The following is a 57671-nucleotide window of genomic DNA, read 5'->3' on the forward strand; positions in this document are numbered from 1 at the left end:
CCACTGTGGCACTTTCGATGCCGTTTAGGGTGGGGGCGTCCATCCCATTGGTTCAAAGGCCCCGCGCGGGGCTGCGCGAACGCCACCTCAACCCTCAGGTTACGCACATTCAGCAAGGGGGATGCTCCGCTCCTGAAAAAGTGGTGGCGCGGGCCTGCACATTTCACAAAAACTCTGTAAGTCATTGATTTAATTACGATGTTTGGAAATGCTTTTTTGCTAGGCAAACCAATGAAAGCGCGTATCCACGCGGGTTTGGAGCGTACGCAGGGGTGATATCAACAAAGTTATCCACAGAAATTCTGAACTTCCCCCAAAACCTCTGATGAATCAACCACTTGCGTCGCTTTGTGCATATTTTTTTGAAAAAGACGGCGCAAATCCAGCACCCCCTCCGTCGCTCGACCCTTGACTTATGCACACATTTTTGTATGCAGAGTGTCAGACAAATAGCGTCACTGGCTAGCACATAAAAAGCACCATTTCCGCCTCAGATGATTGATTCATAACGTTTTTTTGATTTGCTGAATTGGTGGGCAATGTGTGCAAAGCCTTGTGGCATGCGGGTTTGGCGGGGGTACCGACAGGCTTTCAACAAAGTTATCCACAGAAACTCTGAATCGCTTTTTCCACTGCAGGGGGTGAAGCCTTGTGCCGTCACGCTAAGCACGCAGGGTTCGTGCAAGCTTGGTCGCACGGCGATATGCTGTCACGCTCGGTGGGCACGCCCTTCACCGTACTATCTGCCGCCGCCGCTGCCCCAGCGGTTTCCTGCCCCACTTTGCTGCCATGTCTTCTCCTACCTCCTTGTGGAGCCCCCTGCGCCAACCTGCCTTCCGGGGGCTTTGGCTGTGCGGGGGGGTGTTCTTTGTGGGCAATGGCATGCAGGCCATGGCAGCGGCCTGGCTGATGGTGGAGCTGACCGGTTCTTCATTCCTGGCAGCGCTGGTGCAGACGGCCGTTTTTCTTCCCATGTTTTTGCTGGCCCTGCCCGCCGGCGTGTTGGCCGACACCAATGACCGCCGACGCCTCATCTCCGGGGCGCTGATCGCCCAAACCGCCGCTTTTGCCCTGCTGACGCTGCTGGTGCTGCTGGGCTGGGGTGGCCCCGCCACGGTGCTGCTGCTGGTGTTTGTGGGCGGATGCTGCACGGCCATGCTGACGCCCGCGTGGAATTCCTCGGTGATCGACCCGGTGCCCCGCGATGAGTGGCCGCAGGCCATCACGGCCGTGAGCATTGCCTACAACGCGGCCCGCGCCGTGGGGCCCACGCTGGCCGGGCTGGTGTTTGCGCATTGGGGGGCGGGGTGGGTGTTTGCCATCTCGGTCTTGTCCACCCTGGTGATGTGGGAGTCCATTCGCCGCTGGCCCCCCAAGGCCCATCCACCGTCCCGCCTGCCGGCCGAGCGCTTGTGGGGCGGCATGCTCAGCGGCTTGCGGTTTGCCTGGCATTCCGACCTGATCCTGGCGCAACTGGTGCGGGTGATGGCCTTTGGCGCTGCGGGCTCGGCCCTGTGGGCGCTGCTGCCAGTGATTGCCCAGCGCCAGCTGGGCACGGGCGCACAGGGGTTCGGTCTGCTCATGGGCTGCCTGGGCACCGGGGCTGTGACTGCCGGGCTGGTGCTGGGCAAGGTGCGGGCCCGCTTCAGCCTGGACACCATCGTGCTGGTCAGCGGCCTCGTCTTTGCGGGGGCCATGGTGGTGGCGGCACTGACCAAAATCGCTCCCCTGGTGTACCTGGCCATGCTGCTGGGCGGCGCGGCGTGGATGTCTGCGATGTCCACCTTCAATACCGCCACACAAGCCAGCGCCCCGCCCTGGGTGCGTTCGCGTGCGGTGGCGCTGCACATGGTGGCAGCCCTGGGGGCTTTTGCGCTGGGCTCGGCCTTCTGGGGCGCGGTGTCTGACGTGGCCGGGCTGGCGCCCACCCTGTGCGCTGCCGCCGTCGCCATGGGCGTGGGCCTGCTGCTGGCACGCCCCATGCCGCTGCGCATGGGTGCGCTGCACGAAGTGACCCCCGCCACTCCCTGGGACGAGCTGTTCATTGAAGCCGAGCCCTTGCCCGAGGCGGGCCCGGTGGCAGTGGAAATTGGCTACCGCATCAAGCCCGGCACCGATGCCGCTTTTCTCGAATCCATCAGCCGCCTGAAGGCGCCGCGTCGGCGCGATGGCGCCACCTTCTGGCGGGTCTACAAAGATTTGGGGCAACCCTCGCGGTATGTTGAGCGCTTCATCGTCGAATCATGGGCCGACTACCTGCACCAGCGCGCCCGCGCCACGGTGGCCGACCAGACGCTGGAGACCGAGGTACGCGCCTTCCTGGGGCCGGGGCAGACCACAACCATGTCGCACTACATCGCTGAGCGGTAGGGCCAGGCCCCTCGGCATTTCCATTTTCTGCGCTGGCGCAAACGCGGCCATGCGGTGCCAGGCGCGCAGCCTGCGACAATCGGGGCCATGAGCTACGCCCCACTCACCAACGACACCTTCCTGCGCGCCTGCCGCCGCCAGTCCACCGACTACACCCCCCTGTGGCTCATGCGCCAAGCGGGCCGCTACCTGCCTGAATACAAGGCAACGCGCGCCCAGGCAGGCAGCTTCATGGGTTTGGCCACCAACGTGGATTACGCCACCGAGGTGACTTTGCAGCCCCTGGAGCGCTTCCCGCTCGACGCTGCCATCCTGTTCAGCGACATCCTCACCGTGCCCGACGCCATGGGCCTGGGCCTGTCGTTTGCCGAGGGCGAAGGCCCACGCTTTGCCAAGGTGGTGCGCGATGAAGCCGCCGTGGCCGAGCTGACCGTGCCCGACATGGACAAGCTGCGCTACGTGTTCGACGCCGTCACCAGCATCCGCAAGGCGCTCAACGGCCGCGTGCCGCTCATCGGCTTCTCGGGCAGCCCCTGGACGCTGGCCTGCTACATGGTCGAGGGCAAGGGCAGTGACGACTACCGCCTGGTCAAGAGCCTGATGTACTCCCGCCCCGACCTGATGCACCGCATCCTGGCCGTGAATGCCGACAGCGTGGCCGCGTACCTCAACGCGCAGATCGACGCGGGCGCGCAAGCCGTGATGATTTTCGACAGCTGGGGCGGCGTGCTGGCCGACGGCGCGTTCCAGGAATTCAGCCTGGCGTACACCAAGCGCGTGCTGGCCCAGCTCAAGCGCACGGGTGTGGACGGCACCGACGTGCCGCGCATCGTCTTCACCAAGGGCGGCGGCATCTGGCTCGACGACATGAAGGACATCGACTGCGAAGTGCTGGGCCTGGACTGGACGGCTAACCTGGGCAAGGCCCGCGCCATTGTGGGTGGCACGGCAGGTGGCCCCGGCAAAGCGCTGCAAGGCAACATCGACCCCAACGTGCTGTTCGCTCCGCCAGCGCAAATCGTGCAGCAGGTGCACAAGGTGCTGGATAGCTTTGGCAAGCCACACACCGACCGCACCACCACCGGCCCCACCCACATCTTCAACCTGGGCCACGGCATCAGCCAGTTCACCCCGCCAGAGCACGTTGCAGCCCTGGTGGAGGCGGTGCACAGCTACTCGCGTTCGCAGCGCCAGGCCGGCTGAACCACGCCGGTTGTGCACAGCGGCGGTGCAGGCATCAAAATTTCAAATCTGGCCCTCAGGCCGATTGAAATTCTTTTGCAGCGCCACCGCCGCTGCGCTAAGTGGTTGATTCATATAGCCACCTGCCCTGTGCCGATTTGGTGGGCAAAGTACTCCAGCCCAAGCATTTCAAGGGTTTGGAGCGGGTATACCGACGATATCAACAAAGTTATCCACAGATTTTCTGAATGACAGGCAAAGCATCAGAAAAATCAACAACTTAGCACCACATCTGCAACCAGTGGCGCAAGTTTTACCTTCGCAGCAAATCTGAAGGCCATCCACGCCGGGGGCTTGACGCCGCAGGCTGTTCCACTTATGCACAGTGCCGCAGCGGCACCGGCAACGCGGAGATGGCGTACGCCTACCACAGAAAAAATGCCAAAAATCGCTTCATCTGCTTGATTTAGAAGGATTTTTTTCCTCTGCCTATTTCCTGGGCAATCTGTTCAAAGCCAGCAGTGGCGCGGGTTTGGCGCGGGTCGCTACAGGCTTTCAACAAAGTTATCCACAGAATTTTGGGATTGCACCACGGCGGCGCGGCGACAATCACAGCCCCCGTTGCCTTTCACGCCAGAGCCTTGAGTGCTTCTTCCCCTTTCATCGCCCCGGTAGCCCTGCACACACCGTCGCACAGCGGCGTGGGTGATTTGCTGAGCTATGCCTGCGACCGGCCCCTGCCGCCCGGCACGCTGGTGCGCGTTCCCTTGGGAAACCGCGAGGTGCTGGGCGTGGTGTGGGACAGCGATGCCGCCACCGGCGAGCTGCCCGACGGCGCCACCCTGCGCGCCATCGGCGGCGTGCTGGAAGGCGTGGCGCCGCTGGATTTGCCCTGGCGCCGCCTGGTGGCCTTCACGGCGCGCTATTACCAGCGGGCCTTGGGCGAGGTGGCACTGGCCGCCTTGCCGCCCCAGCTGCGCGACCTGAAACCCGAGCAGCTCGCACGGCGCCTGCGCCGCCCTGCCCTGGCCGCAGATGATTCTGGCAACGCTATTGAAAACATAGCACTTACCGCTGAACAGGAAAGCGCCAGAGCCCAAATTGCCTCAAACCCAGGCCCCTTTCTGCTGTTTGGCAGCACCGGCAGCGGCAAAACCGAGGTGTACCTGCGCTGCGTGCAAGAGATGCTGGAAGCCGACCCCACCGCGCAAGCGCTGGTGATGGTGCCTGAAATCAACCTCACGCCCCAGTTGGAAGAGCGCTTCGTCAGCCGCTTTGCGCCGCGCTTTGGTGCAGGCGCGGTGGTGTCGCTGCACAGCGGCATGACCAACCCGCAGCGCCTCAAAAGCTGGCTGGCCGCGCACAGCGGCACCGCGCGCATCGTGCTGGGCACGCGCATGGCGGTGTTTGCCAGCCTGCCGGGCTTGAAGCTCATCGTGGTCGATGAAGAGCACGACCCCAGCTACAAGCAGCAGGAAGGCGCCCGCTACTCCGCCCGCGACCTGGCCATCTGGCGCGGGCGCGAGCAGGGTGCCAAGGTGCTGCTGGGCTCCGCCACGCCATCGCTGGAAAGCTGGCACGCCAGCCGCCCCCCCACACCCGAAGACCCCGAAGGCGGCCGCTACCTGCGGCTGCACATGCCCAGCCGCATTGGCGCGGGCGCCCTGGCCCGCGTGCGGCGCGTGGACATGAACCAGCAGCCCCGGCGCGCCGTGTTCAGCGCGCCGTTGCTGCAAGCCATCACCGAACGCGTGGCGCGGGGCGAGCAGAGCATGGTGCTGCTCAACCGCCGGGGCTACGCGCCCGTGCTGCATTGCGTGGACTGCGGCTGGAAAAGCGACTGCCCGCACTGCAGCGCGCACCAGGTCTTCCACAAGACGGACCGCACCCTGCGCTGCCACCACTGCGGCTTCACCGTGCGCGTGCCCCACCACTGCCCCACCTGCGGCAGCCCTGACATCCACGCCATGGGCCGGGGCACCGAGCAGCTCGAAGAACAACTGGCCGCCCTGCTGCGCAACGTGCAGCGCCCCGATGGCAATGCCGCCCGTGTGGCGCGCATTGACGCCGACACCACCAAGGCCAAAGGCGCGCTCGAAGCCCAACTGGCCCAGGTGCACGCGGGCGAGGTGGATGTGCTGGTGGGCACGCAAATGATTGCCAAGGGCCACGACTTCCGCCGCATCACCCTCGTGGCCGCGGTGCAGCCCGATGGGGCGCTGTTCAGCAGTGACTTCCGCGCGCCCGAGCGGCTATTCGCCCTGCTGATGCAGGCCGCAGGCCGCGCCGGGCGCGACGCCGCTTACATGGCGGCCCAAGGCACACCGTGCGAAATGTGGGTGCAAACCTTTCACCCCCAGCACGCGGTGTACGAAGCGCTGCGCAGGCACGACTACGAAGCCTTTGCCGCGCAGCAACTGAAAGAACGCGAAGAAGCAGCCATGCCCCCGTTTGCCTACCAGGCCTTGGTGCGCGCCGATGCCCGCACGCAGGAGGCCGCACAGGGCTTTTTGCAGGCTGCCACCGCCGCCGCCCACGCGGCTGCACTGCCGGGACTGGAGGCCGTGACGCTGTTCCCCCCCGTGCCGCTCACCATCCAGCGCGTGGCCAATGTGGAACGCGCCCAAATGCTCATGGAAAGCCCCAGCCGCGCGGCGCTGCAACGCTTTCTGGCCGCGTGGCAGCCCATCCTGCAAACCACCCGCCACAACCGCGAGCACAAGGGCTTGATACGCTGGCTGGTGGATGTGGACCCGCTGACGATTTGAGGGGCGATGCGGGTGCTTCTTGGCAAGGGCTGCCAGCCTTGCGCAAGACACCCTCAAAAAGCGCGCTTGCGCCCACCTAATAAGCGCAAGCAGCTATAAATTCAATAGCAAATGCAGCCAAAGCCGTATGCAAACCACACCGGCGCGCGCCGCACTGTGCCAGCAGCTGAGTGAGCACCACAAGCCTCCGGCGACAGCGCCACAACTGCGCAAGCGTTTGCCCGCGCCTGGCACGGCACATGCCAAAGGAAAACGGCGCACTGCTCGCACAGTGCGCCGTTTAGCACAAGGGCTGCCTTCAGTCAGCGCCAGTGCGCCAACGATGGCCCTGTGCTGCCATCAGAGGGCGCCATCGCCCAACACAATCCCCTCACGGCGAGGATCCACGCCGCCTTCCAGTTTGGTCTGGCCATTGCGGTTGACGCGCATGATGGTGGACACACCGCTGGACTGCGCGCCGTTGTTCACCGTGTGACCCTTGGCTTTGAGACCGTCGATCAGGCCAGTGAGGTCCAGAGAGGTGTTGGCACCGTCCACGTTGGTGGTGGGGCTGTTGGTGGCGCCGAAGTTCACCAGCGAGGTGGCCTGCTGTGCATCGAGCCCCCAGTCCAGCGCGCCCACCACAGTCTTGAGCACGTACTGGATGATGGTGCCGCCGCCGGGCGAGCCGGTGGCCATCACAAAGTCGCCAGGGCCGGTGCCCTTGAAGACCAGGGTCGGGGCCATGGTGCTGCGGGGGCGCTTGCCAGGGGCCACGCGGTTGGCCACGGGCACGCCAGCAGCGTCGGTGGGTTGCGCCGAGAAGTCGGTGAGCTGGTTGGTGAGCAGGAAGCCACCCACCATGTGGTACGAGCCCATGCTGGATTCGACGGTGGAGGTCATCGACACCACGTTGCCGTAGGCATCGACGATGGAGAAGTGGGTGGTGCCCTTCTCCACGGTCTTGTCCACGCCTAACGGCACGTTGCCCAAATTACCCGCAGTGGCCGTGCCCATGGAATTGCCATTGGGGTTGATGAGCGATGCGCGTTGCTTGAGGTAGGCCTTGTCGATCATCGACGACACGCCGTTGCCGGGCAGCGGGATGAAGTCGGTGTCGGCCACGTACTTGTCGCGGTCGGCATAGGCCAGACGCTGGGCTTCGGACACCAAATGCACGCCCATCACGCTGGGCACGCCGCCCTCGTTGCTGGGGTTGGTGGGGCCGTATTGGGAGAGGTCGAAGTTCTCCAGAATGCCCAGCGATTGCGCGATGGCGATGCCGCCCGAAGACGGTGGCGACATGGTGCAGATGTAGTAGCTGCTGCGGTAGGTGGTGCACACCGGCTCGCGCTTTTTGGCCTGGTAGTTCTTGAGGTCGGTCACCGTCATCAGGCTGGGGGTGATGGGCGTCTTGGCTGCATCGTCGCCCACCGATTGGGTGGCCTTGGCCACGATGGCTTCGGCCAGGGGGCCGGAGTACATGGCGTCGGCCCCGCCGGTGGCCAGGGTGCGCAGCGACTGGGCGTAAGGCAGGTTGGTGGTCACGGTGCCCGTGGTCTTGGGTGTGCCGTCGGCGTTGAAGTAGGCGGCCACAGCGTTGGCATCAAGCTGCAGGTTGGCGGCGTTGGTGCGGATGGCATCGCCCATGCGGCCGGGGATCTTGTAGCCCGATGACGCCAGGCGAATGCCTTCGTCAAACAATGGCGCCCAGGCCAGCTTGCCGTGTTCCTTGTGGGCCATGTCCAGCATGCGCATCACGCCCGGCACACCAATGGAGCGGCCGCTGCGCCGTGCGCTGGGCACGGGGGCGGGAGACGAGGCATTGCCTTGGTCCTGCCGCGCCAGGTAGTAGCCGGTGGCGGCGGCGGGTGCGGTTTCGCGGCCGTCATAGGCCACCACCTTCTTGTTGGCGGCGTCGTAATACATCATGAAGGCGCTGCCAGCGATGGTGCTGGACTGCGGCTCGACCAGGCCCAGCACGGCCTGCACGGCCACGGCAGCATCCACCGCCGTACCACCGGCCTTGAGCACATCGCACCCGGCCTTGGTGGCCAGCGGGGTGTTGGCCACCACCATGTAGTTGCTGGACTGCTTGGCCTTGTAGCCCAGGCGGTAGCCCGAAGCGGCTTCGGGCGCAGCAGGGTCGCCCGGCAGGCCGGAACCCACCACCACCGCAGAGCCGGAGCCCGAGACGACCGAACAGCTTTGCGCGTTGTTGTCCACCGCCAGATCGGAATCTGAGCCATTGCCGCAACCGTACAGCGACAAGGCCACGGCCACGGGCGGCCTGCACTGACGCAGCAAGTTGTGTGCCGCATCACCTCCCCCCATTGCCGCGCGGCTGGTAAAGCACACGGGCTGGCGGCGCGGCCATCATTGCACTGGCTTCACAACGTTGCCAGGCCGCTGGCGAATAACCCACGAATGGCGTCCAGCGCTCAGCGCTGCCAAAGCGCGAGCCAGCCTGTGCTGCACGGAGCCAACAACTCTTCTGCGCCCTGCGCATCCACCGTACGAACCCATCTGCCTGCAGGTTTCGCAGGGCAAGGCAACGCCGATAGACATGTTCCCCATACCGATATGAGAACAAAGTGTTGGACTGATTTTTTGCGCTACCTAGACTCCACCTTTCACCACCGGCGCCGGGGTGCACAAGGCATCCACGGTGGTGTTGAACCTTTGTTACTGCCCAAGAAAGTCATTCGTCATGTTGAAGAAAACAATCTCCGCGATTGCCCTGGCCACCCTGGCCCTGGGCGCACAGGCCGCTGATGTGGTGCTCAAAGTCGCAGCGTCTGCCGTGCCACACGCCGAGATCCTGAACTTTGTGAAACCCCAGCTCAAGGCGCAGGGCGTGGATTTGCAGGTGCGCGAATTCAGCGACTACATCCAGCCCAATGCCGCAGTGGAAGACAAGCAGCTGGATGCCAACTTCTTCCAGCACCAGCCCTACCTCGACAGCTACAACCGGGATCGCAAGAGCAGCATCGTGGGCGTTGCAGACGGCACGGTGCATGTGGAGCCCTTCGGCGCCTACTCGCGCAAGATCAAGGCAGCCAGCGAACTCAAAGACGGCGCCACCATCGCCATTCCCAACGACCCAGCCAACACTGGCCGTGCGCTGTTGCTGCTGCAAAAGCAGGGGCTGATCGAACTCAAAGACCCGAAGAACATCACGGCAACGCCGGTAGACATCGTGAAGAACCCCAAAAATCTCAAGTTCCGCGAACTGGAAGCCGCCTTGCTGCCGCGAGCGCTGGACGATGTGGACCTGGCCCTCATCAACACCAACTATGCGATCGAAGCCAAGCTCAACCCCACCAAAGACTCGCTGTTCCTGGAGTCCGGCAGCTCGCACTACGCCAACTTCATCGCAGCCCGCAAAGATCGCGCCAACGACCCCAGCATCCTGAGGCTGGTGAAAGCCTTGCGCACACCGGAAGTGAAGAAGTTCATTCAGGACAAGTACAAGGGCGCCATCATTCCGGCGTTCTGATGCCCCCAATGGCCTGCCGGAGCTTGCGCTGACGAAGAATGGCGCAAGCACTTTGCAGATGCGCACGCAGCACGTGCGGTGCGCTCTGCAGACCCACTGGATTTAGAAGAATTAAGACTCCACCGCTCATGGATAAAGCGCTGGCAGCTATCAAAAGTGAAGCACACAGCGCAACTACCGGTGCTTAAAAACACCCGGTTCGACTGCGCAGTGCCGGAGCTCAGGTCAGGAGTGCCACCGCAGCCGAGAAGCTCACAAACGCCAGGGCGGTGGACACCAAAATGATGCGGGCGATGCGCCCGTTGTGCGCGCCGAATTTTTCGGCCAGCAGCGACACATTGCTGGCACTGGGCAGCGCAGCCAGTAGCACCAGCACCGTGAGGGCAAACGGCGCCAGCGGCACGCCCAGGGCGATGGCGGCTGTGCCCACACACCACACCAGCAGCGGGTGCACCAACAGTTTGGCCAAGGCCACGGGCACGTAGTCGCGCGCAAGCACCTGTTCGTGCTGGTTCATCTGCGAGCGGGCCAGCACGGCGCCGATGGTGAACAGCGCCACGGGCGATGCGGCGTCGGCCAGCATGGCGATGGTCTTGTCCACCGGCCCCGGCAGCTGGAGCTGCAAAGCCGAGGCCACCGCGCCCAGCGCAATCGACCACGGCATGGGGTTGGTGGCAATGCCCTTGAGCGCGTTGCGCACGGCCGCGCCCGCGCCCTGCGCACCGGCACCATCGAGCCGCGACAGCGCAATGCACACCGAGCTGGTGAAGACCATATCGATCAGCACAATGAAGATGGCAGGCCCCGCGCTTTGCGCCCCCAACAAGGCCACCAGCAGCGGCACGCCCATGAAGCCGGTGTTGGGAAAAGCCGCGACCAGGGCGCCGAAGGCAGCGTCGTTCCAGCCGATGCGGGCATTGCGCGTGAGCGCTACCGTGCCCGCCACCATGACCAGGGCGCACAGCAGATAGACGCCCGCCACCGCCGGGTCCAGCAGCTTGCCGATGGGCGTGCTGGCGCCAAAGCGGTACAGCATGCAGGGCAGCGCAAAGTACAGCACGAAGGCATTGAGCCCCGGGATGGCCGGCTGGGGCAGCACGCCGCGCCGCGCGGCCAGGTAGCCGCACAGCACGAGCGCGAAGAACGGAAAAGTGATGGTGAGGACGGAAAGCACGGCGCTATTGTGGGTGCTGCGCCCCGCGGCCAGGCATAGCGCGCAGCGGGTTGGTCAGCGCAAAGTCAGGCGGCAGCCATCACCCGCCGAGAATGCGCGGAGCGGGCGGCAGTGGCTGGCCGTTTTTGGAGTCGCTCCTACTGCTTGCGCTGCACGATGAGGTTGCGCTTGGCATCCTCAGGGTAGGCGAAGGTGACGGCGCCGTTTTTCACCATGCCCACGATGAGCATGTTGCGGGTGATGGCGTCTTTGTCGGTGGCGCTGAAGGGGCGGTCGTAGGTGGTGACCACGCCGTAGTACGGCTTCATTTTGCCTTCCAGCGATTCCTTGATGGCCGGGCCTGTCAGGTTGCCGTCGCGGATGCCCAGAAAGGAATACATCAGCAGGTAGGTGGCGTCGTAGGCGTTGGCCGCCGCCATGGGCACGGCCGGCTTGCGCTGGTATTTGCGGGTGTAGCCCGACAGGAAGGACGCGCGGCGCTCGTTGCTGGGCTCGGCAATGAAGGTCTGCACGGTCAGCGCGCCCTCGGCGGCATCCTTGGCGCCTTCGAGGAAGAAGGGGAACGACAGCGTCCACGGGCCCACCTGCGTCACCTTCCAGCCCATGGCCTTCTTGCCGTTGGCGATGACGGCGTTCTCGGGGCCCACGGTGTAGCTGTAGATGACGTTGGCACCGGCATTGCGCGCGGCGGTGAGCTCGGCAGTCAGGTCTTTCACACCCAGCGGAAAGCGCGACACGTGCACCGGCTTGAGGTTCTTGGCCGCCAGGGCGTCCACCACGTCCTTGTAGCCGCCTTCGCCATAGCCGGTGGTGTCCGCAAAAATGGCCACCTTGTCCCAGCCGCGCTTGATGATTTCGTCCACCATCAGCGGTGCCTGCAGCGCATCGCGGCCCTGCACACGGAAGATGTAGCTTTCAGGCGCGGGGTAGGTGCTGGTCACGGCGGTGCCGGTGGAGCACGGCACGATCAGCGGCGTTTTGCTTTGCTGGAACAAGTCCAGCGCCTTCAAGGCCACGCCGGTGTTGCAAAAGCCCAGCACGGCGCTGACTTTTTCGGACAGCAGCTCCTGCGTCACCTGGCGCCCCCTGGCCGGGTCGGCCATATCGTCCTTCACCACCAGTTCCATGGGCCGACCCATGTAGCCGCCCACGGCGTTGATCTCGTCCACCGCCAGCTTAATGCCGTTGAGCATGGGAACGCCAAAGTCGGCCGAAGGGCCGGTGAATGGCCCGACCACACCCACGCGCACAGGCCCCTGGGTGCTCTGTGCCTGGGCCAGCCAGGGGGTGGCCAGCGCCACCACAGCCAGGGCCAACGCCGCGCGCCGCAAGCCGGGGCTGCGAGGGGAACCAGCCGAAGAAGCTGGGGAAGATGAAATCAGGGCAGGGAAGCGGGATGCGTGCAAGGTGTGGCTCTCTGTAGTCTTGGAATGCCGGGGGCAGGCAGGCAGTGTCTTGCGCCAACACCATAAACCCAAGAGGGATTTCCCGGAACATCTGGTGACAGTTGTTGACACGCCGCCACCAACCGCTGGGCCAGCCCGCCGCCCCCAGCCGGCGCTCGCCCCGGAAGGCACCGCAGGCGGGGCTTGTCACAGCCCGCGGGGTATCATTCGCGCCCCCTGCACGCTGCAGTGCCGCCCTCTCCCCCACGCCTTTTCTTCCGTCTATTCCCATGTCTGCCGGTCTCAATCTTGCCCAGCTTCAGGCTGTTCATTACACCGATGGCGCCTGCCTGGTGCTGGCCGGCGCGGGCTCGGGCAAGACGCGGGTAATCACGATGAAGATCGCCCACATGATCGAGAAGGGCATGGACCCCAAGCGCATTGCGGCCATCACCTTCACGAACAAGGCAGCGTCTGAAATGCGCGAGCGCGCCGGGCACCTGATTGGCAAGCGCGCCAAGGATGTGCTGATCTGCACCTTCCACGCCCTGGGCGTGCGCATGGTGCGCGAGGACGGCCATGTGCTGGGCCTCAAGCCCCAGTTCAGCATCCTCGACGCTGATGACGTGACGGGCATCCTGAAGGAAGCCTCGGGCGGCACCACCGACATGGCCACCGCACGCCAGTGGCAATGGGTGATCAGCAAGTGGAAGAACATGGGCCTGACCTCTGAGCAGGCGCTGGCCCAGGCGGCGGACGACAACGAGCGCATCATCGCCACGCTGATGGCCCGGTATGAAGAGCGCCTGGCGGCCTACCAGAGCGTGGATTTCGACGACCTGATCGGCATGCCGCTGCGCCTGCTGCGCGACTTCCCCGAAGTGCGCGCCAAATGGCAGGCTGCACTGGGCCATGTGCTGGTGGACGAATACCAGGACACCAACGCCACGCAGTACGAGCTACTCAAGCTGCTGGTGGGCGAAAAGGGGCACTTCACCGCCGTGGGCGACGATGACCAGTCCATCTACGGCTGGCGCGGTGCCACGCTGGACAACCTCAGGAAACTGCCGGTGGACTACCCCCACCTCAAGGTCATCAAGCTGGAGCAGAACTACCGCTCCACCAGCGCCATCCTGCGCGCGGCCAACAACGTGATCGGGCCCAACCCCAAGCTGTTCCCCAAAACCCTGTTCAGCGAACTGGGCGAAGGCGAACCCGTGCGCGTGGTCGATGCCGACAACGAAGAGCACGAGGCCGAGCGCGCCGTGGCCCGCATCCAGAGCCTGCGCGCGGCCAGCAACCCGCCGCCGGACTGGAAGAGCTTCGCCATCTTGTACCGCGCCAACCACCAGGCCAAGCCGTTTGAGAAGGCACTGCGCAAGGCCAACATTCCGTACAAGGTCTCAGGCGGCACCAGTTTTTTTGACCGCGCCGAAATCAAGGACCTGTGCGCCTGGTTTCGCCTGTGGATCAACAACGACGACGACCCGGCGTTTTTGCGCGCCATCACCACACCCAAGCGCGGCATCGGCCACACCACACTGGCAGCGCTGGGCGCGTTTGCCACGCAGCACAAGCAGAGCATGTTCGGTGCGCTGTTCAACGGCATGCTGCCCGCCGCCATTCCGAAACGCGCGATGGATGGTCTGCATGAGTTTGGCCGCTACATCAACTACCTGGAGTACAGCGCCCGCCGCGTGCACGGGGCAGAAGAAGCTCGCACCTTCCTGAACGAATGGCTCAAGGAAATCGGCTACGAACAACACCTGTACGACAACGAAGACAGCGAGAAGGTGGCCGCCGCCCGCTGGAGCAACGTGATGGAGTTCTGCGACTGGATGGCCCAGCGCGCGGGCGGGCAGATTGACGACACCGCAGGCGCCGTGGTGGCCAAGGAGACCAAGAGCCTGCTGGAGGTGTCGCAGACCATTGCGCTGCTCTCCACCATCAGCGAGCGCGAGCAGGAGCAGGACATGGTCGTGCTCTCGACCCTGCACGCCAGCAAGGGGCTGGAGTGGCCCCATGTGGTGCTGGTGGGCGTGACCGAGGGCATGCTGCCGTTCAAGCTCGACGACGACGAAGGCCGCCAGCAGAAGGTGACCGACGACGTGCTGCAGCGCCTACAGGAAGAGCGCCGCCTGATGTATGTGGGCATCACCCGCGCCCAGCGCACACTGGCCGTGAGCTGGACCAAGCGCCGCAAGAAGGGCCGCGAAATGGTGGCCGCGCAGCCCAGCCGCTTCATCGCCGAAATGGGCCTGGACAAGACCACCGCCCGCGAAGACCCGCGCGAAAAGCTCAAGGCCCTGCGCGCCGAATTTGCCGCCAAGAAAGCCTTGGCCGATAGCACCCCGCAGCGCTGAACGGCGCAGCCCACCACGGCACACACCCTTATGGCACGCTCGCACACCCATCTCCCCCGCCCTGCCGCAGCCCTGCTGCCCGCTTTGTTTTTGATAGCTATCAGCGCTTATCCTACAAGCGCCAGCAGCCAAAATGACCCAAAATCCAGCGCAGCCTGCCCTGCCGCAGTGGACATGAGCCACCTCCACCTGCAAGGGCACTGGCGCGCCGAGCTGCAAGCCACCGCCGCCACGCTGCAGCTGGGCCCCCACCCCGAGCTGGCCCACAGCGTGCGCGGCACCGTGCAGCGCGCTAGCACCACGGCACAGGTCAGCGGCGATGTGGATGACGGCGACCTGACTCTGGAAGAATCGATCAACGGCACCAACATCAGCGCCACCTGGACAGGCCGGGTGGTGGATGGCAGTTGCGGCAAGGAAATACGCGGATCATGGACTCAAAGCACCTCTCCCGACACACCCCAGCCCTTCGTCCTGCGCAAGCAGGCCAGCTGGCAATGAGCGCCGTCCGCCCCGCGCGGCCCCGGAGCATATGCTGGCCCGCTGCCCTGGCACTGCTGCTGGCCCCCGCAGCGGCCATGGCGCAAGCCGCGCCCGGCGGTGCAGCCACGTCCGCAACCGGCAACCAGGATGCAGCCTGGCGCCGTTGCGCCGCCTTGTCGGGCGACAACGCAGCCCGCCTGGCCTGCTTTGACGCCTGGGCCGGTCAGCAAGCCTGGCAAGCGCCCGCAGCTTCGGCCGTGGCAGGTGCAACGCCCGGCAGCGCCACCGAGCCAGCGGCAGATGCCAACACCCCCGCCAAGCCGGTAGACACCACACTGCCCGCCACCCGCATCATTGACGTGGCGCGCACCGAAGGTTGCCGCGACCCGCAGTACAGCGACCTCTCGCGCTTCTGGGAGCTGGAATCGGGCAGCGACTGCGGCACGTTCAGCTTCCGGGGCTACCGACCCATCACCGTGTCGGTGGTGGCGTCAGACTCGGTCAACCGCCAGCCCACGTCGCCCGCCGCTGGCCACTCGGCCACGGAAAGCACGCCCTACCGCACCACCGAAAACCGCATCCAGCTGTCGGTGCGCACCAAGCTGGCCCAGGGCCTGCTCACGCAGGGGCATCCCACGCTCAAGGATTCGGTGTGGTTTGGCTATTCGCAGCAGTCGTACTGGCAGCTGTTCACGCCCCAGATCTCGCGCCCCTTCCGGTCCACCGACCACGAGCCCGAAATCATGTACGTCTACCCCACCACCGCCCAGCTGCCCTTTGGCTGGCGCTGGCGCTACAGCGGCGTGGGCCTGGTGCACCAGTCCAACGGCCAGAGCAACCCGCTGTCGCGCAGCTGGAACCGGGTGTACCTGATGGCCGGCATGGAGCTGGACAACCGCTGGACCGTGACCGGCCGGCTGTGGAAGCGCCTGTCTGAAAGCACCGACAGCGACGACAACCCCGGCATCAGCGACTACGTGGGCCGGGGTGAACTTGCCGTGCGCTGGAACGTGAACAAGGACAACACCCTGGGCGCCACCTTCCGCAGCTCGCTGGCCAGCAGCGACCGCGGCTCTGTGCGGCTGGAATGGATGCAGGCGCTGGGCAGCGGCCTGTGGGGCGGCAAGAGCAACCTGCGCCTGCACACCGCGCTGTTCAGCGGCTACGGCGACAGCATGATCGACTACAACCGCAAGCGCACCGTGTTCAGCCTGGGCGTCAGCCTGGTGGACTTCTGAGCACCTGAACAGGTTTTCACGCCCGGGCCCGGTTCAGCGCAGGGATACCGGGCCCGCTGAAACTTGAGGCGCGTCAGAGGCCTCGCAAATTGTTACAACCTTACCCTCAAGTTTCACAAAATGCCGCCGGGGCGCCGCCACAATGGCGCGCGCACCCCAGCCGGCAAACCTGCGTGCCACGCGCCCGATAAGCGCGGCTTTTTGGCCGTTTTACCCCCGATTGCCTGGTGCACATGCCCTCGAAAATGCCGACAAAAGAGGAAACAGCCCATGGACATGCAATACCAACTCAAGGCAGGCAGCTACTACCTGTACGACATGCGTGAAGCGCCCAGCGCCGTCACGGGTGAGCGCAGGTTCAAGCTCAAAACCGACACCGTTGCGATTGCCTTTGATGTTCACACCGGCAAAGTGCACCAGCACGGCAGCCCCACCCGCATCCAGTCGTGGGCCAACAACACCCGCCGCCGCCTGCGCGCTGCGGGTGCCCAGCAGGAAGCCAATGACATCGTGGTGGTGTCCGGCCCGCTGCCCGTGGATGAACTCAACAAGTGCCTGTGGGTGAGCGGCTACGTGCGCCGCATGTTCTCGCGCCTGGCCACGCTGCCCCATGGCAAGCTGCAGCGGCCTGCAGAACCGTTTCGCAAGGCGGCCTGACTACGAGGCCACACTCACCATCAAGAACGGGAGCCAGACGGCTCCCTTTTTTGTGCCCGGTGCAGGCGTTCACAGCGCCAGCACCACCTTCTGCCCCGCCGCGCGCGAGCAGCAAGCCAGCAGACGGGTGTTGGCGGCGCGCTCGGCCTTGGTGAGCACCTTGTCGCGGTGGTCCACCTCGCCGGACACCACGGCCACCTCGCAGGTGCCGCACAGGCCTTCGCCGCAGTCGCAGGGCACATCCACCCCCGCAGCCTGCAGTGCCTGCAGCAACGTGCGATCGGGCGGCACCGTCACTTCCAGGCCAGAGTCTTTCAGCACGGCGACAAAAGCGTGCTCCTTGTCGGGCTGCAGGCCCGAGCCTTCGCCGCTGAAGTGCTCGTAGTGCAGCACCTGTTCGGGCCACTCGGCGCCCAGGGCTTCCAGCTCGTCGATCAAGCGGTTGGGGCCGCAGGCGTACACCCGGTGATTGGCCTGCACGCCCGCCACCACGGTAGGCAGGTGCATGCGCCCGCCCTCGTCCTTCAAATGCAGGATGAGGGCCGGGCCATGGTCCTGCAACGCGCGCGGCAGCAGGGCCATCTGGGCGCGGCTGCGGCCTGCGTAGTGCAGCACATACGGCTTGCCCAGGCGCTGCAGCCGGTCGGCCATGGCCAGCATGGGGGTGATGCCGATGCCTGCGGCAATCAGCACATAGTGGTCCGCCGTTTCATCCAGCCGGAACAGGTTCTTGGGGCCTGCCAGTTGCACGGTGTCGCCGGGCTGCAACTGGTCGCAGAAGTGGCGCGAGCCCCCACGCCCCTCGGCCTCGCGCTGGATGACGACCTGCAGGTGCTGGCGGTCATCCGCCTCGCCGCACAGCGAGTATTTGCGGCGAAAGCCCCCGGCCACCACATCCACATGCGCGCCGGCAGACCATGCGGGCAGCGCGGCACCCTGCGGGTCGGCAAACACCAGGCGGAAGGCGCTGTCGCCCTCGGGCTGCTTGTCTTTGAGCACTACGGTGCGGGTGATCGAATCCTTGGCGGGCGGGCCGATATAGAACGGCGCCTGCTCGGGCGCATGCTCAGGCGCGGAATAGGCTTGCAAACGCTCGGGGTTACGGGCCGGGTCCCACTCCACCCACAGTTGGGCCGGGCCGCGGAACGAGGTGTTGGAGAGGTATTCCAGCGGCTGCCCCTCCACCAGGCGCATGTGCGGCAGGCGGCGCACAAACTCCTCCAGAAACACGCGCATCTGCAACCGGCCAATGTTCTTGCCCATGCACTGGTGGGCGCCGTAGCCAAAGGTCAGGTGCTCCACCGCCGCTTCGCGGTACACATCGACCTCGTCGGGGTTTTCAAAATGGCGCGGGTCGAAGTTGGCCGAGGCCTGCACCAGCAGCAGCTTGCTGCCCTTGGGGATGGGCACGCCGCCCACCACGGCATCGGCCGTGGCCTGGCGCCTCCACGCGATGATGGAGCCAGCCACGCGCAAGCATTCTTCCACCGCGTTGGGAATGAGCGCCGGGTTGGCGCAGATGTCTTCCCACGCCTTGCGGTGCGACAGCAGCGTGAGGAACGCATTGGCCGTGGCGTTGGAGGTGGTTTCGTGCGCCGCCGCCAGGATGGCCATCATCATCGAGCGCAGGTACGACTCGGGCACCACGTCGGGGTGCAACAGGTGCTGGCGAATGGTTTCGTACATCCAGCCCTCGCCATCGGGCTGGGCGCGCATGGTGTCCAGAATCTGCTGCGCGGTCTGCCAGAAGCGCCCCACGTTCTCGGCAATCTCCAATTGCTCCTGCGGCGTGGGCCGGCCCCAGGTGTTGAGCGTGTGTGCCACGGCAAACTGCCGCAACTGCTCGGCCCCCTCGTCGGGCACACCCAAAAACTTCAGGGCGATGTTCAGCGGAATCTCGTAGAACATCTCCGCCACCAGGTCGGCACGGCCCTGGTTCACGAAGCGGTCCATGTACTGCCGCGCCAGGTTGCGCACCATGGGCTCCAGGGTGATGAGGCGCTCGGGCAGGAAGGCGTCCATCAGCAGGCGGCGGCGCTCCATGTGGTCAGGCTCGTCCTCGTTGACCATGGTGCGGTTCATCGCAAAGCCGTAGCGCTGCAGGATGGACATCACCTCTGGCGTGGCCGGGGTGATTTTTTCGAGCGCGATGGAGGGCGAGAACAGCAGGTTGTCGCGGAACACGGCCTTCACGTCTTCGTAGCGCGTGACCACCCAATAGCCCAGCTGCGGGCTGAAAAACACAGGCTCTTGCTCGCGCGCCCAGCGCAGGTACTCGGCAGGCGCCTGCATGTAGGCAGGCTCGAAGGGGTTGAACGCCGCCGCGTTGGCACTGACCGGGCAGCCCCCAGGCGTGGTGGCCTGGGCAAAACTGCGGTGGTCCACGGGGCAGCGCCCCATGGCGGGGGCAGAGGCGGTGACCGAAGGGGTGGCGTTGGTGGCTGTGTTCTGGGCAGTCATGGAGCGAATGGTATTAATCGAAATCAATTTACGCAATGCGTAATTTCCCTTCGATAACCACCCATCCAATCCACCAGCGCGGAGTTCAACCGCTCAGGCAGGCGGTGCGTACCCCATGGCGGCACTGATGGCGGCCGCTTCTTCCACCACCCGGGGGCAGATGCTTCCGCCAGGGCGGGCGTCAAAGCCGTTGCTGGCACCCAGCGCCGTGAGCACCGCGCTCACATGGCCCCGGGCATCGAACACCGGGGCCGCCACCGCGCTGATGCCTGCCAGCAGCGTGTCGCGCACGATGGCGCAGCCCTGGCCAAGCACCTGCTGGCGCAGCCCCTGCACCGGGTCGCTGCCGCCTACCAGTGAGCGTTGCTCGGGCGTGGCTGCCTCGTACTCGGCCCGGGCCGTGGCCTGCAAGGTTTCATCGTCTGAAAAGGCCAGGAACGCCTGCCCCGATGCAGACCACAGCAGGGGCAGCACCGAGCCGGGGCGGATGTTGACGGTGACCGGCAGCGAGGGCTCTTCCATGCGCATCACTGTGGGGCCCATGTTGCCCATGACAGCGATGAAACAGGTCACCCGCAGCGATTCCCGCAGGCGCAGCAAGGCGCTTTCGCCCATGCGCACCGGGTCGCACTGGCGCAGGGCTGCCAGGCCAATGCGCACCGCCTCAGGCCCCAGGTGGTAGTGCTGCGTGGCGGGGTGCTGCGCCACCAGCCCCTCGGATGTGAGGCTGGACAGGTAGCGGTGCACCTTGGCGGCGTTTTCGCCCGCTTCGGCCGCAATGGCGGTGAGGCTGGCCGCGCCCCCCAGCCGCGCCAGCGCTTTCAGGATGGTCATGCCGGTTTCGGCCGACTGCACGCGTTGGCGGCGCTTGCCGCCGTCTAACGGGAAGGGGGAGGAGTTTTCCATGATCCAGATCACAGGGTTATCACGACTGAATGATTACGCATTGCGTAATATCATTGCAAACAATAAATCAATTCAAGGAGCCAACATGCTGAACCGCCGCTGCGCCACCGGCCTGATCACTGCCATCGCCCTGCTGGGGGGAACCGTGGCCGCCCACGCCCAGAGCTACCCTGCCAAGCCCATCCGCTGGGTGGTGCCCTACCCTGCGGGCGGTGGCTCGGACTTTTTGGCGCGCACCATCGGCCAGCAACTGTCGCAGCAGATCAGCCAGCCCGTGACGGTGGACAACAAGCCCGGCGGCAACACCGCCATTGCGGCGTCAGAAGTGGCCCGCTCGGCGGCAGACGGCTACACGATCTTATCGGCCGACAACGGCACCATGGTGTTCAACACCGCGCTGTACTCCAAACTCACTTACAACCCCGAAAAAGACCTGACCCCCGTCACGCTGATGGGGCGCTTTCCCATGATCCTGGTGGTAGGCCCGAACTCGGATGTGAAGGACGCCAAGGACTTCGTGGCCAAGGCCAAGGCCGCCCCCGGCAAGATCAGCTACGGCTCGGCCGGTGCGGGCAGCCCGCACCACCTGGCCATGGAACTGCTCAAGGTGCAAGGCGGTCTGCACATGGTGCACATCCCCTACCGCGGCGCGGCCCCGGCACTCACCGACCTGGCCGGCGGGCAAGTAGCTGCCATGATGGTGGACCTGGCTGCGGGCGCGGGCTTCATCAAGGGCGGCAAGGTGCGCCCGCTCGCAGTGGCCAACCCCACCCGCCTGCCCCAGTTGCCTGACGTGCCCACGTTCGCTGAACTGGGCTTCAAGGGCGTGGAAGCCTCGGCCCAGGTGGGCATTGTTGCCCCTGCCAACACGCCAGCCGACACCGTGGCTGCCCTGCAAAAGCAGGTGGCCACGGCCATCCAGCAGCCCGCCATCCGCCAAAAGCTGATTGATTTTGGCATCGAGCCCGTGGGCAGCACGCCCCAGCAATATGCCGAGCTGATCCGCACCGAAGTGCAGCGCTGGCACCAACTGATTCGCGAGCAGAAGATATCGCTGGATTGAAAGGGGCAAACGCCCCCACCATGCAAAAAGGCCGCAACGCGGCCTTTTTTCTTTGGCAGTGCGCTGACTTGCAATCAGTCATCGCCCTCCACGTCACCGTCCACCAACGCATCCTGCAGATGCTTGACGATGGTGACCGGCACCGCACAGGCACGCGCCACCTCTTGCGACACCGAGCCCAGCAGCGCACTGCTGAGCGCCCCATGGCCCTTGGCGCCGATGACCACCATGTCTGCGCCATTGCGCTCGGCCATGTCCACCAGCGTGTGGGCGGGGTCGCCCAGGCCAATGTCGGTTTCATAGGCCACACCAGCCGCCTCCAGCAAGGCCCGGGCGGGCGCCAGCAGGTGTTCGCCAGCCTCCACGCTGGCTGCAGCGATCAGGTCGGGGTCCCGGCTGGTCACCAGCTCGTACAGCGACGCAGGCTCTTGCACATGGGCCAGCACCACCGTGGCCTGCAGCCCCTGCTGCAGCCATTGCAGCGTGTGCCGCACACCGTCGAGCGACAACTCCGAACCATCCACGGCCACCAGAATCTTGAGCATGTTGTTCTCCTTGCGGGTTACTGACCAGACCAGTGTAGTCACCCCTGCTGGCTGCACCTGCACCTTGCGCAAAGGTCCTCCAAAAAACAGGCCGGGGCGGTGTCTGGGACAATCCCGCCCATGCTTCAGTTCGACCTTCTCAAAACCGACCCCTCCAGCCACGCACGGCGCGGCAAGCTCACGCTCAACCACGGCGTGGTGCAGACCCCCATCTTCATGCCCGTGGGCACCTATGGCACCGTCAAGGGCGTCATGCCCCAAAGCCTGCACGACATGGGCGCGCAGATCATTTTGGGCAACACCTTCCACCTGTGGATGCGCCCCGGCCTGGACGTGATGCAGAGCTTTGGCGGGCTGCACGGCTTTGAGAAGTGGGACAAGCCCATCCTCACCGACTCGGGCGGCTTTCAGGTGTGGAGCCTGGGCGCCATGCGCAAGATCACCGAAGAAGGCGTGCACTTTGCCAGCCCGGTCAACGGCGACAAGCTCTTCATGTCGCCCGAGGTGAGCATGCAGATCCAGACCACGCTCAACTCCGACATCGTGATGCAGCTCGACGAGTGCACCCCGTACGAAACCAAGGGCCACCTCACCACCGAGGCCGAGGCGCGCAAGAGCATGGAGATGAGCCTGCGCTGGGCCAAGCGGTCCAAGGACGAATTTGAACGCCTGGGCAATCCCAATGCCCTCTTCGGCATCGTGCAAGGCGGCATGTACAAGAACCTGCGCCAGGAATCGCTCGAACGCCTGGTCGAGATGGACTTCCCCGGCTACGCCGTGGGCGGCGTGAGCGTGGGTGAGCCCAAGGACGAGATGCTGGACATCATGGCCCACACCCCCCACCGCCTGCCTGCCCACAAGCCGCGCTACCTGATGGGCGTGGGCACGCCCGAGGACCTGGTGCAGGGCGTGGCCGAAGGTGTGGACATGTTCGACTGCGTGATGCCCACCCGCAACGCACGCAACGGCACCATCTTCACCCGCTACGGCGACCTGAAGATCCGCAACGCCCGCCACAAGGCCGACCACCAGCCGCTCGATACCAGCTGCACCTGCCACGCCTGCGCGGGCAAGGACGGCGTGGCGTGGGACCAGGGCGGGCGCGGCGGTTTCTCGCGTGCCTACCTGCACCACCTGGACCGTTGCGGCGAAATGCTGGGCCCCATGCTCACCACCATCCACAACCTGCACTACTACCTGAACCTAATGCGCGAAGTGCGCGAGGCGCTGGACGCGGGCACCTTCAGCCAGTTCCGCGCACAGTTCAAGGCCGACCGGGCCCGGGGCGTGTAAGCCCGGCCCCGGAACACGGGGCCCCCAATCCCCCTGGGCAGCAATGCCCAGCCCCCGAAACCATAATGCGGCTGCTGGAGTTCACCCACTGGAGCACGCCGCTGTGACTGTTTCGCCTTCTCCCGTTTCGACCGTTCCTCCCGCCATGCATGTGCTGGTCACAGGCGGCACCGGCTTCATCGGCACGGCGCTGGTCCAGCAGCTGCTGGCAGCGGGCCACAGCGTCACGGTGCTCAGCCGCAAGCCCGCCAGCGCCCAGGCCTTGTTCCAAGGCCGCGTTCAGGCCGTGCGCAGTGCCAACGACCTGCCTTCCGACGCACACTTTGACGCCATCGTGAACCTGGCAGGCGCCCCCGTGGTGGGCCCGCCGTGGACGGCGGGGCGGCGGCAAGTGCTGCTGGACAGCCGTGTGGGCGTCACCGAATCCTTGCTGGCCTGGCTGCAACGCGCCACGCACCGCCCCGCGGTGTGGGTGCAGGCATCGGCCATCGGTTTTTATGGCGTGCGCCCCCCGCACGAAGTGCTGACCGAAACCAGTGCCGCAGGTGGCGGCTTCATGTCCGAACTCTGCGTGCGCTGGGAAGCGGCTGCAGCCAAGGCCCAGGCGCTGGGCGTGCGCCAGGTGGTTCTGCGCCTGGGCGTGGTGCTGGGCCCCGGCGGCGCACTGCCGCCCCTGCTGCTGCCAATTCGACTGGGCCTGGGCGGGCGCATGGGCAGCGGCCAGCAGGTGATGAGCTGGATCCACCGCGACGATGTGCTGGCGCTCATCCACGCAGCGCTGCGCGACCCGCAGATGCACGGCATCTACAACGCCACCGCCCCCGAGACCATTGCACAGGCCACCTTTGTGGCCACCGCTGGCAAGCTGCTGCACCGCCCCGTGTGGCTGCCGGTGCCCGCCACGCCGCTGCGCTGGGCCATGGGCGAAATGGCCCAGTTGTTTGTGGACGGGCAAAACGTGGTGCCTGCGCGGCTGCAGCAGCAGGGCTTTGCCTTCAAGTACCCCGCGCTGGAACAGGCGCTGCGCGATCTGGTGTAGCACATGGGCCCTGGCTTGCTACATTAAACATAGCTTCCGGCGCTTACCCTGCCTGCCCTAGAGGCCATTTTGATCCAAACAGCCCACGCTGGCTGCGCGCTGCGTTCATGCGGCCTTGCATTCAGCCAGATCACAGGGCGGGCAGCCGCAGACCAGGCGAACCGACGACGCAACACGGCTAAGAGCGGCTAACAAAACTCTTCTGGCGTCGTTGCCGCGTCTTGTCGTACTACGCGTACTGCCTGCGAAGCGGCGCCTAGCCAGAACCGCTTCGCTGAGTTTTGTTAGCCGCTCTAAAGGCACACCCGTATCAGAGGGCCCCGAGCACCTGGGCCTGCAGCACGCGGCACTGGCTCGCGGGCGCAGGCAGTTCGGCACTGCGGTGGCTGGCGCCATCGCGCAGCACCACGCGCAGATAGCAGGGCCGGCCGGGCTTGCCCCAGCCCACCAGCACGGTCTGCACCTGGTCTCGCGGCACGCGCACCGGCAGTTGCCACGAGCCAGCGTAGCGCAGCTCCAGCCCTGCCCCATTCACCTGCAATTGCACGAACCGGCCCCAGGTGCTGACATACACCGTGCCCACGGCCAGGCACAGGGCCAGCGCGTACCCCACAGCCACCCAGCGCAAGCGCAGCGGCGTGGCCAAATGGCGGCCCCCTGCGTAGGCTGCGATGGCCATGGCCGACACGGCGATCAGCATGGCGGTCAAGCCCGTGCCGAAGCCTTCCTGCACCTGCGCCGCCGTGGCAAATTCCATGTTCATGGCGAAGGCTCCCGCCGCACACCGCGCAAAGGATTCAACCCATCACTATATTTTTCATAGCTGGCAGCGCTTATCCCCCTTGGGCTTACAGCGCTTTTGACCCTCAAACCATCCGTGATTCGCACGGTGTACGCCGTCACCTCGTCAGGCCTCGCTGGCCAGGCGCAGCTTGGCGCTGGTGCCACAGGCGTGGCAAAAGTGGGCGAAGGCGCTCTTGCGGGTGGTGCACTGGCCGCACCGGTCAAACAGACCGATGCCGCAGTGGGGGCAGAAGTCGATGGTTTCGTTCTTCAAGTCCACCGGGCGTTCGCAGCCGGGGCACACGTTCTTGGCCAGGCGGGCCAGGGCCACGTCGTAGCTGAGTTCTTCGCGGCGCCGGGCGTCGGGCATGGCTTCGGCCAGTTTCTGGCGCTCCAGGTAGCGGTTGAGCGCCAGGATGGCATAGCGCCCCACCAGCACCGTGATGCCAATGCCCACCACATAGCGCACATAGCCGCCGTAGCTGGGCAGGTAGGGCACCAACTCCACGAAGAAGGCAAACAGCGCAAAGAAGATGAAGCCCCACACAAACGGCCAGTAGGTGCTTTGGCGCTTTTTGGCAAACAGCCAGCCTGCAGCCACCAGCAGTGGCAGGGTGAGCGCCAGGCGGTACAGGAACACGCGCAGCTCCAGCTTGCGGCGCTCTTGCTGCAGGCGCGTGTAGCCGTCGGCCTCCAAATCGCTCAGCTGCCTTTGAGTGGCAGCTGCCGTCTGGCGGGCGTCCAGCGCGGCCTGCTGCTGGGCCTCCACGGCGCGCAGGGCCTGGCGTTCGGCCTGTTTGAGCAGGTCGAGCTTGCGCGTGCGCTCCAGCACCTCGGGGTCGTGGTCGGCACGCTCGGTCACGCGGCGGGTGGCCAGCCAGTTGTTGAAGGTTTCGCGCTCGGCCTGGTTGTCGCTGATGGCCTTGCGGTGCTGCAGTTGTGCCTGCTCCAGCGCAGTCTGCGCGTCCTGCTCGGCGTCGCGCTGGGCTCGGATGGTGTCGCGCAGCGCGCGGGCCTGGGCCTTGTCCAGAAAATCATCGACCTGCAGCGGGCGTTCCACCTTGGGCAGATCGCCCACGATGGTGCCGCCCAGGCCAATCAAAAAGCTGGCGAACACCACCGCCACCAGCCACAGACCACGCCGAAACCACTTCTCTGACAAACGCAAGGCTTTGCTCATGGTTGCTTCTCCCGTTGATAGTTGCTATTTTTTTCATAGCTTATAGCGCTTGATGGATAAGCGCCAAAGCCCTTTTTCACTCAATTACTGTTTGAGCAGCACCGTGAAGGGGCCGCCGCCAGCTGGGTGCGCTGCATCCAGGCCAGCACCGAATCCACCGTCACGGTCTCGATGCGGTCCGAATAGCGCTTGTCGCTGGGGTGGTCGTCAAACGCGATGTTGGCAGATCCCACGCGCCCGCCTAGCCGGGTCAGCGGACCCAGCCGCAGGGTGGTGGGCTCATAGCCCTTGAACCGCAGCCAGGCCTGGGCCTGCTCGCGGGTGCGGATGGTGGCGGGCTCCATCGCCGCAGCCAGCGTCTCAATCGCCCACTGGTTGGACTGCTGGTACTTCTGCCCCCACACGTAGCTGACCATGCTGTAGTGCGGCGTGTGCAGCGCCTTGGCCCGCACGTTGTCTGCCAGCACGGGCCACAGCTGCGCCTGCACGGCGGCGCTGGGCACGGCCACCACGGCTTCAAAACGCCACAGGTCGTCCAGAAAAAACTCGCCCAGGCCCTGCCGGTACACATGGCCCAGGGCCGTGCCGCAGTCGTTGAGTTTGTGCGTCACGCGCCACGGGCCTTCGGGCGTTTTGTAAGCCCAGCCCAGGTGCGAATAGCGCAGGCCGTACTTGCCCAGGTCTTGCCCGGCACGGCCAAGCAGCACCACCTTGGCGCCGCTGCGCGCGTGCTCGGCGTCCAGCGCTTGCGAGGTCTGCGCCGCCAGCGCCATGCCGCGCTCCACCACCTGGGGCGTGGGCTTTTTCGCCTCGCACGATCGACCCGCGTGGGCGGGGGCCGATACCAACACTGCGGCGACCGCCAGCGTCGCAAACCCGCAGCACATCCAAGGTGCGCGAACCAAGCGAGGGATGCCAAGCAAGGGCCTAGGCCGGCCGCACCGCCCCGCAGCGAGGGCATCGTCACCCTTCCCGTAGCGCGCAGCGCGAAGAGAGAAGGGGGAAGCCGCAAAGCGGCTCAGGGGGTTGTACTTCATATTTACAGGCGTTCGTTGTGCAGCAAGGCACGACCCAGGGCATTGGGCACAAAGGCCAAGGCCTCGCCCGCTACCGACAGAATCACCCCGGTGCCGATGACACTGCAGGTCACCACCGTGCCCACGGCATGGACGGATGCGCCCACGCCGCGCCCGGCCACCTCCACACTCACCTGCGCGCCGTCTGACGCGCGCTCCAGCAAATAGACGGTGCCGATGGCCGAGCCTTCCACCGCTTTCACCGAAAGAACAGCACCCGTGGCCGACAACGCCACCGGCAGGGCCACGGCAGCACCGGCCACCGCCGAGCCTGCACCCGCCACGCCCACCACCGACGCCACTGGCAACAAAGACAGCGCGGCGGAGGCTTCGCTGTGCGCATGGGCTGGCGCTGCGGCCAGCGAACCCCACACACCGGCGGCCACACACAGGCCTGCTACGGCTTTTTTCAACAATGCAATACGCATGAATGACTCCTTAGCAATCAGAACAAAAAGGGGGGAAGCTGGGCTCAGGCGCTCAATCAGCGCTCTGGGCTGCGGCTTGGGCCGCTTCGCGCCGGCCCTGTAGGCGGGCTTCCATCAGGTCGGCCTCGTAGCGGTCGCGCAGCATCTTGGCCAGCGTGAAGGCCGAAGTGATGAGGTACAGCCAGCTCACACCCAAAAAGGCCTTGTAGGTGACGTTGATCTCCATGCCCACCAGGCCCCAGCCGGTGAGCCCCATGGCCACCGCAAAGCCGCCCCACACCACCAGCTTCCACAGCGGGGTGTCGCCCGCGCCACGCCGGGCGCTCTGGTTGTCACGCACAAACTTGGACAGCATGAACGTGGCCGAAAGGCAGAACACGTAGCCCATCACCATGAACACTTTTTCCAGGTCAGCGCCTGGCAGCCAGGCCAGCCCCACGGCGCACAGGAACACCGCGATGCCGAAGGAAATCCAGACCTGCATTTGCCATGCACGGGTGTCGCGAAGAACAACGATGGGAGAAGCAGACATTGCGTTGGTGCCCGCAGGGGGCCTTGGTTGAACACGGACTGCATCGTGCCGCCCGTGGCCCCACATCGCGCCCCCGGAACAGCACAGTTCTCACGCATCAGCCAAAAAGTACCGTTATTCGATACTTTTCAAGCGACAGCGCGGCAAAAACTGGCCTCCACCGCCCCGCACGTATGCGACAGACAACCGCCCTGCCCGCCCAGACAATGCGCCACCCGCCTGCCGGGCCCGCTGCCACCCCTGGCACAACACCGGCAGCCACTGCGCTTTTTGGAGTTTGAACCGCATGAACAAGCCTTTTGATCTGGTCGTCCACGGTGCCACCGGCTTTACCGGCCGCCTGGTCGTTGAATACCTGCTGCAACGCTACCCCGCAGGCAGCGGCCTGCGCTGGGCCATGGGCGGGCGCAATGCCGACAAGCTCGCCGCCGTGCGCGACGAGCTGGGCGCACCGGCCGACACCCCCCTGGTAGTGACCGACACCACCAACCCCGCCAGCCTGCAGGCACTGATGAACGCCACGCGCCTTGTGCTGACCACCGTGGGCCCGTACCAGCTGTATGGCAACGAACTGGTGGCCGCCTGCGCCGCCAGCGGTGTGGACTACGTGGACCTGTGCGGCGAGCCCGCCTGGATGCGCCAGATGATCGACGCGCACGAAGCCACCGCCAAAGCCAGCGGCGCGCGCATCGTGTTCTCGTGCGGGTTTGACTCCATCCCGTTCGACCTGGGCGTGTTCATGCTGCAAAAGGAATTTGCCCAGCGCTTTGGCCATGCTGCCCCCCGCGTGCGCGGCCGGGTGCGCAAGATGAAGGGCACCTTCTCAGGCGGCACTGCCGCCAGCCTCAAGGCCACCATGGCCGCGGCTGCCAGCCAGCCCGGCGTGCTCGATCTGCTGAAAAACCCCTTCTCGCTCACGCCCGGGTTTGAAGGCCCGCGCCAGCCCTCGGGCCACAAGCCCATGGTGGACGAAGCCCTTGGCGATGGGGTGTGGGTGGCACCGTTCGTGATGGCGGCCATCAACACGCGCAACGTGCACCGCTCCAACCTGCTGCTCAAGCATGCCTACGGCACCGACTTTGTGTACGACGAAATGCTGGTCACCGGCCCGGGCGAGAAGGGTGAAGCCATCGCCAACGCGGTGGCGGGCGACAAGTCGCTCGGCTCCGACCAAGGCCCCAAGCCCGGCGAAGGCCCCTCGCGTGAGGAGCGCGAGAACGGCTTCTACGACGTGCTGTTCCTCGGCACCGACACCGAAGGCCACAGCCTGCGCGTGGGCGTGAAGGGCGACCGCGACCCAGGCTACGGATCCACCTCCAAGATGATTGCCGAGGCGGCGGTGTGCCTGCTGCAAGACGCTGCCACCACCCCCGGCGGTATCTGGACCACGGCGCCTGCGCTGGGCGACAAGCTGATCGCACGGCTGCAGGCGAATGCGGGACTGACGTTCGCAGTCGAAGCCTGAGCGCAGGCCAAACGCGAGCCTTGTCGGTGCTTGCCTTCTGCGCGTGGGTACCGGATTGGCAACATGCCGTGCGGCAGCCCACAATGCAGGTCCACATCACCTGCTGCTCATGAACGCCCAACTCACCCCCCGCGATCTGTCCCTGGCCCTTCTGGTCATCCTGGTGTGGGGGCTGAACTTTGCGGTCATCAAGGTCGGGGTGGCCGATATGCCGCCCCTCCTGCTGGGCGCGCTGCGCTACCTCTTGGCGGCGTTTCCAGCGCTGCTGTTCGTCAAGCCGCCCAAGGTTCCCTTGCGCCTGTACCTGCTGTACGGCATGACGATGGCCGTGGCCCAGTTTGCGCTGCTGTTCACAGCCATCCACATCGGCATGCCTTCGGGCCTGGCATCGCTGGTGCTGCAATCGCAATCGTTCTTCACGCTGCTGCTGGCCGTGGTGCTGCTGCGCGAGCAGTGGCAAGGCAACCAAGTGGCCGGCTTGGCGCTGGCAGGGGTGGGGCTGGTGCTGATTGGCAGCGCGCATGGTGCCTCGATGCCACTGGCCGGCTTCGCGCTCACGGTAGCCGCTGCTGCGATGTGGGGCTGCGGCAACCTGGTGACCCGCGCAGTGGGACGGCATGGGCCCATGAACCAGTTTGCCTTCATCGTGTGGTCCAGTGTGGTGGCACCGCTGCCGTTCGTGGCGCTGTCGCTGCTGCTCGACGGCCCCGCTACGGTGTGGGCTGCGGTGCAGCACCTGTCGCTGAAATCCATGGCCGCCGTGGCCTACATTGCGTGGATTTCAACCCTGCTGGGTTTTGGGCTGTGGACGTACCTCATGTCGCGCTACCCCGTGAACCGCGTGGCACCCTTCACCCTGCTGGTGCCCGTGGTGGGTCTGACCACCGGCTGGGTGGCGTTCGGCGAGCAGTTGCTGCCCGTGCATTTTGCCGGCGCAGGGCTCTTGATGGCGGGGCTGGTGGTGAACGTGTTCGGCGGCCCGCTGTGGGCTGCCGTGATGGGCCGGCTGCGCGCAGCCCGGTAAGTCCGGCAGGCACTACAGCGCCAGCGGCAGCTCGGTGGTGGAGAGCACGTTGCGCAGCACCATGAACGAGCGCACCTGGCGCACGCCCGGCAGGTAGAGCAACTGCTCTGCGTGCAGGCGGTTGAAGCTCTCGCTGTCGCGGGTGCGGATGAGCATGAAGTAGTCGAACTCGCCCGTCACCACATGGCACTCCATGCAGCCGGAGACTTTGGCTGCGGCCTTCTCAAAGGCGGCGAACGATTCGGGCGTGGAACGGTCCAGCACCACGCCAATCATCACCAGCATGCCTGCCCCCACGGCCTGGGGGTTGAGCAGCGCTACCACTCCCTCAATCAGCCCCAGCCGCTTGAGCCGCTCCACGCGCCGCAGGCAGGCGGGCGGGCTCAAATGCACCTTCTCGGCCAGCGCGACGTTGGACAGAGAGGCATCGCGCTGCAACTGCCGCAGGATGGCTTTGTCGGTGCGGTCCAGCTCTGCCGACACATCGACAGGCTGTGTATTCTTGCTACAAACTTTTGTTGCACACATAGTTCATTTTTCAAACTTTTAGTGGACTATTTTGCATTTTCGGAAACTAAACATCCGAAATTGAATTGATTTTCACAACCATTTGGTTCCCGCATTTTCCTACGATGAAGGCACTGCAAGCGCGCTTGCATTCCCCCCTTCTTCCACCCGCCTTCACCGACTGGAAAACGCCATGAACCTGCAGAAATTTCCCCGCTACCCGCTGACCTTCGGCCCCTCGCCCATCACACCGCTACCGCGCCTGTCGGCCCACCTGGGCGGCAAGGTACACCTGTACGCCAAGCGCGAAGACTGCAACAGCGGCCTTGCATTCGGTGGCAACAAAACGCGCAAGATGGAGTACCTGATTCCCGAAGCCATCGCAGGCGGCTACGACACGCTGGTGTCCATCGGCGGCATCCAGTCCAACCAGACGCGCCAGGTGGCTGCCGTGGCGGCGCACCTGGGCATGAAGTGCGTGCTGGTGCAGGAGAACTGGGTGAACTATTCCGACGCGGTGTACGACCGCGTGGGCAACATCGAGATGAGCCGCATCATGGGCGCCGATGTGCGCCTGGATGCTGCGGGCTTTGACATTGGCATCCGCCCCAGCTGGGAGCAGGCCATGGACGATGTGAAGAAGGCGGGCGGCAAGCCCTTCCCGATTCCCGCAGGCTGTTCTGAGCACCCATACGGCGGTCTGGGCTTTGTGGGCTTTGCCGAGGAAGTGCGCCAGCAGGAAAAAGAGCTGGGCTTCCAGTTCGACTACATCGTCGTGTGCTCGGTCACGGGCAGCACGCAGGCGGGCATGGTGGTGGGCTTTGCAGCCGATGGTCGCGCGCGCAAGGTGATCGGCATTGACGCATCAGCCAAGCCCGAGAAAACCCATGCGCAGATTCTGCGCATTGCCCAGAACACCGCCAAGCTGGTGGAACTGGGACAGGAGATCACCGCCGAAGACGTGGTGCTGGACACGCGCTACGGCGGCCCCGAATACGGCCTGCCCAATGAAGGCACGCTCGAAGCCATTCGCCTGTGCGCACGGCAAGAGGGCATGCTCACCGACCCGGTGTACGAAGGCAAGTCCATGCACGGCATGATCGATAGAGTTCGCCGTGGCGAATTCCCCGAAGGCTCTCGCGTGCTGTATGCGCACCTGGGAGGGGTGCCGGCGCTCAACGCCTACAGCTTTCTTTTTCGCAACGGCTGATGACACCGCTGCGGCCGGTGATGCCATGGCGCGCATCACCGGGCTCTCACTGATTTAGCGCGACCTGATCAATGCCCTTGGCTTTGTTGGCCTGGGGCGGTCAGGCTTGCAGCAACTGCGCCACACGCCCGCGCAGCGGCTCGGGCTGCACCTCGCTCGCGGCCACGGGGGCGCCCACATTCAGGCCCACGCGGCTGAACATGCCCCGGCGGAAGGGGCGCACCATGGCCGTGCCGCGCTCGATGCGGCTGAAGTACGAGCCCCACAGGTTGGTCAGCGCCATCGGCACCACAGGCGCCTGAATGCCGTCGGCCTGGGCGCGCTCGATGATCTTCATGATGCCGCCCTTGAAGGGCTGCAGCTCACCATCATTGGTAATGCCGCCTTCGGGGAAGATGGCCAGCAGATCGCCCTCGCGCAGCACCTGGGCTGCGCGCTCGAACGCGGCTTCGTACGTGGCGGGGTCTTCCTTTTGCGGCGCGACCGGAATGGCCTTGGCCAGGCGGAACAGCCAGCCCAGCACCGGCACGCGGAAGATGCGGTGGTCCATCAGGAAGTAGATGGGCCGGGGGCTGGCGGCCATGAGCAGCACGGCATCGACAAAGCTCACATGGTTGCACGCCAGAATGGCCGCGCCGGTGGACGGAATGTGCTCGTCACCCCGCACCTTGAAGCGGTAGATGACGCGCGACATCACCCAGGCCACAAAGCGCAGCAGGTATTCAGGCACCAGCAGGAAGATGTAGGCCGCCACCACCGCGTTGGCAATGCCGGTGAACAGGAACACTTGCGGCACGGTGAAACCCGCACCCAGCAAGGCACCAGCGATGACGGAGCTGCCGATCATGAACAGCGCGTTCAGGATGTTGTTGGCCGCAATAATGCGGGCGCGGTGCGTGGGCTGGCTGCGCATCTGGATGAGTGCGTACATGGGCACGCTGTAGAGCCCGGCAAACAGGCTCAGCAGTGCCAGATCCAGCAGCACGCGCCAGTGGTGGGGCTGGGCGACGAAGGCGGCGGCGCCCATCATCTCGGCGGCGGGCAGGCTGCGGGTGGCGAAGTACAGGTCCACCGCAAACACGCTCATGCCGATGGCGCCCAGCGGCACGAGGCCGATCTCCACATGGCGGCGCGACAGCACCTCGCACAGCAGAGAACCCACGCCAATGCCCACCGAGAACACCACCAGCAGCAGCGAGGCCACTTGCTCGTTGCCGTGCAGCACCTCTTTGGCCAGGGCCGGAAACTGCGACAGGAACACGGCACCAAAGAACCACATCCAGCTGATGCCCAAGAGCGAGCGGAACACCACCACGTTGCCATGCGCCAGCTTGAGGTTGCGCCAGGTTTCGGTGAAGGGGTTCCAGTTGATGACGAGACCGGGGTCGGTGGCCGGGGCCGACGGAATGAACTGCGCCACCAGCCGCCCGGCCAGCGCCAGGGCGATGCAGCCCACGGCCACGGCGGTGTGGCCAATGCCGGGCAGGGCCACCAGCAGGCCGCCTGCCACCTGGCCGAGCAAGATGGCCACGAAGGTGCCCATCTCCACCATGCCGTTGCCGCCTGTCAGTTCGCGCTCGTTCAGCACCTGGGGCATGTAGGCAAACTTGACCGGACCAAACAGCGTGGAATGCAGCCCCATGAGGAAGGTGCACAGCAGCAGCATCGGCACATGGTTGGCCACAAAGCCCCAGGCCGCCAGCGCCATGATGGCGATCTCCAGGTTTTTCACGAAGCGGATCATCCGCGTCTTGTCGTACTTGTCGGCGAGCTGACCCGAGGTGGCCGAGAACAGCAAAAACGGCAGGATGAACAGCGCGCCAATCACCAGCCCCGCCATGGCGGGCAGCAGCCACGACACGCTGAGCTGGTAGGTCACCATCACGGTGAATGCGAACTTGAACAGGTTGTCGTTGGCGGCACCAGAGAACTGCGTCCAGAAAAACGGGGCAAAGCGGCGCTGGCGCAGCAGGGCAAACTGGTTGGGCTCTTCGTGGGCTGGGGGTGCCAGGGGCGCTGGCTGCGCGGCAGGCTGCCCGTGCTGGGGGGTCATGCGGTTCACTCCTCTTGGCTTTTTTGTGTGGTGGGTTGCTGCATCACGCCCCACGGTGCCCGCCATTCTGCATGGCGCGGCCCGGCACCGGCACGGCGATGTAACGACTGTGGTGCAGGCGCGCCATGGCAAACAGCACCGGCAGGGCAGCCCCGGCGGCCATCAGGTGCTTGAGTGTGTGGCCCGACACCCACTGGCCGGTGGCCTCGAACACTGCATGGTCGGCCAGCTCGAAAGCTTTGGCAACGGCATACCAGGCGATCACCGCACCCCACTGCACCACCAGCGCACCATGGCGGTGGGGCATGCATGCCAGGGCCAGCACCGCTAGCAGGCCGCCGAACTGCACCACCGCCCAGGGCAGCAGGTTGCCCGTGTGGGCCCATACCAGCACGGCAGCAGGCCCGGCCACCAGCAAGCCCAGCGCGGTGGCCACGCCCGCCCGGGGGCTGATGCGCCCCACCACCGCCAGGCCCAGCAAGCCGGCAAAGGCTGCGGCCATGCCCAGGCGGTCCCACAGCAGACCGGCGTCATCGGGCTGCCAGTGGTACCAGCCGGAGCCCACCGCCGTGAGCACCAGGCCGCCAAAGAACAGCGCCGCCGTGGCGCGGGTGGCCGGACACAGCCGCAACGCGCCCAGGCGGCGCAACCACACCAGCCCCCACGCCCCTGCCACGGCAAAGGGCAGGTTGCTCAGCACGTCCAGCGCGCAGGGCAGGCCATGCCAGCCGCGCTGGTCGGCAAAGTCGTGCTGGTGCGCGCTGGCGGGCAAAAATGGGCCCCACACGGCGAAGGCCAGCAACGCGGCCGCAGCTACCAGCAGGGCCCATTCGGCCGACTGCAGCGGCAGCCAGCGGCGGGAAGAAGTTTGCAAGGGGTGGACAGCGTTCATGGCGGGGAGCCCTACTGGGGCGGCAACACAAGATGGGGCGCAGTGTGCAAACGCCGGTGGCTTTTGCACCGAAAAAGTCGCATGCAGGGCTACCCAGGCCACTGCGGGTATCCATAATCGATACCAAGGAGCCCCCCATGAGCACAACTGCCGACCTGGTGATCGCCCTGAAAAAGGAACTGAAGAACGCGCAGATGACCTACGCCGACCTGGCGCAGGCGCTGGGCATGGCCGAGTCCAGCGTGAAGCGCATGTTGGCCAAGGGCGACATGCCGCTGTCGCGCATTGATGCCATCTGCCGCGCGCTGGCGCTGGACTTTGCCGACCTGGCCCGCCGCGTGGCCGACGAGCAGCCGCTGCTCAAGGAGCTGACGCAGGAGCAGGAAAAGGCCGTGGTGGCCGACAAGAAGCTGCTGCTGATGGCGATCTGTGTGCTGAGCCAGTGGACGCTGGAGCAGGTGGTGGCCACCTACCGGCTGACCGAGGCCGAGGGCATCAAGTACCTGGCGCAGCTGGACCGCATCGGCATCATCGAGCTGCGGCCGCTGAACCGCTACCGGCTCAAGCTGGCCAAGACCTTCCGCTGGCGCCCGCACGGGCCAGTGATGCACTACTTTCGCGACAACGCACTGCTGGACTACTTTGCCGGGGGCTTCGACGGCCCCGGTGAAGGCGTGCTGCTGGTGCACGGCTCCATCAGCCGAGCGCTGGCCCCGGCTTTTCAGGAACGCATGCAGCGCGTGGCGCAAGACTTTGCGCAACAGCATCTGGCCGACCAGAAGCTGCCTTTGCAGGAGCGCGAGGGCTACACCGTGCTGCTGGCCATGCGCAGCTGGGAATTCGAGGCCTTTGCCAGCATGCGCCGCACGGGGGCGTAGGGGCCGGCTGAAACGGAGCGGCTGCGCTGGTGGCACACCAGCGGGTTGATTGCTATGCTTTCAATAGCTGCTACCGCTTACCCATCAAGCGCCAGAGGCCAAATTGGCTTCAAACCACAAGGCGCCTGTGGCAGGCGCTGTGGCACGCCTCAAACGCACTGCAGTTCGGCGCAGCCAATGCCACCCAGCTTGGCCATCACCCGGGCACCGGGCGCCACCAGCACAGTGCCGGTGCAGGAACCGGTGGTGACCCACTGGCCCGCGCGCAGGCCGCCCAGGCTGTGTGCGCCCTCGTTGGCCAGCCATGTCAGCAGGCGCAGTGGGTCGCCCGCCGGGTTGCCCCAGGCGGGTCGTTGCACGGCCAGGGTGCCATTCACCCACAGGCTGACGGGCACCGACAAGGGCTGTAGGGCCGCCACATCGGCACGGCCGCTGCCCACCACCAGCGCACCGTGGCAAGCCTGGTCTGCCAGGCGGCTCCACTCGCCCTGCACGCCCCAGGCGGCATAGCGGGTGTCGCACACCTCGATGGCCGCATGGGCCGAGCGCACGGCGGCCAGCACCTCGGCTTCGGAGTAAGGCTGCTCACGGGGCGGCAGGTCGCAGGCCAGTTCGTAGGCCAGCTCTGCCTCCACGCCAATCACGGCATTGCCTGCCACCGGCAGGTCTTGCACCAGCCCCTCGGTGCAGACCCAGACGGTGTCTTGCGTCAGCGCCGCGCGCGCAGGCAGCGCTTGGGGGTTGGCCGCGCCCACCTTCCACCCCACCACCCGGCCGCGCGCCTGCACCACGGCGTCTTGCACCGCATAGGCCTGGGCTGCGTCCTGGGGCCGCAATGCGGCGGGAAGGTCGAGCGGGCGGGGCAATTGCCCCAAGCGGGCCTGGGTCAGCACGGCAGCGCTGGCCAACGGATCAAACACAGGGGAGGCAGAAGCAACGGTATCAGGGGACATGGGTCAGTCAACAACGATCTGGAAGCAAGCATTCAACCGCCGGATGGGCTGGTCTGCAGGCGCATGGTAAGGCCAGGGCACAGGCAGATGGCCCAGCCCCGGCAAGAGGATCACAGCGTCAGGGTGCAGCGCCTGTGGAATGCGCCACAAAACGGGCGACGGCCTGCATGTCTTTTTCGGTCATTTTTTCGGCAAACGAGGGCATGGCGCCAATGCCGTTGCGCAGCGCGCTGAGCACGCGGTTGGCATCGGGCTTGATCTCGTCGAGCACGGGCCCAACCTGGCCTTGCGCGCCCGCCGCCTGCAAGGTGTGGCACACGGCGCACGCTGGCTGCAGGGTCAGAAAAAGCTGCTTGCCGCGCGCCAGCTCGGCTGGGTCTGCCGCCCAGCTGGCGCTGGCAAGACCAGCCAGCGCCAGGGTACAAGCCGCTGGCGCCAGCCGTCTGAAGAGAATGGGACGCGGGAACAACTCAGGCCACCGACACCGTGACGGCATGGTCGGCCCAGCTGGCGTTGTTGTAGCCGCCCACGTTTTCCTCGCGCTGCTCGGGCTGCACGTTGCCCGCCGTGTCGGTGGCGCGGCTGGCCAGCACATGGGTGCCTGCGCCCAGGCGCACCGGCAGCACAAACTGGCGCCAGGCAAACCGGCCCAGGTCCGGCCCGATGAGCTGTGCGGCCTGCCAGGTCTTGCCGCCGTCTACCGACACTTCCACGCCCTTGATGCCACGCGTGCCGCCAAAAGCCACGCCATGCACCTGCACCATGCCGGGCTTGAGCGGCCCTTGCTCGGGCAGCGGGCCGTTGATCCAGGACTTGACCGTCATCTCCCACACCGAGGGCTGGTCTGGGCTGGCCTTGGCGCCGGGGGGCGTCATGCGGTAGCCGTGCTGCATGATGCGCGCCTGCGATTGCGCTTCGGTAAAGGCCAGGCGCTTGATGTACTTGATGTTGTTCACGCCCTGGTAGCCCGGAACGATGAGCCGCAGCGGGCCGCCATGGGCCAGCGAGAGCGGCTCGCCGTTCATCTCCCACGCCAGGATGGCGTCTTCCATGGCCTTGATGGGCACCGAGCGTTCCACCAGCACCGTGAGCGGGTCCACGCCTTCGGGCAGCTTCTCGCCGCCCGTGCCCGTCACGTAAGCCATGCCACTGGCCACGCCGCCCAGGGCGGCCACCACGTTGCGCACGGGCACGCCGCTCCACACCACGCAGCCGGCGGCACCCACCGTCCAGGGCGTGCCACTGGGCTTGGTGGGGAAGAACCCGCGCCCATTGCCCGAGCACTGCAGCACCGTGGCCACGGTCTCCAGCCCCAGCGTCTTGAGTTCCGCCAGGGTGATCTCACGCGGGTTCTTGACGCCCTCCACCCGCACCACCCAGGCGTTGCGGTCATCCAGGATGGCGGCATCGGGCGCCGGCAGGTTGTTGCGCACATACAGCTGGCTCGACGGCGTGACCACGCTGGTGCCAAACGCTCCGCGTCGGGTCTCCAGGGTGCTGCTGCTGTGCACGATCAGCGCGTTGCCAGCCTTCCAGCCTGCGTAGCCCGGCAGCGGCTTGGGCGCAGCCGCTGCGGTGGCTTGGGCTTGGGCGGCGCCAGTCCAGCTGGCAAGGCCCGCAGCGCTCAGTGCGGCGGCGCTGGCTGCCAGCAGGTGGCGACGTGGCAGGGTGGTGGATGGGGTCATGGGTGCACTCCTGTGAATGAAGGGACGGTACGCCGGGATTCACGTACGGTTTGCCGCTGCGCGCGCGCAAGTGCCTACGCAAAACGACGCCATTCTCGAGGTCATCACGCGCTGCGGCACAGCTCGCCTCGCCGCACTTGTAAGCAACAGAAACAAAGTGCCACTGGTGTTGACAAAGTAGCCGCCTGGCGCATATTTAACACTTATTTAACAAAAACCCACCATGCTCTGCGTGGCCCTGCGCACAGCAGCGCAGCACGCCCCACCAGCAACCACTTCGAAGGGAAAGACCATGCACCCAGGCACCATCCATCGTCTCGTGTGGGGCGCTTTGTGGATCAGCGCACTGGCGGGCGGCATGGCACACGCGCAGCTCACCGCCATCGTCGCGGTGGAGCCGACCGAGAAGAAAGCCGGGAACTCCATCCTGCGCAGTGCGCTGGAGGCGGGCTTGTCCAAAGCCAGCGGCCAGACAGTGACGGTGACCACCACCGAAGACCTGGCCGACGCCATGCGCGCCACGCGCAGCGGGGGTTACGACATCTTCATCGGCCCGCCCCAGGTGGCTGCATCGGCATTGCAGCGGGGCTACGAACTGGTGGGGTGCAGCCAGAAATCTGACCACTATGTGCTGGTGGGACTGCCCCAGATCGAATCGGTGGGCGCCCTCAAGGGCAAGCGCCTGTACCTGCCGCAGCAGGACTCGGTCTACAGCTACATCGGGCGCGGCATGCTGAACGAGGCAGGCCTGTCGTTCAAAGACCTCAAGAGCGTGCGCCACGAAAAATACCCGCAAGCCGGGCTGAGTGCGCTCACCCTGGGCACCACCGACGCGACCGTGGTGCGGGCGGAAGAATGGGCCCAGTGGTCGGCCACGTTCCCCGGTGCGGCCAAGGTGCTGGCCACCTCGCGTCCGGTGCCCGGCGGCTTCAGCGCCGTGGTGCGCAAGGAACTGCCCAGCGAGGTGCGCGGCAAGCTTTCGCAGTGGCTCAGCACCGCATCCAGCGGCACAGGCCTGGCACCCACGGGCCTGCGCCCCGACATGCAGGAATATCAAAAAGTGGCCGAACTCGGGCTTTTCACCCCCACCAGCCTGCCGGGCGTGAAGCGGGTGAGCGCCAAGGATGTGGTGGAACTCCTGGGCCAGGGCGCCGTGGTGGTGGACACCCGCACCGAAAAGGAATACCGCGCCAAGCGCATTCGCGGCGCGGTGTGGGCAGCCTACGGAGAAAAGAGCCTGAAGGACGTGGCCTTCAACCCCGAGCAGGACGACTTCAAGGCCCTGGAAACGCTGGACCGCAGCAAGGCCCTGATCTTCTCTTGCAACGGGGCGGAATGCTGGAAGTCTTACAAGGCCGCGAAGGTGGCTGCCGACAAAGGCTTTCGCAACGTTTACTGGATGCGCGGCGGCCTGCCCGAGTGGGACGCCGAGGGCCTGCCAACCGAAGGGGGCTGAAGCAGGCCGCCAGCTGGTTTAGCTGGGCTCAACAGTCTTACGCATCGGTAAACACCGTGAGCACACCGGTGTAGCCATACAGCTGCTGGTGCGCGATTTCGCCGCCTGCAAAAAAACCGACCAGGGGCACATCGCCCAGGGCGTGCCGCACGATTTGCAGCTCAGCGCTCGGCCCACCAAAGTGCGGCCCACCCCGCCCCGAGCAGCTCACGTAAATAGCGCCCCGAATGGTGCGGCCCTGCGCAGCGCCTGCAGGGCTGGTCATGGCACCTGTGCCGGGCGCCGGGGCGGCTGCGCCTTGCGCCTGGGCACTGCGTTCTGCGGCTGGCGCGGGCTCCATGTCCTGGGGCGAGAGCTCTTCCCGAATTTCGGCGCAGATGCGCATCAGGTCGGCCCGCGCAGCAGTGACGTTGCGCTGGCAAAAAGCCAGGTGCATACCGGGCTGCACATGCTCAGCCAGCGCCACGCCGCGCCGCGCACCATCCAGGCCAATGATGTGCCGCACCCGCGTGTCGGTACCAAAGTGGCCCGTGCGCTGGCGCCCCAGGGGCTGCGCGCCAGCATCCACCAGCCCGGCCAAGGTGGCCCGCACGCGGCGCAGGGCTGGTTGGGGGTCTCCGTCCAGCGTCACCTGCAAGGTATCAAGCAGCACATCCAGCGCAGGTTCATGGTCCAGCTCCAGCACCACGTTGTCGTTGGCTGCCGTGATGGTGTGCAGCGGGCCCACCGGCTGGCAACCCTGCGTAACGCGCGACAGCAGCGGCACCTGCGGCCCAAAGGCCACCCCCGACAAGCCGCCGTCGAACACCCCACTGGCTGCGCCCTGCCCGGCCATGTTGCCGTTGCCGCCCACGGCAAACTGCACGTTGGCGGTGCGGCTGGCGCTGAGGCCACCAAACAGGTAGCCGGTTTCGGTGCGGTCGGCCATTTCCTGCAGCAGCTCGGCCAGGTCGGGCGTGTGCCCATCGGCGTGGACCAAGGCGGTCTGGGCAACAAAGCCGCTGGCGGGATGGCGCGGCAGCGGTGCCACACCCGAGAACACGCGGTATTGGTCAGCGGGAACGTCCAGCAGCATTACCGACAGGGCCGGTTCATCAAAATACTCGGCATTGTTGGCAGACACGCCCACCCCCACGGTGCCGCTCCAGTCGGTCACCTCGGGCAGTTCGCTGGCCAGATAGTCGAGCAGTTCGCGCGCGTCATTGGCGTAGTGGTCGGTGATGTACAGCAAGCCCAGCGTGGGCGCCGCGGCATGGGCGGGCAGCGCCATTTGAGCGCGCAGCTGCGCCAGAACCAGCGCCGCCGCCATGCGCCACTGGGGATGGGTGGCATGGCCAGTAGGAAAAAGAGTCATAGTCCACCCACTTTAGCGCGCCGGGGCAAAGCTGGCAGGCCCCGGCCCGCTTGACCACGCAGAAATCCGGCCATCGCGCCACCTGCGGCGGGTGTGCCCACTCCCCCTCACCGCTGGCGCGGCGACTTGGCGGGAGCCTTTTTGGCAGGCGCCTTCTTGGCTACAGTTTTGCGGGCGGCGGGCGCTTTGGCGGAAGCACGGCCTGACTTGCCCGCCGGTGCAGGCGCCGCGCGCTTGCTGCCAGCAGATTTGGCGGGGGCGGTTTTGGGTGCCGCAGCGGAACGAGACGGTGCCTTGCGTGGGGCCGCGGCAGGTTTGGCGGCCTGCGCGGCGCGGGCCACTTCCTGCAGGCTTTGCACACCCTGGGCCGCCAGGTGGCTGGCCATGTCGGTGGCCTTCTTCAACGCATCTTTGGCCAGGTGCTGCGTGGCGCCCAGGGGGTTGCCGTGGTGGTTGGCGTCTTTCAATGCGTTGGCGGCAATCTCCTGGAACTGGGTGGTCAGCGCGCCCCACCAGTGCAGTGGGTCCACCACGCCAGGGCTGCGAGGGGCTTCCGCCTTGGAGGCAGCGGCCTCGGGTTCCGGGGCGGGGCTGGGTGCAGGAGCTGGCGCAGGGGCTGGAGCCGGTGCCGGAGGAGTCGGCGCTGGGGCAGCCGCCTGCGGCGCGGCAGGCCGTGCGGCACTGCTGAAGGCATCGGCCGCTTTTTGCATGCCCTGCATCACCGCGTCACTGCCCTGGAACTTGAAGGCATTGGCCACGTCGCCCATGCTCACGTTCATGCCCTTGAGGGTGGCCAAGGTCATCTTTTGCACTTCCAGGGCCTGGATGGTGGCGGCCAGTGCGCGCGAGTTTTGCTCCAGCCAGAACTGCACGGCCTTGAGTTCATCAATGCGCTTTTCCAGCTCTTCGACACTGAGGGTGGGCGCCACCCAGTGCGAGAGTTGCGGCATTTGCGGAATGCCACTGGCAGCCCCCTTGGCCAGACTTTGCAGAAAATCAAAGCCGGGGACGAATTTGCCAAAACTGAAGTGGGATGTGTCGCTCATGGCCGCCTTGCAGGAAAAGAAGGAAGTGGGAGTCCTGCCAGGGAGCCCTTCAGCGCCGCACGCATGTCGGCCCGAATGCTGCTGAGCAGGTCGCAAGGCAGCTTACTCCAACCCGTGGCCGCTGGCGATGGGGGTGCCCCGCAGCGCGCCGCCCCAGCGGCGGTGCGGGGTTGCATCACCCAAGGCCCCAGGGCGACTTCAGTGCTTGGCAGTGCCGTGGCCATGCCCGTGACCGGCAGCACCGGTGGCTGAGGGCATGGCAGGCATGCCGGGGGCCGAAGTGGCCACCGGCAGGGTCAGCTCCTGGGTGCTTTCCACGCCCTTGGCGTCCTTGAAGGTCAGCTTCACGGGCACGGTGGTGTCCTTGGCCAGGGGGGCCTTCAGGTCCAGCAGCATGATGTGGTAGCCACCGGGCTTGAGTTCCACCGTCTTGCCGGCGGGCAGATCGAGGAAAGGCATGGCGCGCATCTTCATCACGTCGCCTTCCATCTTCATCTCGTGCACTTCCGTCACGCCAGCGGCGGGCGACGAGGCTCCGACCAGTTTCGCGCCTTCAGGCGCGGTGATCTTCATGAACGCGCCAGTGCCCTTTTGGCCCTGCACAGTGGCGCGCGCCCAGGCGCCTTCCACCTTCACGTTGGCGGTTTGCGCCCAGACGCCACCACTCAGGACGCAGGTCAGGGCAAAGGCAGCAGTCAGGTGGCGGGCCAGGGGGTTACGAATCAAAGACATGGAATCACTCCTAAAAAAACAAGCAGACAAAAGCCGGATGGAGAACTGCGGGCCAGACTTGCCGCCTAGGCTTTGGTCTGTGCCCAACACGCAGGACGAGGAACAGGGGGTGGAGCGCTGGAGCAGCAAAGACAGCGCAGGTGCTGGTAACGCCGGGGGCGCGAACCAGCGGGGCCAACCCAGCGCCATGCATCTGCAGCCAAAGCAGACAGCGCCTTTGCTATTGAGCCAAATAGGCCTCTAGCGCTTTATAGGCAAGCGCCAGCAGCTATTAAATCAATAGCAAATCAAGAAATGACCGGAGGGCCGCGTGGCGGCAGCGGCGCCGCCGTGCGGGCCGCAATGTGCGCAGCGGGGATGGGAAGCAGGGCGTGCGCCAGTGGATGCACCTCTGGCAGCCGGACCTGCAGTATCGGCGGCGGTGCGCCTACGTGTACGCACAACGGGCAGTCCAGCGTGTGGCTGGGCATGTCTTGTGCGCCATCGTCTGTCTTGACCACCAGCTTGACGGCCCCCGAGCCCAGGCAGATCAACTCCACCGGCTTGGGCTGGACCAAGGGCGACGCCACGGCAACCCCTATCGACAACACAAACCACGCCAACACGAGGCGGGCGAGCCATCGAAGGCTGCGAAGGGTTTGCAGGGGCACGGGTGGCATGTCGCGGAATTGTAGGCGCCCCCTGCGCAGGGCGGGATAGACCTTTTCGCTTCATGACCCAGGTCAACTCCGCGACGCCCGCTTTGCGCACGGGCTTCTAGGATGTGGAAACACTCGCGCCCCATTTTTTTACAACCTTCAGGAGACCACCCCATGCTGACGCTCTGCGGCTTTTCTGCCAGCAATTACTACAACAAGGTCAAGCTTGCGCTGTTTGAAAAAGGCGTGCCCTTTCAGGAGCAGCTTGCCTGGGTGGGCCAGACCGATCTGACAGCTTCACCCTTGGGCAAGGTGCCCTATCTGCTCACCCCCGAAGGCCCGCTGTGCGAATCCGCGGTGATTGCTGACTACATCGAGGCCGCCTACCCCACACCAGCCCTCGTCCCCGCCCAGGCGTTCGCGGCCGCCAAAGTGCGCGAACTGATCACCTTCATGGAGTTGCATCTGGAACTGGTCGCCCGCAACCTCTACCCCCAAGCCTTTTTTGGTGGCACGGTGAGTGAAGCCGCACGGGAGAAAGTGGGCATTCAACTGGAGAAGAACATCGCGGCCTTTGCCAAGCTGGCGTCTTTTGCCCCCTACGTGGCGGGCGACAGCTTCAGCATGGCCGACTGCGCCGCCATCGTGCACCTGCCCCTGGTCAGCTCAGCCACCAAGGCCATCTATGGCCGGGACTACCTGGCAGAGCTGCCCGTGCGCGACTACCTGGCCCGCATGGCAGAACGTCCGCATGTACAGCGCATCAATGCCGACCGCAAAACCAGCACGGCGGAGATGCTCGCGCGGCGCAAATAAGCACTCGGCTCCCAAGTCAGCGGCCATTCCAGGTCCGCTGGCGGCGGTCGCTGGGACGCGCCAGCAAATTGACTTGCGTCAACACGCCGATCACCTAGCAGGCGCACCATAAAGATGTTCAATCACTTTGCAGGAGTTGACCGCATGGACAAGACCCAGGTCGCATCGCTACGCCAGCAGCTGCTGGATCACAAAGCCGGCATCCTCGCCCAGATTGCGCAACAGCGCGGCGGCAACGTGGGCCGGGTCGAGGCTGCTGCCGAACATTTCGGCCACGCGGAGGATTCCCGCGCCCAGGTAGCCAGCGAACGCTCCCTCGAATTTGCAATAGAAGAGCACGAGTCGGCACAGCTCAACGCCATCGCGTCGGCACTCGAACGCATGGATGCCGGCACCTACGGCGAGTGCACAGACTGCGGCCAGGACATTGCGCCGGCCCGCTTGCAGGCAACCCCCGAGGTTGCACGCTGCCTGCCCTGCCAAGAGGCCGCAGAACGCCACGCCCGCCCCGCCAAATAACCCACGGTTCCAAGAACTGCCCCACGCGGGCGGATGTTTTTCACTTCAAGAAAGTTGACCCATGAGCACTTTTCACGCCGTTGTCTGGATGGACCATTCCGAAGCCCACGTGGTGATGTTTGACCGCGAACACATGGAAGCCCAGCGCGTCAAATCGCGCAGCCACCACAAGCACCAGGGCAAGAACGACGACACCAGCGCGTTCTTTGCTGACACCGCCAAAGCACTGCAAGGCACCCATGAAGTCCTGCTGTGCGGCCCCGGCCTGGCTCGCAACCAGTTCCGCGACTGGTGCAGCAAGCACAACGCAGCGGTCGCTGCCGCTGTGGTGGATTCCGTGGCGGCCGACCACCCTACCGATGCGCAGTTGGTGGCGATGGCTCGTCAGTACTTCAAGAAGTTCGACAACATGGCGGCGGATCCGTCCTTGAGCTGATGCACATGCGCAGCCAGCGCCGAATCAGCGTTGGCTGTGCATTGCGGTCTGCAGGTCAGATGCGGCTCACCGCAGGGGATCAATCCCCCGGAAACTGTCCAAAGACGAAAACTCAGCGCCGGGGGGCCAGCGGCATCGAGCCCAATGCAAATACCGAATTGGGAATTTGCAGGCGCGACATCAATGGGCGCTTCACAGGCACCACCCCCAGCGCCTTGCGCGGTGCAGCAGCCGACTGCTCGGGCGCGGCAACCACACCCTGGGCTTGCGCCTGCGTCATGAGGTCGCGCAGCGAAACGGACTTCAAATAGTCCAGCACCCGGGCATTGAACGACACCCACAGCTCACCCGTCATGGCCTTGAGCTGAGCCACCTGGGGCGGCGTGAGGGGCTGGTAGTCATCCACCTCCATGTTCTCCACCGCCAGGATGATTTCCGCCACAGCGATTTGCTCGGGCTTGCGGGCCAGCGTGTAGCCGCCTCCAGGCCCACGCGTGCTCTCCACCAGCCCTGCGCGACGCAGTGCGCTGAACAACTGTTCCAAGTAAGAAAGTGATGTGCCTTGGCGCTGGCTGATGGTCGTCAGCGACACCGGCTTCATCCTCTGATGCAGGGCCAGGTCCGTCATGGCCGATACAGCGACTTTTCCTCGGGTCGTAATACGCATGGCAACTCCTTCTGAACACGAATGTGCGATACCGCAGACAAGGCGTGTTGTCCTTGCCAGCCCTGTACTCTAGAGAAATAAACACTTCGCGTCTATTCGTTTTATTCAACACAATACGTCGTTTTTTGCGAATAATTTGCCACCATGAACTTCAAACATCTGCGCTACTTCTGGGCCGCAGCCAAGGCGGGCGGCGTGATGCGCGCCGGTGAGCAATTGCACACCACACCCCAAACTTTGTCGGGACAGATCAACCAGCTGGAGGAATGGCTGGGCCATGAACTGTTTCGCAAACGCGGACGCGAGCTGGAATTGACGAACGAGGGCCGCATCGCCTTGGGGTACGCAGAGCAGATCTTTGCGCTGAGTGATGAGCTTGAAAAATCCATCCGACTACCCAGAGGACAGGCAAAACCGCTGGAATTCAAGGTGGGTGTGGCTGACTCGGTCGCCAAATCGGTGGCTTACCATTTGCTGGAGCCCGCGCTGGGGATGCACGAACAGGTGCACATGATATGCCACGAGGGCAAATTCCCCGAACTGCTGGCGCAACTCAGTATCCACCGGCTCGATCTGCTGCTGGCCGATGAACCAGCCTCCAAGAAAATCGGCGTGCGCGCGTTCAACCACGCCTTGGGCTCATCGAGCATGAGCTTTTTCTGCGCGCCGTCTCTCAAAAAAGAATTGCAGGGCGCCTTTCCCCAGTGCCTTCACGGGGCGCCCATGCTCATTCAAGGGCCGCAGTCTTCGGTGCGCCAGCAACTCGACCACTGGCTCAACAAACACCACCTGCAGCCTCGCATCGTGGGGGAGTTCGACGACAGCGCTCTGATGAACGCCTTCGGGCGGGAAGGCCGGGGTATCTTCACGTCACCCACCGTTCTGGAGCAAGAGACCCAAGCCCAGTTTGGGGTGGAAGTCATTGGTCGATCCAGCGAGCTGGTTGAAGAATTCTTTGCCATTTCAGTGGAGCGGCGCATCAGCCACCCCTGCGTGGTGGCGATCACGGAATCGGCACGCTCCGATCTGTTTGGTCAAGGCCCAACTGATTGATCTTGCACTACGCCTCGGCAACAGCGACCACAGGCAGAAGGATCGTGACAGCGGTGCCCACGGCAGGTGCACTGTTCACGCTGACCTTGCCGCCCATGATCTCGATGATTTCCTTGACGATGCTCATGCCCAGCCCCGTCCCCGGAATGTGACCTGAGGCATCGGCACGGTAAAAGCGCTCAAAGACCCGCTGCAACTGCTCTGGCGACATGCCCATGCCCTGGTCGCGAATGGTGATGGCCACGTACCGGCGATCGTCTTGAAGCTGGCACTCAATGACCACGTCCCCGCCATCAGGGGAGTATTTGTAAGCGTTCGACAGCACATTCAGGATGGCCTGTTGCAGCTTGCCACGGTCAGCTTTCACATACACCGGCACCTCGCAGTCAGACAGGACGGGCCGAGCACGCCCTGTCGGTGGGCTGTAGTCGTCAGCCACCAGGCGCACAATGTCCTGCAACGGCACTGTCTCCATCACAAAATCCTGGCCCTGCCGTGCCTCGATGCGTGCCAGGTCCAGCAGCTCATTGATGATGGTGGACATGCGAGTCGCCTGCCTGGCAATGGTTTCCAGCAGCTCTTGCCGCTTTCCGTCCGAAAACTTGCGCAGCAAAAGCAGTTCGGAGAAGCCGTAGATACTGGCCATCGGGGTGCGCAGTTCATGGGCTGCAGTGGTCAGAAACTCACTCTTCATGCGGTCGACTTCCGTCTCATGCGTGATATCGCGGATGTAGAGAACCTGCGAAACAAACGCCGATTCGGAGGACTTCAGACGCAGTTCAAGCACACGCCCACCTGGCCCCGCCATTTCCAGCAGCGGCCTCGGGCCTTCGGACCCCGAACCGCCCCCTTGGCGGAGACCCTCGAATCCTGAGAAGGACAGGGGCTCACGACATAGTGCCCGTAACACCTCCTCAAAAGCCTGCTCATCCAAGCCTTGAACCTTGCCACTGTCCAGCTTCGTCAGGTGCAGGAACGCCTGATTCACAGAAGCCACATGGCCTTGGCGGTCAAAAGACACCATGCCATCAGGGCTCAGCGCAAAAATGGTGTCCAACTGGGCGGTACGGTCGTTCAGCTCGCGAGTGCGCTGCTCGACCAACTGCTCCAGATTGATGCGGTAACGACCCAACTCAGCCTCTACGGCTTTGCGCTCAGAAATGTCTCGCTGGCTGGTCAGGATGAAGGTGCGATCACCCCACCGCACCTTGCTGGTAGTGATTTCTGCTGCGTAGGTGGTGCCATCTTTGCGCCGGTGCACGGTCTCCAGCAATTCACCCTCATTGCGCGTCGTACGGATGTTGTCAGCAATCTCGGCAGCACTGAATTTGGCATCCCAGGCTGACGCGTGCATGCCTCGCAACTCATCAGTTGAGTAGCCCAGCATCCGGGCTGCACTCGGGTTGGCCTCAAATACAGAGCCGTCTTCATTGAGAATGACCACGCCATCGCGCTCGTGCTCGAACAGCGCCCGACGGCGTGAGGCTTCATCGGCGATGGTTTTTTGAGCCACCTTCTGGCTGGCATCTTGCTGGACAATCGTGTCCAACAACCCATTGAAGTGGCGAGCCAGCTTCTCCAACTCGTCCCAGCGGTGCCCACCAGCGACGCGAGCGCTGCGGTCGCCCTGCCGCACGCGCGACATGGCTTGACCAATCGCCTGAAGACGCCCGGTGATCTCCCTGCCAGCGGCCAAATAGGAGACAGACACCACCAGCATGGTTACAGCCAGTACGCCGCCAACGGCACTCAGCAGCAGCCGGATAGCCCTTTCGTAGGGGGCGTAGGGAAACGCCACCCCCACTGCGCCCAGGATCTCTCCCTCGTGAATGTCACGGATTGCATCGATGCCCATCATGTAGGTGGCATCACCGAACCTCGTTCGTCCCATCCACTGCTTCTCACCCTTCGCCAATTCCATAGCGGGCTCCACAGTCAGATGTCCACCTGTGAAGCGGCCGCCCTCACGTCGTTGTCTGCTCAGAGAAATGATGGTGTCATCCACCGTCAGCAAAACCAAGCCCTCCGTGTTGTCAGGCAGGGTACCAACCGGGTAGACAAGCTCTCGCATGTGCTCGATCAAGGGCGCATTGCGATTGAGCAAAATACCGCCTACCAACATGGCATTGGGACCGTCTACCGCCAAAGGAAAGTGCGCAGCCGCATGTATGGCCAGACCTCTGCGCTCTGCCGAATGGTTGCCACCCTCTGGCAATGACACAATCGCCTGACTCTGCAGATTTTTGCCCAGCAGTTCCAGCACACTGGGCTCGAATCGCTCGAAGGCAGAAGTGACGACGCCCTCCCGAGCCTGCTCAACCACATGGTCCGGAGGCAGCACCATGCCAGCAGAGTGGCCCGAGTTGCTTGCAACTATCCTGCCGTTTTCCTCAATGATCAGCAGGTAATCCAGATTATTGCTGTCAGCCACCTCAGCCAGCACACGCTGCACATTTTTAGGATCGCTGTTGCTGCTGAGGAGTGTGCGTATGCGCTCGCTACGTACCAGCTGACCCAGCTGCTGGCCGGTTTGTCGCCGCGTCTGCTCCAGATAGGTGCTGCTCGCGCCCAACTGCCCCCGCAGGTTGGCCAAGAGCATCTCTTCGGCCCGATCACCACCCAAAATACTCAGTGCTGCCATGACCAGTGGAAATGCCATCAGCAGCGGCATCATTCCCAAAGCCAGCAGCCTGAACCGCAGGGAGCGGTTCCACGCTCCGCGCCAGTCGAACCGACGTGGGTGCCCCCGGCCAATGATGTCCTCATTTTCTGGCACTAAGACCGACAGATCATCCAGTTTTTTCATGGCCAAACCGACTCGTGCAAGCACGAAAGCGTTATCGTAGAAGTATTTTGTTACATATCGGGTTGCCCATGAAAAAAGTTTCCGCTTTCTTGATTGCGATTACAGCGGTGCTGGCCGCCTGCTCTGAAAAACCTGTCGAACCTATCCGCATTGGTTTCATCGGGGGCCTTTCGGGGCCTAACTCGGATAACGGGCAATCCGGACTGAACGGATTGACTCTAGCAGTAGAGCAATTCAACAGGGCGGGAGGGGCCAACGGACGATTGGTCGAGATCATGGCCAAAGACGATGCGCAAAGCAAAGAAACCGCGCAGGCTTCCGCCAACCAACTGGTTACCGCCAAAGTAGAGGCTGTGGTGGGCCCGTTTACCAGCGGCATGGCGGCAGTGATCGTACCTATCACCGGACAAGCAGGCATCTTTCAAATCAGCCCAACGATCACCGCGATGGAGTTCCAGGGAAAGGATGACAACCTGTATCGCATCAACCGCACCACGCGTGACAACGCTGGGGACTATGCAAAGGTGATGTACAGCCGAGGCCAAAAGCGCATTGCGGTGGCCTACGACCTTCGCAACCGCTCCTTCACCCAATCATGGCTGGATGAATTCCGAACAGCTGTGGAAGGTCTGGGAGCCTCAGTCGCTGCCGAGGTTTCCTACGAGTCAAGCAAGGACGCTGACTTTGAAGGCGTGGTGACCAAGATGCTGCAAAGCAAACCCGACGGCCTACTTTTTATCTCTGGGGCTCTGGACGTTGCGCGTTTGGCGCAGGCCGCTCGCAAGCTAGCTCCCAAGCTTCCCATCGCTGCGTCCGAATGGGCAGCCACCGAGCAATTGATCGACCTGGGTGGAGAAGTAGTCGAGGGCCTGTTGATCGTACAGAACTACGACCGCGACGACGCATCACCTCGATTCAAAGAATTCAGCGACGCTTACTTCAAACGGTTCCAACGCAACCCAGGATACAGCTCCGTTTCGACCTACGATGCCGCCACCGTTGTACTCACAGCCTTGAAAAACCGAAAACCGGGGGAGCCCGTGAAAGCTGCCGTAGCGCGCAGTGGTCCGTACCAAGGCCTTCAGCAGGAAATCGTCTTTGATTCCAATGGCGACACCATACGGAAGGTCTACTTCACCGAAATTCGGGAAGGTCGCTATCGCCGTATAGATTAAACGGCGGGGTAAGTGCCCCATCTACGCCAAACGCGCTACTGCGCTGCAGGCTTGCGCTACGTCAGCCAGCTTTGCGACGAGCTGGGTAGTGCTGAGCGGTTCGTTTGGGGCCACCGCTGCGCAAGCAACCGCGTTTGACCTATGCGGAACTCACTTGTGAGCCGAATAAATCGCGCGTCGCAAGGCCGGTTATTCAAACAGATTGTCCAAAGTTAGTGATGTCTACAGCGAACCTCGGGCGGTGCAAAGCCAGAACCGCAGAGGGAAAAACGCTGAAAAATACGCAACCCATTGTCTTTCCTACGTCACGCGAATGACATTCCAATTTGCTGCGAAGCTGGATCGCCAAGTCAAATCTGCAAAGGATTGATCGAGCACCGCGGGGTATGCAGAAGCGATGTCAGCAACTAATCGGCCTGAGCTGAAATGGCTATCCAAAACAAAAAAGCCTGCACGTGTGCACAATGCCAGTCAGTTAAGCCCGCAGGCGGCTTGATCCAGTAAAAGGGAGCGTGTTCAACACGTTCCCTTTTTTGCTTGATGAGCCTGCTTGCAAACGCCTTGCGCGAGACCCTGCCCCGAGTACCTGATCGCCTCGAGCAGCTCAGCGCGTTGATAGACCGTGCCTGGATCGCGCAGGCGCTGGGGACCAGCGGCAAGGCCTCCAATACTGGATTTGCTCGCCAGGTTGCGCTGGCGTCTTGATTACCCGAACCCCAAACACCGCCAAGCGGCTATTGACGACAGTCACCTCCCTCTCGCGCATTACCGACGTGCTGCGACGATGCTGCGCACACGGGTCGAAGCAAAAGATGGTGCCGCAGTCATACAGTCACTGGAGCTGCTTGTGAACTTGCCGCCGTTGCTAGTGCTAAGCCTGCCATTGGTGACGGGGTACCGACCATTCAACATCCTCGGCATCTGCGTCCGGACGGGGTGCCTGCTACTCAATCTGCGTACCCTGTTTCCACACCGGGCCCAGCCGCCAATGGCGACTGCACACCTTTTTAAAGTCAGCGGCGATATCGTGGTTCTGCCTCTACCCGTCTTTCTGGCAGAGGAGATACAGCGGCGCAGCCAAATCTATCCGCAAGCGGTGCTACTCGGGGACTTGGTGGACTGGGTGCGGGTAGATCCACGAAACTCGCTGATTCCACACGAGTCCTGCAAGCTCCACGCCTCCCTGGCCCGTGCTAGCAAGTCCACCGGCGCCATCTCACTGGCCCTAGGCAACGACCGGCTTGTGTCCGCCTGCTTAACCACAGACTTTTCCCTGATCGGTTCGGCACGTATGTACTACGCCCGTCTGACGGGCCGGGAGATTCACACTGGCTGCACGAGGCTCTATGGAGGCATGGGCTGGGGTATGTCAACCATGGAGGCTGAACAACTGCCACCTCTCGGCTCGCGCGCCTCCCTGCATCTCGATGGAGTCAAGCATTTGTTTTCCGCACTGGCTGAGGCTGTCACAGCTTCTCTGCCAGGACGAAACGCACATGCGCTCCGCCTACTTGAACACCATATTCATTTCACCCGTTACTCAGCTGCGCTGATCAGCTTTTGCGCTGGACTACGCGAAGTTCAGTGTTATCGCCTGCTGGCAGAGGAGTTGTTATATGGGCAGGATCAAATCGTGGTGCACGACAAGCAGGGTGGGGATGTACTCATGGCTCAGCCTGCCCTGCTCAACGCGCAGGTCAGGGAGCAGATTTGCCTCTATGCTGCACACGCCAGGGCTCTGGTGCAACGTCTGCAACGGCTTAATGACCGTCACGGGCTCCTGCTCGCACAAAGACTGCGTATTGCCGTAGAGGGCACGGGTCCGCTTTTTCTGACACTCAGCCCCAGCGGGGCGGTCCATGCAGCAGGCGCACATTTCACCTGGCGGGAGATGCCGGAGTCCATCAGGGTGCCACCCAATGTCGGCCGACACTTCTGGCAAAACGTGCTGCGTGAGCGCGGGCTGAGCTCACGGGACATTGATAGCTTCATGCGCCATCGAGTTGTGGGCCTGGAAAGGAACACCAACTCCCAGGTCTGCGTCCCTCATCAAGCGCTCGGTCGCATCGAGGCAACCCAACTGGTCGTCATGCGGGAAGTCGGCATCCAAGCCCTGGCTGGGTTGCGAAGGGAGTAATGATGAATCAGGCAAAACCGCGCCGATCTTCATTCAAGCGTGCGCTTTTCATCCCGGACCTCAGCCGGCGCATGCACTTCCTGCAACCTCAAAATCTCGGCAACATCAGCCATCAGTTCGGGGACTTTCAGTCCTGGGTGATCTCCTCGAGCGTGCGAGAGCTAGAACCGGCAGGCCTGACACTGGCATGCCTGATTGCATTTGATGGCATCGCCAGCGACACCGAACTGCAAGCCGCATACGCTGCCTGCCAGCAAGCCCGCAGATTCGAGACTGCAGTGCGGTTGGACTGGAAAATTGGCTCCCGTCATGACGCCCGCCACCTGAGCGTCTGGACCACTCTGGCACTGGCTCGGGTACAGGAGTGGCAACCGTATGGGTTGGCCCGCGAACATCTCATGGGCGTGTTGAGCGCCCGCGCCCTCAAAAGCGGTGTTGTCTCACCCCTAGAAACAATCTGGGAACAGCTCCTCACAACTGCCATGGGTTGGTTGCAGAATCACCTGCCGCCAGTTCTGTACGGCCATGTGAGCGGTGCAGATCCCTTAAGCGCCACGCCGCGCAGCGCGCTGGCTCGGGCGCAAACAAGGCGGGCGCTGTTGCCCGAAGAAGTCGATCCGGAGCCACAGGGCACGACCTCTTACCCGGTGTACGAACGCGCCTTTGAAGCCGCCCTTCTTGGGCGTCCTGCCTCGGTTCGCAGCGGCGCCACTTTCATCCGTCAACTTCTTGCGGCACTGCGTCCGCCGACCAAAGGATCAAATGTCAGCAAGCGTGAAGAGATCCTGCGTCGGCTGCATTCACTGGCCGCCAGCCTAGACGATGCAGACGAAGCATGTGCCGTCCTTCATGCGTTTGCCCTGGACCTCGTCGAGCGTGGTACCAAGCGCAAGAAAAATCTGGCGTCCACCACACCGTCGGACTACCTGAACGCTTTGGCCGATGATTTTCATGTGGCTCTCAATGAAGTTCGGTTGTATGGCATCAACGAAACAACTTACGCTGAAATTTTCCGCAAGTTAGTGAACGGCAGCGCAACCATGGGTCCCGCCCGCATCGCAGCGCTGAAGGCACTTCACCAATTCCTGCGTGCCTGGTGGCAAGTGCCGCCACTTCCGACCGGCCTACTCCAAGTCGAGGTCGAAGCCAACGTCCGTGCCAACTTGGTCTGGCCGCACGAAAAGGAGCGGCTGCGGGAATGGCTAGCTGGCGATGCACAAGCAGACCGCTTTGTGGCCCAGCTGGGTGCCGCCCTGGAAATTGTCGGCAATGCGCCCGTGCGCATTGGTGAACTCTTGGTGCTGCGCATTGGCAATGTTCTTGACGAAGGGGATCATCTGGTGGTGGAAATCGCACGCGAGCTGCGTGACGGCCGAGAGAAGTCACGTGAGGGCCGGCGCCGAGTGACGGTCCGCGACATCACTGCGATGGCGATCGTAAGGACTTGGCTCGCGCGACGTGCGGCAGAACTTGCCACCCATGAAGACTATCTGTTTGGGCAACCAGATCGGCCAACGGAGTTGGCGCACTCTGGCAGGATGTATTTCTGGCTGAATCAGCTGCTTAAAACAGTCACCGGGGACGAGAGCATCAGCCTGCATGCCTTTCGCCACAGCTATGCCAGCCAACGCCTGGCCGCAATACTGCTGCAGGAGAACGACGATGAAGTCAATCCACTAGATCGATTGGCCAACGAAGTCGGCCACATCGGTGGGCATGTAACTGCCGTGCACTACTGCCATATCTACGAGCCTGGTCTCAGGCATTCCATCGACGTAGCACTCGAACGTCTGCCACTGGACTATGTCGGAACGTCGGCCTGGACGGGGGTGGCGCCCGAGACGCTGCGCCAACGCGCAAGCCGCGCCACCAGGCGCGGCGGCTTTACTGCGGAAATTCTTCGAACATCACTGACCGACGTAGCCCTGCGCATTCCTCTTTCTGCCATCAGCGATTCAATCGCAATGACAGTGCCGGCCAATCCGCTGCCGCCGCCGCAGTCGCATGCGCTTACATATGCCCAGGTCGTGGGAGTACTTCGCGAAATCGCAGCTGGTCTCTCGACGCAACAAGTTGGCCTGCGCCATGCGGTGCCCCATCAGCAGGTTGTCCGGATTGTTGAAGCCGTCGGAGATTTTGCAGAACGCCACGGCAAGAGGACGCCCTCAATGCTGGATGCCCTCAGCCATGGCATGCAAGCGCTGCTTGAATCATCAGGACGCTTGCTGGGAATGCGCCCGGACTTCGCCCGGCTCTCGCAGCGGCGCTGGCTTCAACTGACGGATGTGATGGGAAAGATTGAATTCTTGCGGTTGCAACGAGCGACCAGCTACTGGGAGCGTGCCGTTGACGACCAACATCTGGCCGTGCGCCCTGGATCGGAGTGGGAAAGTTTCATGGGGTTACTCGCAGACTCGGGCATCAACCGCAGTCTCATGTCCCTGCACTGGTCATCGACCGACCAGCGGCAGAGTGAGATCAGCGACGCTCTTGCACGTGCACAAGAGACCGTGCGATTTCAGCTGGGCGCTTCGTTCGCTCAGGTGCGCCATACCCATCGCCATGGCCGCCCTCCCATCTGGCTGGTCATAAGTTCCGATGGGGCCCTACGCAATAGAAATGGCAGTGCGAACTCAATCATCGGGCTGCACTGCGCGTTCCTGGCCGCGTGGGCGTGGCTACGTGTTGCTGACCTCGAAGGGAGCAAGTATCAATGACTCAATTCATGGCAATGAAAGTAATGGAGTTGGAGATTCCTGGATTGCCTGACCTTTTTGATGAAATGCAGCTGCGACAGCGAGCTCAAGCGGTGATCTCAGACCTTGAGAGGCTGGTTGAGGTAGACCGCTTTCTGCTGTACACCACCCTGACCTATCGCTACTGCCTGCGCAACAAAAAATCGGGGGAGCCTCTGATCGTGTTGGTGCTTGAACTTGCACCGCGACCCCAGCAACTGCTGGACTTCGTACCGGAAGAAAACTCTCTCGGCGCACGGGAAAAGAACATGCTCGCAGACCGGCAGCGCCTGCGGCACGCATGGCAGGAATTGCCAGTTCACAACACGCAGGCTGTCATTGCCCTCGCGCAGCGCATGCAAGCGGGATTTCTGGATTTATCGGATGGAGCTTTCGCCCCCAAGACAAAAAAACAACTGAATGCGCTGGTCAGTGCACGCCACCGCCACTGGAATGGCCATCTTTCCGAAGATGATCCTTGGCAGATGGAGCTTCCGACGCTGCCTCGATACGAGTGGCGTCGTGAATTGTTTCACGTGCGCGCCAAGCTTTTTCGGGAACGCAGAGGGTTCACTTTAAAACTTCTGAACCGAACAAGCTTGCCTTCCCAATTGCGGGCTGCTCGCACTCTGCGAATGCCGGACCGGCCGCCGAAGCTTGAAGATGCCAGCGCCTTGGACAGAGCGGAGTACACGGGCACGCCTGTCGATCTGGTGATTCGCGTCGGATCCATTCTCGGAAGCGAACTCATATGCGTGGCAGATTTTGTACGCTTGGCAGATGCGAAGTGATCCTGCGGATGAAACACCCATGACGCCTGTCATCTGATGCCCATAGACCCCCTCCAACCCCCAACCGCATTCACCGGGAAACTACCAGTCGCTTACTCGAAGATCTGCTTGCGAACAACGCGCACGCCCGCCATGGGGCCCTGGCGCACGCGCTCAAAGTAAGACTGGCACCGGGTTGCGCGCAGGCTGCCACCACCTGAGCGCGGCCTATTAATAATCGCTATCTGAAGTTATTTGACG

47 protein-coding genes are annotated in these 57671 nt (G+C 64.1%); 24 read left to right on the top strand and 23 right to left on the bottom strand.

Features of this window, described 5'->3' with window-relative positions; translation table 11 throughout:
* Positions 1-789 precede the first annotated feature (789 nt).
* The 3 genes from AADJ04_RS03365 (at position 790) to priA (ending at position 6320) form a co-directional block, all read left to right on the top strand.
* Complete coding sequence (locus AADJ04_RS03365; RefSeq protein WP_341238744.1) at positions 790-2370, top strand: MFS transporter; 1581 nt, start codon at positions 790-792, stop codon at positions 2368-2370.
* 87 nt (positions 2371-2457) lie between these two features.
* Positions 2458-3573, top strand: coding sequence for a uroporphyrinogen decarboxylase (gene hemE / locus AADJ04_RS03370; RefSeq protein WP_341238745.1), 1116 nt, complete (start codon positions 2458-2460; stop codon positions 3571-3573).
* Positions 3574-4193: 620 nt separating this feature from the next.
* Positions 4194-6320, top strand: coding sequence for a primosomal protein N' (gene priA / locus AADJ04_RS03375; protein WP_312783603.1), 2127 nt, complete (start codon positions 4194-4196; stop codon positions 6318-6320).
* A gap of 339 nt (positions 6321-6659) precedes the next feature.
* Here the strand turns inward: priA and AADJ04_RS03380 are convergent, their stop codons facing one another.
* Positions 6660-8633 carry a gamma-glutamyltransferase family protein gene (locus AADJ04_RS03380; RefSeq protein ID WP_341238746.1) on the bottom strand — a complete coding sequence of 658 codons (1974 nt, stop codon included), beginning with the start codon at positions 8631-8633 and terminating at the stop codon, positions 6660-6662.
* A 376-nt stretch (positions 8634-9009) separates the two neighbouring features.
* Between AADJ04_RS03380 and AADJ04_RS03385 the strand changes: the two genes are divergently transcribed.
* Complete coding sequence (locus AADJ04_RS03385) at positions 9010-9798, top strand: MetQ/NlpA family ABC transporter substrate-binding protein (RefSeq protein WP_341238747.1); 789 nt, start codon at positions 9010-9012, stop codon at positions 9796-9798.
* Between the two features lie 220 nt (positions 9799-10018).
* On the opposite strand, the gene AADJ04_RS03390 is transcribed toward AADJ04_RS03385, so the two are convergent.
* Both AADJ04_RS03390 and AADJ04_RS03395 read right to left on the bottom strand, forming a co-directional pair.
* Entirely contained in the window at positions 10019-10972 is a 954-nt protein-coding gene (locus tag AADJ04_RS03390; protein WP_341238748.1) for an AEC family transporter, read from the bottom strand.
* Between the two features lie 137 nt (positions 10973-11109).
* Positions 11110-12276 (bottom strand): ABC transporter substrate-binding protein, encoded by a 1167-nt coding sequence (locus AADJ04_RS03395; RefSeq protein ID WP_341238780.1) that lies wholly within the window; start codon positions 12274-12276, stop codon positions 11110-11112.
* Positions 12277-12647: 371 nt separating this feature from the next.
* Here AADJ04_RS03395 and AADJ04_RS03400 point away from each other — a divergent pair, with 371 nt between their 5' ends.
* The 4 genes from AADJ04_RS03400 to AADJ04_RS03415 all read left to right on the top strand — a co-directional run bounded on the left by AADJ04_RS03400 (position 12648) and on the right by AADJ04_RS03415 (position 17098).
* The gene (locus AADJ04_RS03400; protein ID WP_341238749.1) at positions 12648-14720 is read left to right on the top strand and encodes a UvrD-helicase domain-containing protein; all 2073 of its coding nucleotides are present in this window, start codon (positions 12648-12650) and stop codon (positions 14718-14720) included.
* A 174-nt stretch (positions 14721-14894) separates the two neighbouring features.
* Positions 14895-15221 carry a hypothetical protein gene (locus tag AADJ04_RS03405; protein WP_341238750.1) on the top strand — a complete coding sequence of 109 codons (327 nt, stop codon included), beginning with the start codon at positions 14895-14897 and terminating at the stop codon, positions 15219-15221.
* 77 nt (positions 15222-15298) lie between these two features.
* On the top strand, positions 15299-16441 hold the full coding sequence (locus tag AADJ04_RS03410; RefSeq protein WP_341238781.1) for a phospholipase A: 1143 nt from the start codon (positions 15299-15301) through the stop codon (positions 16439-16441).
* 270 nt (positions 16442-16711) lie between these two features.
* Positions 16712-17098, top strand: coding sequence for a hypothetical protein (locus AADJ04_RS03415; protein ID WP_044397796.1), 387 nt, complete (start codon positions 16712-16714; stop codon positions 17096-17098).
* Between the two features lie 69 nt (positions 17099-17167).
* Here AADJ04_RS03415 and AADJ04_RS03420 read toward each other — a convergent pair whose 3' ends face one another.
* Both AADJ04_RS03420 and AADJ04_RS03425 read right to left on the bottom strand, forming a co-directional pair.
* Entirely contained in the window at positions 17168-19558 is a 2391-nt protein-coding gene (locus AADJ04_RS03420; protein ID WP_341238751.1) for a cytochrome P450/oxidoreductase, read from the bottom strand.
* Between the two features lie 93 nt (positions 19559-19651).
* A complete protein-coding gene (locus AADJ04_RS03425) occupies positions 19652-20464 on the bottom strand; it encodes an IclR family transcriptional regulator (RefSeq protein WP_338818664.1) in 813 nt (270 codons plus the stop codon).
* An 85-nt stretch (positions 20465-20549) separates the two neighbouring features.
* Here AADJ04_RS03425 and AADJ04_RS03430 point away from each other — a divergent pair, with 85 nt between their 5' ends.
* Complete coding sequence (locus AADJ04_RS03430) at positions 20550-21527, top strand: tripartite tricarboxylate transporter substrate binding protein (protein ID WP_341238752.1); 978 nt, start codon at positions 20550-20552, stop codon at positions 21525-21527.
* A 74-nt stretch (positions 21528-21601) separates the two neighbouring features.
* Here AADJ04_RS03430 and AADJ04_RS03435 read toward each other — a convergent pair whose 3' ends face one another.
* Positions 21602-22072, bottom strand: a complete 471-nt coding sequence (locus AADJ04_RS03435; protein WP_341238753.1) for a universal stress protein — start codon at positions 22070-22072, stop codon at positions 21602-21604.
* Positions 22073-22192: 120 nt separating this feature from the next.
* On the opposite strand from AADJ04_RS03435, the gene tgt reads away from it, so the two are divergent.
* Positions 22193-23365, top strand: a complete 1173-nt coding sequence (gene tgt / locus AADJ04_RS03440; RefSeq protein ID WP_341238754.1) for a tRNA guanosine(34) transglycosylase Tgt — start codon at positions 22193-22195, stop codon at positions 23363-23365.
* A gap of 103 nt (positions 23366-23468) precedes the next feature.
* Positions 23469-24404: a TIGR01777 family oxidoreductase gene (locus AADJ04_RS03445; RefSeq protein WP_341238755.1), complete on the top strand. Its 936-nt coding sequence runs from the start codon at positions 23469-23471 to the stop codon at positions 24402-24404.
* 310 nt (positions 24405-24714) lie between these two features.
* Here AADJ04_RS03445 and AADJ04_RS03450 read toward each other — a convergent pair whose 3' ends face one another.
* The 5 genes from AADJ04_RS03450 to AADJ04_RS03470 all read right to left on the bottom strand — a co-directional run bounded on the left by AADJ04_RS03450 (position 24715) and on the right by AADJ04_RS03470 (position 28403).
* The gene (locus AADJ04_RS03450) at positions 24715-25167 is read right to left on the bottom strand and encodes a hypothetical protein (protein WP_341238756.1); all 453 of its coding nucleotides are present in this window, start codon (positions 25165-25167) and stop codon (positions 24715-24717) included.
* Between the two features lie 144 nt (positions 25168-25311).
* Entirely contained in the window at positions 25312-26367 is a 1056-nt protein-coding gene (locus tag AADJ04_RS03455) for a serine endopeptidase (protein ID WP_341238757.1), read from the bottom strand.
* Between the two features lie 80 nt (positions 26368-26447).
* Positions 26448-27254 carry a DUF2145 domain-containing protein gene (locus tag AADJ04_RS03460; protein WP_341238782.1) on the bottom strand — a complete coding sequence of 269 codons (807 nt, stop codon included), beginning with the start codon at positions 27252-27254 and terminating at the stop codon, positions 26448-26450.
* Between the two features lie 152 nt (positions 27255-27406).
* Positions 27407-27871, bottom strand: a complete 465-nt coding sequence (locus AADJ04_RS03465; RefSeq protein WP_156445073.1) for a hypothetical protein — start codon at positions 27869-27871, stop codon at positions 27407-27409.
* A 52-nt stretch (positions 27872-27923) separates the two neighbouring features.
* On the bottom strand, positions 27924-28403 hold the full coding sequence (locus tag AADJ04_RS03470) for a YiaA/YiaB family inner membrane protein (protein WP_207373391.1): 480 nt from the start codon (positions 28401-28403) through the stop codon (positions 27924-27926).
* A gap of 286 nt (positions 28404-28689) precedes the next feature.
* Here AADJ04_RS03470 and AADJ04_RS03475 point away from each other — a divergent pair, with 286 nt between their 5' ends.
* Positions 28690-29868, top strand: a complete 1179-nt coding sequence (locus tag AADJ04_RS03475; protein WP_341238758.1) for a saccharopine dehydrogenase NADP-binding domain-containing protein — start codon at positions 28690-28692, stop codon at positions 29866-29868.
* 109 nt (positions 29869-29977) lie between these two features.
* Complete coding sequence (locus tag AADJ04_RS03480) at positions 29978-30892, top strand: EamA family transporter (protein WP_341238759.1); 915 nt, start codon at positions 29978-29980, stop codon at positions 30890-30892.
* 12 nt (positions 30893-30904) lie between these two features.
* Here the strand turns inward: AADJ04_RS03480 and AADJ04_RS03485 are convergent, their stop codons facing one another.
* On the bottom strand, positions 30905-31420 hold the full coding sequence (locus tag AADJ04_RS03485) for an Lrp/AsnC family transcriptional regulator (RefSeq protein WP_341238760.1): 516 nt from the start codon (positions 31418-31420) through the stop codon (positions 30905-30907).
* A gap of 172 nt (positions 31421-31592) precedes the next feature.
* Between AADJ04_RS03485 and AADJ04_RS03490 the strand changes: the two genes are divergently transcribed.
* On the top strand, positions 31593-32609 hold the full coding sequence (locus AADJ04_RS03490; RefSeq protein ID WP_341238761.1) for a 1-aminocyclopropane-1-carboxylate deaminase: 1017 nt from the start codon (positions 31593-31595) through the stop codon (positions 32607-32609).
* A gap of 100 nt (positions 32610-32709) precedes the next feature.
* Here the strand turns inward: AADJ04_RS03490 and AADJ04_RS03495 are convergent, their stop codons facing one another.
* Positions 32710-34662: an MFS transporter gene (locus AADJ04_RS03495; protein ID WP_341238762.1), complete on the bottom strand. Its 1953-nt coding sequence runs from the start codon at positions 34660-34662 to the stop codon at positions 32710-32712.
* A 43-nt stretch (positions 34663-34705) separates the two neighbouring features.
* Positions 34706-35554, bottom strand: a complete 849-nt coding sequence (locus tag AADJ04_RS03500; protein ID WP_341238763.1) for a hypothetical protein — start codon at positions 35552-35554, stop codon at positions 34706-34708.
* Between the two features lie 137 nt (positions 35555-35691).
* On the opposite strand from AADJ04_RS03500, the gene AADJ04_RS03505 reads away from it, so the two are divergent.
* On the top strand, positions 35692-36432 hold the full coding sequence (locus AADJ04_RS03505) for a helix-turn-helix transcriptional regulator (RefSeq protein ID WP_066690559.1): 741 nt from the start codon (positions 35692-35694) through the stop codon (positions 36430-36432).
* A gap of 149 nt (positions 36433-36581) precedes the next feature.
* Here the strand turns inward: AADJ04_RS03505 and AADJ04_RS03510 are convergent, their stop codons facing one another.
* The 3 genes from AADJ04_RS03510 to AADJ04_RS03520 form a co-directional block, all read right to left on the bottom strand.
* On the bottom strand, positions 36582-37385 hold the full coding sequence (locus tag AADJ04_RS03510) for a fumarylacetoacetate hydrolase family protein (protein WP_341238764.1): 804 nt from the start codon (positions 37383-37385) through the stop codon (positions 36582-36584).
* Between the two features lie 118 nt (positions 37386-37503).
* Positions 37504-37824 carry a cytochrome c gene (locus tag AADJ04_RS03515; RefSeq protein ID WP_341238783.1) on the bottom strand — a complete coding sequence of 107 codons (321 nt, stop codon included), beginning with the start codon at positions 37822-37824 and terminating at the stop codon, positions 37504-37506.
* Positions 37825-37855: 31 nt separating this feature from the next.
* Positions 37856-39070, bottom strand: coding sequence for a sulfite oxidase (locus tag AADJ04_RS03520; protein ID WP_066690548.1), 1215 nt, complete (start codon positions 39068-39070; stop codon positions 37856-37858).
* A 292-nt stretch (positions 39071-39362) separates the two neighbouring features.
* On the opposite strand from AADJ04_RS03520, the gene AADJ04_RS03525 reads away from it, so the two are divergent.
* Entirely contained in the window at positions 39363-40526 is a 1164-nt protein-coding gene (locus AADJ04_RS03525) for a PhnD/SsuA/transferrin family substrate-binding protein (RefSeq protein WP_207373384.1), read from the top strand.
* Positions 40527-40563: 37 nt separating this feature from the next.
* On the opposite strand, the gene AADJ04_RS03530 is transcribed toward AADJ04_RS03525, so the two are convergent.
* From AADJ04_RS03530 to AADJ04_RS03545, 4 genes are all read right to left on the bottom strand, one after another.
* Positions 40564-41880, bottom strand: coding sequence for an FIST N-terminal domain-containing protein (locus AADJ04_RS03530; protein ID WP_066697696.1), 1317 nt, complete (start codon positions 41878-41880; stop codon positions 40564-40566).
* A gap of 107 nt (positions 41881-41987) precedes the next feature.
* On the bottom strand, positions 41988-42926 hold the full coding sequence (locus tag AADJ04_RS03535; protein ID WP_341238765.1) for a PhaM family polyhydroxyalkanoate granule multifunctional regulatory protein: 939 nt from the start codon (positions 42924-42926) through the stop codon (positions 41988-41990).
* 198 nt (positions 42927-43124) lie between these two features.
* Positions 43125-43658, bottom strand: a complete 534-nt coding sequence (locus AADJ04_RS03540; RefSeq protein ID WP_341238766.1) for a copper chaperone PCu(A)C — start codon at positions 43656-43658, stop codon at positions 43125-43127.
* 287 nt (positions 43659-43945) lie between these two features.
* Positions 43946-44317: a DUF2946 family protein gene (locus tag AADJ04_RS03545; RefSeq protein ID WP_341238767.1), complete on the bottom strand. Its 372-nt coding sequence runs from the start codon at positions 44315-44317 to the stop codon at positions 43946-43948.
* A 153-nt stretch (positions 44318-44470) separates the two neighbouring features.
* Here AADJ04_RS03545 and AADJ04_RS03550 point away from each other — a divergent pair, with 153 nt between their 5' ends.
* From AADJ04_RS03550 to AADJ04_RS03560, 3 genes are all read left to right on the top strand, one after another.
* A complete protein-coding gene (locus tag AADJ04_RS03550) occupies positions 44471-45112 on the top strand; it encodes a glutathione S-transferase (RefSeq protein WP_198847132.1) in 642 nt (213 codons plus the stop codon).
* A gap of 144 nt (positions 45113-45256) precedes the next feature.
* Positions 45257-45631 carry a TraR/DksA family transcriptional regulator gene (locus AADJ04_RS03555; RefSeq protein WP_142083255.1) on the top strand — a complete coding sequence of 125 codons (375 nt, stop codon included), beginning with the start codon at positions 45257-45259 and terminating at the stop codon, positions 45629-45631.
* Positions 45632-45692: 61 nt separating this feature from the next.
* Complete coding sequence (locus tag AADJ04_RS03560; RefSeq protein ID WP_198847131.1) at positions 45693-46067, top strand: hypothetical protein; 375 nt, start codon at positions 45693-45695, stop codon at positions 46065-46067.
* A gap of 112 nt (positions 46068-46179) precedes the next feature.
* On the opposite strand, the gene AADJ04_RS03565 is transcribed toward AADJ04_RS03560, so the two are convergent.
* Complete coding sequence (locus AADJ04_RS03565) at positions 46180-46734, bottom strand: Rrf2 family transcriptional regulator (RefSeq protein WP_044397844.1); 555 nt, start codon at positions 46732-46734, stop codon at positions 46180-46182.
* A gap of 144 nt (positions 46735-46878) precedes the next feature.
* On the opposite strand from AADJ04_RS03565, the gene nhaR reads away from it, so the two are divergent.
* The gene (gene nhaR, locus AADJ04_RS03570; RefSeq protein WP_341238768.1) at positions 46879-47787 is read left to right on the top strand and encodes a transcriptional activator NhaR; all 909 of its coding nucleotides are present in this window, start codon (positions 46879-46881) and stop codon (positions 47785-47787) included.
* A 7-nt stretch (positions 47788-47794) separates the two neighbouring features.
* On the opposite strand, the gene AADJ04_RS03575 is transcribed toward nhaR, so the two are convergent.
* Positions 47795-50593, bottom strand: coding sequence for an ATP-binding protein (locus AADJ04_RS03575; protein WP_341238769.1), 2799 nt, complete (start codon positions 50591-50593; stop codon positions 47795-47797).
* Positions 50594-50661: 68 nt separating this feature from the next.
* Here AADJ04_RS03575 and AADJ04_RS03580 point away from each other — a divergent pair, with 68 nt between their 5' ends.
* From AADJ04_RS03580 to AADJ04_RS03595, 4 genes are all read left to right on the top strand, one after another.
* Positions 50662-51768: an ABC transporter substrate-binding protein gene (locus tag AADJ04_RS03580; protein ID WP_207375520.1), complete on the top strand. Its 1107-nt coding sequence runs from the start codon at positions 50662-50664 to the stop codon at positions 51766-51768.
* A gap of 784 nt (positions 51769-52552) precedes the next feature.
* Complete coding sequence (locus tag AADJ04_RS03585; RefSeq protein WP_341238770.1) at positions 52553-53905, top strand: hypothetical protein; 1353 nt, start codon at positions 52553-52555, stop codon at positions 53903-53905.
* Positions 53906-53907: 2 nt separating this feature from the next.
* Positions 53908-56622: a tyrosine-type recombinase/integrase gene (locus AADJ04_RS03590; protein WP_341238771.1), complete on the top strand. Its 2715-nt coding sequence runs from the start codon at positions 53908-53910 to the stop codon at positions 56620-56622.
* Positions 56619-57431, top strand: coding sequence for a hypothetical protein (locus AADJ04_RS03595; RefSeq protein WP_341238772.1), 813 nt, complete (start codon positions 56619-56621; stop codon positions 57429-57431). Before AADJ04_RS03590 ends, AADJ04_RS03595 begins: the two co-directional genes overlap by 4 nt.
* Positions 57432-57671: the final 240 nt, after the last annotated feature.

It is taken from the genome of uncultured Acidovorax sp. (assembly GCF_964021665.1).
Taxonomy (GTDB): Bacteria; Pseudomonadota; Gammaproteobacteria; order Burkholderiales; family Burkholderiaceae_C; genus Acidovorax; species Acidovorax temperans.

Excerpts from the sequence above, each read along its gene's own strand:
- AADJ04_RS03365 (WP_341238744.1), top strand. The coding sequence starts at position 790 with ATGTCTTCTCCTACCTCCTTGTGGAGCCCCCTGCGCCAACCTGCCTTC.
- hemE (WP_341238745.1), top strand. The coding sequence starts at position 2,458 with ATGAGCTACGCCCCACTCACCAACGACACCTTCCTGCGCGCCTGCCGC.
- AADJ04_RS03380 (WP_341238746.1), bottom strand. The coding sequence starts at position 8,633 with ATGGGGGGAGGTGATGCGGCACACAACTTGCTGCGTCAGTGCAGGCCG.
- AADJ04_RS03385 (WP_341238747.1), top strand. The coding sequence starts at position 9,010 with ATGTTGAAGAAAACAATCTCCGCGATTGCCCTGGCCACCCTGGCCCTG.
- AADJ04_RS03400 (WP_341238749.1), top strand. The coding sequence starts at position 12,648 with ATGTCTGCCGGTCTCAATCTTGCCCAGCTTCAGGCTGTTCATTACACC.
- AADJ04_RS03405 (WP_341238750.1), top strand. The coding sequence starts at position 14,895 with ATGAGCCACCTCCACCTGCAAGGGCACTGGCGCGCCGAGCTGCAAGCC.
- AADJ04_RS03410 (WP_341238781.1), top strand. The coding sequence starts at position 15,299 with ATGGCGCAAGCCGCGCCCGGCGGTGCAGCCACGTCCGCAACCGGCAAC.
- AADJ04_RS03415 (WP_044397796.1), top strand. The coding sequence starts at position 16,712 with ATGGACATGCAATACCAACTCAAGGCAGGCAGCTACTACCTGTACGAC.
- AADJ04_RS03420 (WP_341238751.1), bottom strand. The coding sequence starts at position 19,558 with ATGACTGCCCAGAACACAGCCACCAACGCCACCCCTTCGGTCACCGCC.
- AADJ04_RS03425 (WP_338818664.1), bottom strand. The coding sequence starts at position 20,464 with ATGGAAAACTCCTCCCCCTTCCCGTTAGACGGCGGCAAGCGCCGCCAA.
- AADJ04_RS03430 (WP_341238752.1), top strand. The coding sequence starts at position 20,550 with ATGCTGAACCGCCGCTGCGCCACCGGCCTGATCACTGCCATCGCCCTG.
- AADJ04_RS03435 (WP_341238753.1), bottom strand. The coding sequence starts at position 22,072 with ATGCTCAAGATTCTGGTGGCCGTGGATGGTTCGGAGTTGTCGCTCGAC.
- tgt (WP_341238754.1), top strand. The coding sequence starts at position 22,193 with ATGCTTCAGTTCGACCTTCTCAAAACCGACCCCTCCAGCCACGCACGG.
- AADJ04_RS03450 (WP_341238756.1), bottom strand. The coding sequence starts at position 25,167 with ATGAACATGGAATTTGCCACGGCGGCGCAGGTGCAGGAAGGCTTCGGC.
- AADJ04_RS03455 (WP_341238757.1), bottom strand. The coding sequence starts at position 26,367 with ATGAGCAAAGCCTTGCGTTTGTCAGAGAAGTGGTTTCGGCGTGGTCTG.
- AADJ04_RS03460 (WP_341238782.1), bottom strand. The coding sequence starts at position 27,254 with ATGTGCTGCGGGTTTGCGACGCTGGCGGTCGCCGCAGTGTTGGTATCG.
- AADJ04_RS03465 (WP_156445073.1), bottom strand. The coding sequence starts at position 27,871 with ATGCGTATTGCATTGTTGAAAAAAGCCGTAGCAGGCCTGTGTGTGGCC.
- AADJ04_RS03470 (WP_207373391.1), bottom strand. The coding sequence starts at position 28,403 with ATGTCTGCTTCTCCCATCGTTGTTCTTCGCGACACCCGTGCATGGCAA.
- AADJ04_RS03475 (WP_341238758.1), top strand. The coding sequence starts at position 28,690 with ATGAACAAGCCTTTTGATCTGGTCGTCCACGGTGCCACCGGCTTTACC.
- AADJ04_RS03480 (WP_341238759.1), top strand. The coding sequence starts at position 29,978 with ATGAACGCCCAACTCACCCCCCGCGATCTGTCCCTGGCCCTTCTGGTC.
- AADJ04_RS03485 (WP_341238760.1), bottom strand. The coding sequence starts at position 31,420 with ATGTGTGCAACAAAAGTTTGTAGCAAGAATACACAGCCTGTCGATGTG.
- AADJ04_RS03490 (WP_341238761.1), top strand. The coding sequence starts at position 31,593 with ATGAACCTGCAGAAATTTCCCCGCTACCCGCTGACCTTCGGCCCCTCG.
- AADJ04_RS03495 (WP_341238762.1), bottom strand. The coding sequence starts at position 34,662 with ATGACCCCCCAGCACGGGCAGCCTGCCGCGCAGCCAGCGCCCCTGGCA.
- AADJ04_RS03500 (WP_341238763.1), bottom strand. The coding sequence starts at position 35,554 with ATGAACGCTGTCCACCCCTTGCAAACTTCTTCCCGCCGCTGGCTGCCG.
- AADJ04_RS03505 (WP_066690559.1), top strand. The coding sequence starts at position 35,692 with ATGAGCACAACTGCCGACCTGGTGATCGCCCTGAAAAAGGAACTGAAG.
- AADJ04_RS03510 (WP_341238764.1), bottom strand. The coding sequence starts at position 37,385 with ATGTCCCCTGATACCGTTGCTTCTGCCTCCCCTGTGTTTGATCCGTTG.
- AADJ04_RS03520 (WP_066690548.1), bottom strand. The coding sequence starts at position 39,070 with ATGACCCCATCCACCACCCTGCCACGTCGCCACCTGCTGGCAGCCAGC.
- AADJ04_RS03525 (WP_207373384.1), top strand. The coding sequence starts at position 39,363 with ATGCACCCAGGCACCATCCATCGTCTCGTGTGGGGCGCTTTGTGGATC.
- AADJ04_RS03530 (WP_066697696.1), bottom strand. The coding sequence starts at position 41,880 with ATGACTCTTTTTCCTACTGGCCATGCCACCCATCCCCAGTGGCGCATG.
- AADJ04_RS03535 (WP_341238765.1), bottom strand. The coding sequence starts at position 42,926 with ATGAGCGACACATCCCACTTCAGTTTTGGCAAATTCGTCCCCGGCTTT.
- AADJ04_RS03540 (WP_341238766.1), bottom strand. The coding sequence starts at position 43,658 with ATGTCTTTGATTCGTAACCCCCTGGCCCGCCACCTGACTGCTGCCTTT.
- AADJ04_RS03545 (WP_341238767.1), bottom strand. The coding sequence starts at position 44,317 with ATGCCACCCGTGCCCCTGCAAACCCTTCGCAGCCTTCGATGGCTCGCC.
- AADJ04_RS03550 (WP_198847132.1), top strand. The coding sequence starts at position 44,471 with ATGCTGACGCTCTGCGGCTTTTCTGCCAGCAATTACTACAACAAGGTC.
- AADJ04_RS03555 (WP_142083255.1), top strand. The coding sequence starts at position 45,257 with ATGGACAAGACCCAGGTCGCATCGCTACGCCAGCAGCTGCTGGATCAC.
- AADJ04_RS03560 (WP_198847131.1), top strand. The coding sequence starts at position 45,693 with ATGAGCACTTTTCACGCCGTTGTCTGGATGGACCATTCCGAAGCCCAC.
- AADJ04_RS03565 (WP_044397844.1), bottom strand. The coding sequence starts at position 46,734 with ATGCGTATTACGACCCGAGGAAAAGTCGCTGTATCGGCCATGACGGAC.
- nhaR (WP_341238768.1), top strand. The coding sequence starts at position 46,879 with ATGAACTTCAAACATCTGCGCTACTTCTGGGCCGCAGCCAAGGCGGGC.
- AADJ04_RS03575 (WP_341238769.1), bottom strand. The coding sequence starts at position 50,593 with ATGAAAAAACTGGATGATCTGTCGGTCTTAGTGCCAGAAAATGAGGAC.
- AADJ04_RS03580 (WP_207375520.1), top strand. The coding sequence starts at position 50,662 with ATGAAAAAAGTTTCCGCTTTCTTGATTGCGATTACAGCGGTGCTGGCC.
- AADJ04_RS03585 (WP_341238770.1), top strand. The coding sequence starts at position 52,553 with ATGCTGCGCACACGGGTCGAAGCAAAAGATGGTGCCGCAGTCATACAG.
- AADJ04_RS03590 (WP_341238771.1), top strand. The coding sequence starts at position 53,908 with ATGAATCAGGCAAAACCGCGCCGATCTTCATTCAAGCGTGCGCTTTTC.
- AADJ04_RS03595 (WP_341238772.1), top strand. The coding sequence starts at position 56,619 with ATGACTCAATTCATGGCAATGAAAGTAATGGAGTTGGAGATTCCTGGA.